The following is a 57,671-nucleotide window of genomic DNA, read 5'->3' on the forward strand; positions in this document are numbered from 1 at the left end:
TTGAGCTATGGCAGTTAGCCTTGCAGCTTCATAGCCTTCTTCTACGGTTAAATCGACGCCTACTTTTCCAGTAATATAAGTACCATCTGCTTTACTTGGCCCTTTTCCAGCCATAAACATTAAGTTACCAGTTTTAACAGCGTTTACATAATTTGCAACTGGTGGAGGGGCAGAGCGTAATGTGATTTTTAATTCTTCCAAACGTTCTTCTACATCGTAATCATATAAAGCTTCAACAGATTCTTTCTTTTGTGTATTTTGATTGCACGCTGATAAAAAGATTACGCACAAAATGAGTAGTCGTTTCATAATTTAAGAGATAAAAAAAGCCTGCTCTTTTAAGTTAAGAGCAGGCTTAGTAAGATTTAGTTATATTTTAAGTTTGTTTCCTTTCGAGGTAATTTTTCGTCGCGTTGCGACGTTTGCCAAACAAAATAAGCAATAATTGTAGCTGCTTGCTTTAAATCGTCTGCCACAAGGTGGTCAAAATTATCCATATTCGAATGGTGTGTTTTTGTAGAGTAAGAAATAGGTTCTTGTATAAATTGAAACCCAGGAATACCAACAGCATCAAATGCTAAATGATCAGTTCCTCCAGTATTACTTAAACTAAGTGTTGAAGCTCCCATATCGTGAAAAGGTTTTAACCATTCTCTAAAAATTGGAGATACACCTTGATTGCCTTGTAAATAGACACCTCTTAGTTTTCCTGTACCATTATCCATATTAAAGTAACCAGACACTTTTTTCTGAGCTTGTTTTAATGAAGCAATACTTCTACTTGATTCTCCAGGATTAGCGAAATTTTGAGCAACATAATTTCTCGATCCATGTAAGCCTTGTTCTTCACCAGACCAAAGACCAATTCTTAAAGTACGTCTTGGCTTTATACCAGTTTCCTTAATGGTTTCAATAAGTATCCTAGCAACTTCCATCATAACTGCCGATCCAGACCCATTATCTGTCGCTCCAGTTCCTGCATGCCAAGAATCGTAGTGTGCACCAAACATAACTACTTCATCTTTTAAATCGGTTCCCGGAATTTCTGCAATTACATTGTTTTCCATGCCGTTAGGATTCGTGTATTTAGATTGATTATCCACACTCAAGGTTACAGGAAGTCCTTTTTCTAGCATTCTAAAAATACGGTTATAATGCTCAATTGCTACTGTTATTTGTGGTGCTACATATTTCCCGTTGTCACGTGCGCTTCCCTCTGCAGTTCTTGCTCCCGACACAAATACAGTTCCTAAATCTCCTTTACGGCTTCTATCCAGTACTGCTAATGGTTTTTCGCTTTCAAGAAGCTTCCATGTGGCAGCTCTAAGTTCAGCAGCAGAAGCATTACCTCCAAATCGTCTACCTCCTTGTCTTGGGACTGGTTGTGTTGCATTTGCTAAATTTAAAAGACTCTCTGCATCATGACGTTTAGCTGTAGGCTCAAAGGCTTCGTTTACTTCACGGATATCCTCAATCATTACAAATTTCCCAGATAATTTTCCTTTAAACTTATTAAGTTCATCGAGGTTTGTAGCATTTAAATAAATAACCTCTCCAGATCCTTTAGATGATGAAGACCATGCTTTTGGATAGGCAATTATTGGCCAATAAGTTGGTGACTCGGCATGCATTTCAAAATGTGTCATATCCCAACCACGACCAAAAGGTCCCCATTGTTGTAAGTGGGAATTTTTCATTCCCATATCTGTTAACTTGTTTTTTGCCCAATTGTTGGCATTTTTTAGTCCTGTAGATCCAGTAAGTCTCTGTCCAAGTACATCGGTAATATAACTTGCAATATCCATAACTTGGCTATTCTCTAAGCCATGTTTTTTGATAACATCAGCTATGTCTTTATCGGTAGTGGTAGCATTTTGTGCTGTAAGAGTAAGTGATAAACATACAAATACAAATAGTGAAAAAAATTGTTTCATTTTGTGGTTGGTTTTTAGTTGTTTACTAAAATAGTAGAATTAAAGTTACCCATCAACTTTTTTTAAGTATTTAATATTCAGTTGTTAACTGATATTTGTCATGTTTTTTGACAATAGATAATCGTAATTTCATAAACATATTCTAATTATAAAACTAAGAGTCATGCAAGTAAAGAAAAATCCAGATGTGGATGTAAATAGAAATAGCGGCTTATATTTCGCTATAGGACTTTGTTTGATGTTATTAACTACTAATGGACTACTTAATTATAAGACCTACGACAAACAAGATATTGCACTAGATATTCTTCAAATGGGAGAGCTAGAAGTAGAAGATGATATTCCAATAGTAGATGTTAACATTCCACCTCCACCACCTCCACCACAAGCTGCGCCTGAGGTAATTACAATTGTTGAAGATGTTGAAGAAGTAGAAGAAACTGTTATAGAAAGTACAGAAACAAGTATGGAGGAAGCCATTGAAGAGCGTGTGGAAGTAAGTGATGTTGATGTTGAAGAAGTAGAAGAAGATATTAGTGTTCCTTTTACAGTTGTTGAAAAAGTACCAATTTGGCCTGGATGTACTGGAAATAATAATGACGAATTAAAAAAGTGCTTTCAAGATCAAATGGTTAAGCATGTAAATAAGAATTTTGAATACCCACAACAAGCACTAGAGTTACAAATTAGAGGTAAAGTATTTGTTATGTTTGTAATTGACTCAAAAGGATATGTTGCAAATGTTCAAGTGCGAGGACCCGATAAAATTTTAGAAAAAGAAGCTTCTAGAATTATAGCATTAATACCGAAAATGGAGCCTGGTAAGCAGCGAGGGAAACCAGTAACCATTCCTTACAGTCTTCCAATTAATTTTGTATTGGCTGATTAAGAAGTGTTATAGTTTCTCCAGCCAAGACTTTAAAAGGTAATTGGTTTTGTCTAGGAGGATATAAGCAGGTGGTATACTCACTAAAAGCACATGGCGGATTATAAAGTTTGTTAAAATCAATCTTTACTAATCCGTTTTGTTTTGGTAAATCTAAATAGAAATATCTACCACCTCCATATGTTGTGTCTCCATTTGTAATATCACCTACCATTGTAAAGCCATCTGTACCAACATCAAGCGTATAAGTTTTGTTTTGATAGTCAAAACTTACTTTTCCAATAAAATTTATACTTCGCTTGCCATCAACTTTTGCTTTTACAACTTCAGATTTTTCTTTGTCGTAATAGTTAAATTCACCTTCAAGAATAAAGTTGTTATTTAGGTCGAATTTTTCAAATCCTTTAAATGATTCAATCGCAGGGTTTTTTGAATCCCATACTCTTAAATAGCGTTGATTTGAACGTGTTATTATTTGCCAACTTACTTGGTTGTAATGTAATTTTTCTGAGCTTCCATACTTATTAAAACTTAGTGTGAAGTTTGTAATTATTGAGTCATTTTCATTCTTAACCGGAATTTCATTATGAGTTGCAAAGATACTGGCAGGATGAGTAAAGATAGTACCTATTGTCGACGGAAAATCGATAGAATTAATTTTAATATCATTAATAGAATCGCTTCCAAAAGTATTAACAGTATCCAACTTATGTAAAGCAATTAATTGTAAATAATCTCCTTTTCGTTCTGCCATTTTAGCATTAAAAAAGGTTTTTATTTCTGAACGATAATTATCGTCTATAACAAACCTGTTGTCGTTATTTTTACAGCTCGTAAAAACTATTGCTATTATTAAAATTTGAAGGATTCTCATTAAAATATATTTAGAATAGAAAGTTAAAGAATTTTCATTTAACGATTTTAATTTATTTGATTTGATTAAAATAATGTTCATATTCGTAACTTTATGCAAAGTATATCGTCATATTACTATTAATAGTTGCAGAAATTAAATCATTAAATGAAAATATTTGTAAAAGAAGTTGTCAATTCAATAAAACACATTGGGGCTATAGCTCCAAGTTCAAAGTATTTAGCAAATAATATTATTAAGCATATAGATTTTAACGAGAATCAAGTGATATTGGAATTTGGATGTGGTAATGGAGCTATTACCAAGCAAATATTGAAAAAGATGCCATTAAGTTCACGTTTAATATCATTAGAAATTAACGATCCTTTCTTAAAACATTGTGAAGATAAATTTAAGGTATATGATAATTTTGAAATTTATAATCATTCTGCAATCGAGTTTGATTTACTTTTACAAAAATTAGAAATTGAAAAGGTAGATTACCTAGTTTCTAGTTTGCCTCTTGCCATTTTACCAAAGGTAGATTTAGATATTTTGTTTAAAAAAATTCCACAATATTTAATTAATGATGGCAGCTTTTTGCAATATCAGTATAGCTTGAATAAATACAAGTTCTTAAAATCTGTATTCGATAATGTAAAGCTAGGTTTTACACCTATAAACTTACCACCAGCTTTTATTTATAGGTGTACTTAAAATTTTACTCTATTTTTTTCCCAGGCACTTTAGCGCCACCTTGATGTAAGGTTAACATATTAATTTCCCCATCCTCGTCTTTAGAGAATATAAGATCTGCTTCTACTACCTTTAAAAAGAAGTGGTCTTCTTTTTTTGCGAAAATTTCGTTTTTTCCTTGACCTGTTGCTTGTGCAAAAATCTTTCCATCTTTTACAGTTATTTCTATAACAAACCCTGGTTGTAATTCATATTTACCAACATACTTGTTTAGATCTTCAGCCGATACATCTATTGTACTTGGAGTTCGTTCAAAAATAATTGGATCTGGTAAAGCAGGTTCTATTGGTGCTTCCATTCTAGAAATATCTCCACGAGAATTAGTTGTGAAGTTGAATCGTAGAGGACCAACGTTTGTTGTGTCTATTCCAGTTTTTTCTACTTGAAAAGGCTCAAACACATCGTAATGTTCATGCTTTAGCCACATTTTCATTAATTTAAAATTAGCAAATAGTGAATCGCGCTCCACACTTATGTTAAATTCACCATAACCAGGGTGAGAATAAATTCCTGAGTACTCCTCTTTAGTATGTGATGGTTTTGTGTTCTCTATTTTTGTTGATGTTGTTTTGTCTTTGGCTTCTGCTTGAGCTTTTTTTGCTTTTTCTAAGTCGTCAATAAAACGTTGTGCCCAATCGGTCTTATTAACATTTAGCATACGATCAGCGATTGTATTTCTTACTAAACCTGGTACTCGTGAGCCATTTTGATTAGTTAAAACAACAATACCTAAACTATCACTTGGGTAAAAAGCAGCATTAGCAGAAAAGCCATCAATATTGCCGCCATGTTCAACACGATAATGACCTTTATACGAAGACATCATCCAACCATAGCCGTAGGTAGAAAAATGCAAATTGGGAGTTTCTTCTCCTGGTAAATTTGCATTAATTACCATTTGAGAACTCATGGCTTCTTTTACATAAGCTTCAGGAATAATCTCTTTATCATTAAACTTTCCATTATTTATCCAAGTTACTAACCATCTCGACATATCATTCACACTACTGTTAATGCTACCAGCTGGTGACATGGCAGCAATATCATAATAATCCATTTTAGAATTAGAATTGTCCTTTTCGGTTTCATATCCATAAGCAGCATTACTTGCGGTTTTCATTTCATCTATTGTAACATTTGTTCTAGACATTCCTAAAGGTTTCAGAAAACGTTCTCTAATGTTATCTTCCCAACTTTTACCAGTTATATTTTGAGCAATAACTCCTTGGGCTAAAAACATAAAATTATTATAGTACCATTGTTCTCTTATACCTGTAAATGGTTCTTGATATTTTATGCGTTGCATTAAACTATCTCTATCATGTGAGGGGAATAAATACCAAGAATAATCATGGCGAGGTAGTCCAGTACGATGGCTCATCAAATCTTTAATGATAATGTTATTATTCATATCATCATTAAAAAACTCTAATTCAGGAATATGCTTTCTTGGACTGTCATTAAAAGATAGTTTGTCATCTGCTCTTAATTGCCCTAAGATAGCTGATGTAAATGCTTTTGTACTCGATCCAATAGCAAAAAGTGTATTAGCGTCGGCTGGAATTTTGTTTTCAACATCTCTATAACCAAACCCTTTAGCATATACTATTTTATCCTTTTCAACAACTGCAACGGCAAAACCTGCTGCATGTGTTGCTTCAAGAATTTTATTAAGATCATCATCAATTTTTTTTAGGCGTTTATCTGTTTGGCTAAAAGCTGGAGTAATAATACAAATGCTAAATACAAAAAGGAATAACTTTTTCATTGTGGTTGGTTTAATGTTATACAGAGGTTAGTATGATAAAGGCTTATAAAGTTACTGTTTTTATGTGATTTTTTTTAAAAAGATACAGTTCATCATTTAATTATTACAATTCGGTAATTCTGTTTTTAAAAAAGCGAATGAATCATGGACATTTGTTTCATAATTAAAACACATACGATTATGAGCACATTAGTTAAAACTATTATTGTCTTTTTATTAAGCCAAACGGTATTGTTTGCACAAGATAACATGGGTCAGAATATCACGGTGAAAATCACTAACCTTGATGGTAATGCAGGAAAAGTATATGTGGCGCTTTATAATTCTGAAACCACATTTTTAGAAAAAAAATATAAATCCACTATTAGCACTATAAAAGATAGTAGTTGTGAAGTTGTCTTTGAAAATGTTCCTAACGGGGTCTATGCTATTTCTTTATTTCATGATAAAAATGATAATAATAAAATGGATAGCAATTTTTTGGGTATTCCAAAAGAGGATTATGGTTGCTCAAATAACGCCAAAGGGTTTATGGGACCACCTAAATGGAAAGATGCCAAATTTAAAATTCAAAATAATTCTGTAACGCAAACTATAAAACTATAACATCATGAAAAGATTACTATTAATTGCATTAACCCTTATTTCAACTATTGGGGTTGCACAATCAAACTACGAAAAAGGTATGAATAAAGCCTTTGAGCTTTGGGGAACCAATCCAGTAGAAGCGTCTAATTTATTTGAACGTATTGCTGCTGCCGAAAAAGATAACTGGCTACCACCATATTATGCTGCTCAAGTTTTGATTATACAAGGTTTTGAAATAAAAGATAAAGACAAGCTAGATTCGCAACTTAAAAAAGCACAAGGTTTAATTAACGATGCAACAGCAATTTCTAAAGGCAATCCTGAAATTATAATATTACAAGCCTTATTACATACGGTTTGGGTAGCTTACGATGGTGCAACTTATGGGATGACATTAGCACCAAAAGTGGCAGCTTTGTATGAACAAGCCGCAAAAATAGATCCAAATAATCCAAGAGTTATTTTGAATAAAGCAGAATGGGGAATGGGGAGTGCACGATTTTTTGGACAGGATACAACACCATTTTGTAAAGATATAGAAAGAGCCTTAGAACTTTTTGCTAACTTTAAACCTGAAACACCTTTTCATCCAAATTGGGGAAAAGAAAGGGCAGAAGAAGTTCTAGCATCTTGTAGAAAGTAATTGAAAAAGTATTAAAGAAAATCAAATGAAGAAATTATTTAAAACTATTGCATCAGGAATTATTGTAGGTATTGTTATAATGCTTATAGACCAGTTGATTAGGTATTTTTCTGGAGCAGAGATAATGTTTGATAATAATTTCTATCGCACATTTCTTTATTATATGTTGTATGCTGTTCCATTAAGTCTTGTTAACGGTTACTTTTTCGATTATATAAATGTAGATGTTGTTTGGAATCGTTACAAAAAATATAGAATAGCCCTTGGTTTTTTTGGTTCAGTAATTATTACGCTCATCACCATATTTTTTATAAGAGCTTTTATTGAAATAGTTATTGAAGGTGAAACGGTTGATGAGTTTATTAACACAGAAAGACCAGAGTTTTACTTTAGTGCTTTATTGATAACACTAGTTATTTCGTTGTTTTTTCACGCTGTATATTTCTATCAACAACTACAAAAGAATAAAATTAAAGAGCAAAAAGTTATTGCAGGAACTGCAAGTGCTAAGTTTGATGCTTTAAAAAACCAGTTAGATCCTCATTTTTTGTTTAACAGTTTAAATGTATTAACTAGTTTAATTGACGAAAACCCAGATAGTGCACAAAAGTTCACCACTGCGCTATCTAAAGTTTATCGTTATGTGTTAGAACAAAAAAGTAAGGCTTTAGTAACTGTTGATGAAGAATTGGAGTTTGCAAAAACCTATATGTCTCTATTGAAAATGCGGTTTGAAGACAGTATTATTTTTGAAATCCCTGAACAAGCATCAAACCCAGAAGCTAAGGTTGTACCATTGTCGTTGCAATTATTATTAGAGAATGCGGTAAAGCATAACATGGTAACAAGTAGTAAACCATTACATATTAAGATATACGAATCCAATGGAATGTTGGTGGTTGAAAACAATTTACAACTAAAGCAAATAGTAAAAAAGAGCAGTGGTGTTGGATTGGATAATATACGCCAACGCTACAATTTATTAACCGATAAAAAAGTAAACATCAATCAACAAGCAGGTAGTTTTGCAGTAGCAATACCAATGCTTACAAAACAAATATCAGTCATGAGAACACGAACAAAAGATCAATTTGACGACAGTTACGTTCGAGCACGTAAACATGTCGAGGAAGTAAAAGAGTTTTATTATGGAGTAATATCATACATTGTTGTAATTCCGTTCTTAATATTTATTAATTACTGGACATTTTGGGGCTTTCAATGGTTTTGGTTTCCAATGTTTGGTTGGGGAATAGGAATCGCATTTCACGCTTATAAAGTATATGTAAACGATGGTGTATTAGGACGCAATTGGGAACGCAATAAAATTGAAAAATTTATGCGTGAAGAAGAAGAAAAAAACCGTTGGAACTAAAGTTGAGTATTATGAATTATTCCGATAAACAGCGTGCATTTTTGAGCGCAAAAAGGCGTGTTGAAAAACTAAGAGCATTTTATTCACATCTTGGAGTTTATATTGTAGTAAATTGCCTTATTTCAGCAATTAGAATTGTTATAAACCTTAGAAATGGAGAATCAATTGAAGATACTTTGTTTGATTTTAGTTTTTCTGCAAATTGGTTGCTTTGGGGAGTTGCTCTAACAATGCATGCTTTTGCTGTTTTTGTTTTACCATTAATACTAGGAAATAATTGGGAGGAAGAAAAAATAAAGCAATTCATGGAAGAAGATAAACACAATAATTTTAATTAAAAATCATGGAAAAATATAATATAGAACCATACAACGATAAGCAATCAAGGTCTGATTTTGAAAAAGAAGAAGCGTATATAAGAGCAAAAAAGAAGCTAGATAAACTAGTGGGTTTTTATTGGCACTTAGCTTCATATATAGTTGTTAATACATTTTTAATAATAATTATAGTTGTAAATAAAGATGAAGGAGAAACTATATGGGAGTTTGGTACTTTTGCAACAGCATTTTTTTGGGGGATAGGTTTGCTATTCCATTTCCTAGGTGTATTCGGACCTGGATTTATGTTTGGTAAGAATTGGGAGGAAAAAAAGATTAAAGAGTATATGGATAAAGATAAGGAAGAACACCAACGTTTTCAATAAACTATTATGAATAAAAAATATCTAGAGGCAAAGAGAAGAGTTAAGTCGCTTAGGAGGTTTTATACCCATTTGTTTTTCTTTTTAATTGTAAATGTGGCATTAATGTTTAATCTAATTATGTTAGAGAAAGACGAAAGCTTAAACGTTTTTGTTTGGGTAATTCTAAATATTATGATAACATGGAGTATTGGCGTATTTATACATGCTTGGGTCGTTTTTAAAGGAAGAATACTGTTTAGTAAAGCATATGAAGATAGAAAGATTGAAGAATTTATGAAGGAAGAACAAAATATATAACAATGCTCAACGACATTATTCATAGTAATATTGGTTTGTTTCATTTTATTACAGCACTTATATCTTTAATTACTGGTACTGTTGTTGTATTGAACACCAAAGGAACTTTGTTTCATAAACGTATTGGTTATGTGTATGTATTTGCAATGTTGACATTAAATTTAAGTTCCTTTTTTATTATCAATTTTGGTGGCTTTAGTCTGTTTCATTTCTTTGCCATAGTGAGTTTACTCACTGTAATAGGAGGAATGTATGCAGCATGGAGAAGACATAATAACTGGCTGACTGCACATTACTATTTTATGAGTTGGTCTGTTGTTGGTTTGTATGCAGCACTTTGGTCAGAAATTGGAACTCGTTTTGTGGATAATATGAAAGATTTTTGGTGGATGGTAGCTTTGGCAACATTTATGACTATCGCGATAGGCGCAAGAATTATTAATAAGAATGCTAAAAAATTAAACTTAAAATAATGCAAGTAATTATTATAGAAGATGAAAAACCATCTGCAAGACGCTTACAACGTATGTTAAGTAGTTTAGATATAGAAGCTGAGGTGATGTTACATTCGGTTGAAGAATCTATTGATTGGTTTCAAAATAACGCACATCCAGACCTTATTTTTTTAGATATACAGTTGAGTGATGGATTATCTTTTGAAATTTTTGAGAGTATAGACATTCAATCCGCAGTTATTTTCACCACAGCTTATGACGAATATGCTTTACAAGCCTTTAAGCTTAATAGTATAGATTATTTATTAAAACCTATTGATGACGATGATTTAGCAAAAGCTGTATCAAAATTTAAGGAGCGTTTGCCTAAGCAACAAGCCGTTACTTTAGATTTTAATGATATAAAAAACTTATTAGTCAATCCAATAGAACGTGAGTACAAAAAACGATTTTCCGTAAAAGTTGGTCAACATTTAAAGCTGATTAATATTGAGGATATTGAGTGTTTGTATAGCGAAAACAAGGGCACTTATGTATTTACTTCTGAGGGCAGAAACTATTTATTAGACACTACTTTAGAGCAGTTAGAAAATGAGCTAGAACCAGATACTTTTTTTAGAATTAACCGAAAGTTTTTCGTTAATATAAATGCTATTAAGGATATGGTAAGCTATACCAATTCGCGACTACAAATAAAACTTAACAATTATAACGAACAGGATGTTATTGTAGCTCGTGAACGTGTAAAAGATTTTAAAGATTGGTTGGAATAACTAATTATTGCTTAAAAAATTCTTTTTTGTAAAATAGTCCAAGTTCCTGAGTTAATAACAAGATTTCTGGTTTGTCTTTACGCAATCCAATTTTCCAATTATCAAAAATTTCCCAAGTATCATTAACAAAAATAGGTTTGCCATAATGTTTAATTAATTCTTGTCTTATTCTATCTTCTTCACCTTTAGCAGTTAATATCCAAACTGTATTTAGCTTATTATCTCCAAAGCGTGCTTCAATTTTTCTAGGGAAGCCAAAATAATTTACACCAAAACAGTTTATTTGGACTTGTGCATTTGGGTCTGTTCCATCTAACTCTTCGGTATTTGTAAAAGCACTGTTAGCTTCTAGAATTGGTTTAAGAGTGTTAATATTTGCTCCCATTGTTATAAAATCTGGAATTTTTCCAGAAACTTCTAAATTGGGCTTGTAACTACTTTTAAAATATGGATTCTCCCAAGTAAAAAGGTTCAGGTGCATACCCTCTTCATTTAAGATCCAAGCAACATCTTTTTTTTCGTTTAAAAACAGCTTATTTTTTATATAAACTTTATAATCTAAATAAGTTCTTGCAGTATCTTTTTGTTTGCTCTCAAATATTTTAACAGCATTTCCTCTAGCTTCAATATGACTAAGTTTATCATCGACAAAAGTGAATATTGCTTTTTCAATAGTTTTGTTTTCAATACTTATGTTAGTACATATTAGATGGGATTCAGTGTTTTTCGCTAACGGAAATCTAACAACACTTGGAGTTACTATGTTTACCGTTGCAGAAATTGAACTCATTTTTTGTATTACCTCCTTGCTGGTGTTTTCTAGAGTTACACCATTAAAAATGGTTTCAGCTTGAGAGAAGGTGGTTAAGGGTAATAATAAAATTGTAATGATGAATAACTTGTTGATTGCGATTTTCATGTGTGATTTTTGATTGATTTATATATAGATGAAAATTTGCAATTATTGTTACAGTTTTACTAGCTCATTTTTTTGTATATAGCTTACTTAAACTATTAGAAAATATCAAGTATATCTCCAATCGAATCGCTTAAACCATCTATTAAATTATCGGTTTCCGAAAGCAAACCTCCCACAACATCTACATTCAATAATAAATCGAGTGCCAAAATATCTGTAAGGGTAGTTTTCCTATATTTTTTAGATTTCTTTTTAGCTTCTTTATGCCAGTCTTTATATTGTTCTTCTTGTTTTTGCTCTAAAACTACTGGTGTGTTTTTCTTTTGATTGTTGAGTATCTCATCAAAAGCTTTTCGTTTTTCAGGTATAGAAAGCACATCAAAAGCTTCTATAATATCATCAAATTTGCTTTTAGCTTCTTCCGTTTTATTATTTTCAGGATGATATATGGCTATTTCTTTCCGAAAAGCTTTTTTGATAGTTTCAAGGTCGCTATTTGGTTCAACCTTGAGAATGTTGTAGTAGTTTTTGATGGTCATAATTAGAGTATTAATAACCTATAAGTATCTCATGATAAAGAATTGTTACATTACCCTAATTCATTTCCTAATCTTAAAACATTCTCCACAAGCACATCAAAATCTTCATTAGTAACACGATGACTAGAGATAGCACAACGTATACAGTAGGCACCATCTAGAGTGGTATATCCAGGTAATGCAATAGCTTGCTCTTCTAATTGTAATTTTATTTCTTTATTAATGGCGTTTAATTCCTCTAGAGTTTTTCCTCTAGGGTTATACCTAAAGCAAGCAATGTCCATACCAATAGGAGCGAGAAGTTCTAAATCTTTATGGTTTTTAACTAAATCTCCTAAATAGTAAGCCTGTTCTACATTACGAGTTATCATTCTGCCAAAGCGTTGGCTACCATGTTCTTTAAGGGACATCCAAATTTTTAAAGCTCTAAAACGTCTAGATAGTTGCAAACCATATTCGCTAAACCAATTTTCACCAGAGGCTAAACCACGTGTATTTTTTTCTAAATATTCAGGAATAAGAGAGAAGGTTTTTTTATGACTTTCGTTGTCTTTAATAATCACACAACCAGCTTCAAAAGGCATGTGTAACCATTTGTGTAAATCTAGTGCTACAGAATCAGCTCGTTCAATACCTTTAAGTTGTGGTTTTAAAGTATCAGACAACATAGCAATAGCACCAATAGCGCCATCTACATGAAACCAAAGGTTTTCTTTTTCACAAATATCTGCTATGGCATTTAAATCATCAATAGCTCCTGTGTTTACTGTTCCAGAAGTAGCAATAACACAAATAGGTTGTAAGCCATTAGCTTTATCTTCAGTTATTTGTTTTTTAAGAGCGTCAATATTAATGGTGTAATCTTTATTTATAGCAATTTTCTTAAGGCCTTTAGTACCTAAGCCTAAAAGTTCAACAGCTTTCGTATTGCAGCTATGCACTTCTGTTGAGGCATAAAAGACCAAATTATTTTCTCTTAAGCCTTCTGTACGAATATCGTAACCAGCTTTTACATTTCGTGCAACTGCTAAAGCTGCGTAGTTAGCCATAGAGCCTCCACTTACTAATAGTCCACTTGAAGATTTTGGAAACTCAACAATGTCTTTAATCCAATTTACAACTTGTTCTTCTACTTTATGTCCAGCATGATTTCCGCCGCCTAAATTAGGGTTGATGATAGATGCCCAAAAGTCACCCATAACACCAGAGATAGTGCCATTTCCCATATACCAAGCCCAAAAACGAGGATGCACATTTCCCATAGGGTAAGGCAATACGTTTTTTTGTAAATCTTGATATACGCTTTCGGCATCACTGGGTTGCTGAGGTATTTGAGACTCAAAGGTTTTAAGAACATCATCAGGCATTTCTTGCCAAATTTTTCGCTCTCTAATATTCTTCACATAGTCAAAGGCGTCTTCAACCATTTGATGCATTAATGCTTTTGATTGCTCCCAATCTTGTGGGTCGAGCGTCTCAAAGCTATCTGTGTCTTTACTCATATTTACAATACTATACTATTTGTTGGTTGGTTTCTTTTCTTGTTTTGGAGGCATAGGGCCACGTAAATGAATGATTAGCCCATCAAGAAAATTGCGTAAAAATTGGTCGCCACATTCCATGTATTTAGGATGGTTTTCATTTCTAAAAATGGCTCCTAGTTCACTCTTAGTGACTTTAAAATCTTTTAAAGCGCAAATTTTTACAATATCGTCGTCACGTAGTTTATGAGCTACACGAAGTTTTTTGAAAATGTCGTTGTTTGTAAGTGCCATAAAGTAAAGGTAAGTATTTTTTAATGTTTATAATTAAGATTCGTCAATCCTGTTGTCATCAAAAGCAGATGGCAAAAGTTTTGGAATAAATTTAATAAAAAGAGGCAGTAATAAAGCACCACCAGGAAGCATAAAAATTGCTAAACTTGGTATAGATTTTATAACGTCTATAAGTTGTTCTTGGAGTTGTTTTTGTTCTTCTTTACTTAAATCTCGTATAGTAGATTGTCCAATTAATTTTACAAGCTCTTTACTTTGAACTAATTCTTTTTTTAAGCGTTTTTTATTACGTGAAATAAGCTTAGAAACCATTTTACTTGAGTTGTCGTAAAAGTTTTCGACAATATTCCTTGAGCTTAATAAGTCTATGTTGTCTTTATGTTTGGTGTAAAATGAATTGACTGAGTCTATTGAGCGAACAATAGTGCTTTTGTTTAAATTTAATTCGTTACCAATATTGTGCAAAAAGAGTTGTTCTTTTTCATCAATTATTTTATCACTCCATGTAGACATGCAAGCAATGTCAAATAAGTACCATTTTTCATACTTCGATGTTAAATTTGCAATAGCTTCTGCATGAGAAATGTTGGCATTATCTTGATAGCGCATTGAGGACTCAAACAATTTAATTAAGCTTTCATCATATTTAGTTTTAACAATTTTTGAGTTTAGAACATCTAATATTATTTTCTCAATAGATGCTTCAAGTTTTTTTATGTAACTAGAAGATATTAAGCCTTTTAATAAATATTCATGATAAGCTAGTATATCAACATAAAGCAATGCATTAATGACAAAATAATTAAAGTTTTTAATTAAAACATTGTCGTCTATTTGAACACGTTTATGAATGATTTTTTCAAGAAGAGTATTAGAGATTTTTTCTGAAAATAGAACGCTAAAAAAAGATGACTTATAAACATCGATATTCTTATAAAACCCAATAATACTATCTAAGAAATCTTCTTTACTATTAGATTTATGATGAGTAAAATATAAAGCTAGAAATAAATTTATCTTACTCATTTCTTCTTCAGATAAATCCTGAGCCTCAATAAATGTTGCTATTGTACTTTTGCTATTTCCATAAATAAACCCAGCGTCTTTTAAGCTACAATAAAACGTTGCCTCAGTTAGATTTAAGAACTTCACATTATTAGATAGCTCTTTTATTAGCTTTTTTATCCATCCACTTGCCGAAGGATTCATAATGCATTCTTTTTTTTGATTACTGTAAAGATAGATTTAATATCTAAAAATATAATGTTAAAAATGCGTTAAGCATTAAGAAAGATTACATCGCAGGAAATAACTTTGTTGCACTTATGGACTAAATAATAAAAATAATTCTACCAGCCAACCTTTACCCATTTATGCCAACTAATCAATTTCTGGAACGAAACACAGTTTGCTACCGAATCGCGTTTGCAAAGTGAGCCAAATCCAGTTGAAGAAATACATTTTACACCAGGAACACCTTTCTTTATAAAAGGTATGGTGAGTTATAGTTTCTAAGAATTAAATACTGAGTTTATCGTTAATAATTAACTAATTGAAATATAAAAAGCTGCAAAAGCAGCTTCTTATATTTATGTTTTTTTTATTATTGAATTACGCCTCCGCAACTAATTCTGCCACCAGCGGCACCAGTTGGTTGGGTTGTGAAATCGTCTGTTCCTTGGTGGATAATAATGGCTTTTCCTAAAATATCTTTAGTTTCATCGCCACATCCAATACACCACTCATCGGTAGAAAAAGTGAAGGTTGCTTTTCCATCTTCACTTGCTGTAAAGTTACCTATGTCACCTTTGTGATAACCTTCAGCAGCGCCCCATTTTCCGTGTGGTTGACCTGTAGGATTCCAGTGACCACCAGTTGAGGTGCCATCTTCGGCAGAACAATCACTTTTTTCGTGCAGATGTATGGCGTGTTCTCCAGGCTCAAGACCACTTACGGTTAATAGCATACTTACACTTTCTCCTTTATTTTCAAAAACAACATTTCCTTTTACATTGCTACCACTTTTTGGGTTAAGTGACACCCATAAATCGCCTCCATCATAAGACTTCTTCTCAGTTACTGTGTTGTTTTCAGTGTTTTCTACTTCGGTTTCGGTATTAGTATTTGATTCTTTCTTGTCAGATTTGCAAGCAGTTGTAAAAGCTAGAATAAATACTAAAGCAAAAACAGATATTTTTTTCATATTACATAGGTTTTTTGTTAATTAGTGAAAGTTAAGTAATATTTATTTATTAGCAAATTAGGTGCATGACAATAATCATATTTTAATATAATTATAAACTTTATATTTGGTTTATAAAGGTTGAGTTTTAATTGTTGTTAACCTTTTATTTGTAGTTTCAACGAAAAGAATTTAGATGTACTTTTTTTCGATGATTATTAAAACACTAAAAAAATAAGATTATGAAAAAAATTATTGTACCTATAGATTTTTCAGAGCATTCAGAATATGCTTTAAAAACTGCAGCGAAACTAGCAAAAGAAGCTAATGCTGAGTTATTGGTTTTGCATATGTTGGAGTTGTCTGATGTTATTCTTACCGAAAGTGATTCACAACAACAGCAAAAAGCGGTTTTCTTTTTAAAATTAGTCGAACAAAAATTTGAAACGTTTTTGGATAAGGAGTATTTAAAAGATGTCAATGTTACTCCAATAGTAAAACACTATAAAGTGTTTAGCGAAGTAAACGATGTTGCTAAAGAACATGATGTAGATCTTATAGTAATGGGTTCTCATGGAACAAGTGGTTTTAAAGAATTTTTTGTAGGTTCAAATACTGAGCGTGTTGTTAGAAACTCTCAAACTCCAGTGTTGGTTATTAAAAATGAAATAAAAGATATTAATTTTGGTACAGCAGTATTTGCAACTAGTTTTGAAGAAGAAAATGTGCGCCCATATTTAAATGCGACAAGTATGTTTAAGGCATTAGGCGCAAAGCTTAAATTACTATATGTAAATTTACCAAACGAACATTTTAAAAGCTCAGTTGAGATTGAGAAAAAAATAGCTGAATTTTTAATAACTGCTGATGGTAATTTAGACAAGCTTAATGATGTTGCTTACCAAGCAGATTACACAGTAGAACAAGGTGTAATGAATTATGCCAATAAAGTTGGTGCAGACATTATAGCCATACCTACTCATGGTCGAAAAGGTATTTCTCACTTTTTTGCAGGAAGTATAGGTGAGGATATTGCAAATCATTCTCCATTACCTGTTATCACATTTATGATTTAAGATTAGTAAAAGAATCCTTATTATTTAAAAACACTAAAGCGAGTACATATGTACTCGCTTTGGTTGATAATCTTTGTTAGGGATTTTTTAATACAGTGTCAATTGATATTAATCTAACAAATATCTAAGAAGGGTCTTAGATAAGAAGTATTATAGCAATCTCAATGCCAAAGAATTTTCATATCAATTTAAAGATATTAAGTGTTTGAAAATCAAATAATTAAAGTTGTCAACAAAACTAAGGTGTGTTTGTGTGACACGGTATTACGTGGATTATTTAATAAATTGCTTTTTTAAAGCACGGTATGTCGTGGAGTTTGTTTAAGGTCGTTTAATGCCTAATTTTTTCATCCTATCACGCAATGTACTTGGTTTAATATCTAGTAATTCTGCCGCTCCTTCTTTCCCATCTATTTTCCAATTAGTATCATTTAGTGTTTTTAAAATATGGTCTTTTTGTACTTGGTCTAAAGTGATTCTATGACCATTTACACTAGATAGTGTATTTGTTGAATCGGTCTCGAATTCTGGTATTACTAGAATATTGGAATTAGAAAGAATAATGGCTCGCTCAATTAAATTCTCAAGTTCTCTAACATTTCCTGGCCATTTATAATACTTTAATTGTTGCATTGTTACATCAGAAATATATTCAATTTGTTTTTTATGTTTTTTTGAATATTTGTTTACAAAAAACTCTATTAGTACAGTAATATCATCAACTCTTTCTCTTAAAGGAGGGATGTTAATTGGAAAAACATTTAATCTAAAATATAAATCTTCTCTAAAGCGTTTTTCTTTAGCTTCTTTTTTTAAGTCTTTATTTGTTGCAGCAATAACGCGTACATCTAGTTTTTTAAGTTTTGAACTTCCAATTGGTTCAATTTCACCTTCTTGAATAGCACGTAATAATTTTGGCTGCAGTGATAAAGGCATTTCACCAATCTCATCAAGAAATATAGTTCCTCCATCAGCTAATTCAAATTTGCCTAATCTATTATTGATTGCTCCTGTAAAGGCTCCTTTTACATGACCAAACAATTCACTTTCTATAAGCTCTGATGGAATAGCTCCACAATTAACACTAATTAGTGAATTGTTTTTTCTGTTGCTTATTTTATGGATAGCTTTTGCTATTAATTCTTTTCCAGTGCCAGTTTCTCCAAGAATTAAAACATTAGCGTCTGTTCTTGCTACTTGTTCAACCATAGTTAAAACATCACTCATTTTTGAGCTGGTATAAACCATATCTTCAAAATTAAATGATAACGACATTTCTTTTTTCAATAATATATTTTCTGTTTCTAGTTGTTGATGATAGTTTTCTAATTCTTCTAGACTCTTTTTTAAATCCTCTTCAACTTTCTTTTTATCACTAATATCTGAACCAATAGCAGTAATTATTCCATTTTCATCTGGTAAGGTTCCTTGCCATGCAATCCATTTATATGAGCCATCTTTACATAGATACCTATTCTCAAATGACGCGACATTATTTCCACTTAGTTTTTCGGAAATTGCATTAGAGGTCTTTTCTAAATCATCAGGATGTATAAGTTCGATAAATGGTTTTGAAATAAACTCTTTTATTGAGTGGCCTAAGATTCTGGTAACTGCCTCATTTGCATTTGTAAAGTAGCCAGTCGCTATGTTAACTGAAGATATGATACTAGGTGATAAATTGAAAGTACTTTTTAAATATTTTTCGGTTAGTTTTAATTTTTCTTGAGCTTCTTTACGTTTGCTAATATCTTGAAGAGTGCCTATTATCTTTATGCGATTACCTTTGTTGTCGAATTCTTTTTTAACGAAACCAGAAATCCAAATTATTTTTTTGTCTATTGGACGAATAATTCGAAATTCTGAGGAGACATAACTTGTTGAAGGGTCGTCAAGAAGATTTTGTGCATTTTCTATATCATCAGGATGAACTAAATTTACCCATCCTTGAGGATCCCTAATATATGATTTATCAATACCTAATATTGAATCGCCAATTGTTGAAGTTTCAAATAGATTAGTACTGTCATTAAAAACAAAGGTTCCAAGTTGGGTTATTTCTAGCGCTTCATTGAGCTTTTCTTGACTTTTATTTAAATCTAATTCAATTTTTTTTCGTTCAGTTATATCACGCTCAATACCAATTATTTGAGTGGGTTTACCATCTAAACGCTTGAAAATTGATTCTCTTGAGTTTAGCCATATCCAATTGCCATTTTTATGCTTTACACGATACTCTAGCTCAATAATTTCTTCATCCTTAAGCTTATCATATTTTGGGATAACATTATCTATGAAGTTTTTATAATCATCAGGATGCATGATTGTTGAAAGAAGGTCACTTTTAAAACCATGAATATCTTCATTAGAATAGCCTAAGACCTTCAAGTTTCCATTATTATTGTAAATACTTTTTTGGTTAATTATATCGTATACATAAATAATATCTGGACTTGTTTGAAGTAAAGACTTATGAAATTTTTGATTGTTTTTTATTTCTAGTTCAATATTTTTTCTCTCAGTTATATCCTGAGAAACTATCATTATATAGTCAATGTTATCTGCCTTGTCTTTTATAGGAATTATGGTAGATTCAAACCAAAGCATATTACCATCTCCATCTAAAATACTTGCTTCATGTGAATTTATTTCTTTACTTTTTACAGCTTTCCCTAGGCATTCCTGCATTGGGACTTTAAAAGAATTTGAATAAAAATATAAAGGATATGGCTTGCCATAATGAGATGAAATATTTTCTATTTTTAGTTTTTCAATCCCAGCTTTACTCATGTATTTGAGATTAAAATCTAAGTCAATAATTTTAGTGCAAATAGGTGAGTTTTCTAACCAAGCAAAGCTTTCTGATTCTGGATTATTGAAGTTTTTTAACAAATTGTCAACGTTGTTCTCAAATTTGTTTAATTCAGCAGCTTTCTCTTTTATTTCATCAATTTCTTTCAAAAAATGTTCGAGGGATTTTTGTTTTGTTTTCATTTCTCAATTATACATAAAGACTAATACCTCATGTGTTTTAAGGTATTAGTTAGTAAAAAGAGAGAAAATTAAAATTAGAGTAATTTTTAAAGCATTCCTAAAATTGTTAATAAATTAGCGAATTACGTAAGAATTTACCTTAAATGTAACAATCAATAGTAGCATTTGCCATATCCTGTACAGGCGCAGGAGAGAGGTAAGGGATTCCAAGCCCAAGTCCTCTAAGTATAAAAAGGACACCAATAAGAACCACAAAAACTGGAATAGCTTTTTGAATGCGTTGTCTTACATTCCCTTTTAAAAATTGACTTAAATAAATAGCTGTGGTCATTAACGGAATAGTTCCTAAGCCAAAAACTAACATGTATAAACTCCCTTGAAGTGCATTTCCAGATGCTATTGCAGCAAAGACAGCCATATAAACCAATCCGCATGGTAAAAAGCCATTCAAAAATCCAATGGTTAAAAATGTGTCTGGGGTTTTCTTCTGTAACTCTTTTCCTAAAGCATTTTTTACTTTAGAGATAAGTTTATAAATAGGTTTAGAGAAATTATATTTATTAAATGTTTGATAAGGAATTAAAACTATCAGAATCATTAAAACACCAATAACAATAGATAATTGTTGTTGAATACCAAATATATAAAGTCCTTTTCCAACTAGTCCAAAAATTAAGCCTATAATGCTGTAAGATAGAAGTCTACCAAAATGGTATATGGCAATTTGGGATATTTTTTTAACAGAATTTGTACGATCAACTGGAAGCATAAAAGCTATGGGTCCACACATACCTACGCAGTGGAAACTTCCTAATAGTCCTAATGCTAAAGCCGAAAGTAACATGTTAATAAATTAAGTCTTCTTTAAATAAATAAGATTTTCCATTATATTGCCAATCTATTTTAATGTTCCAACGACCATCTACCAAACGATTGTCAGGTATGAGCAAATGTGATTTAGACAATGAAAGTGTAGTTTCAAAATCTAATTGTTTGTTAGATGGTCTATATAGGAACAATTTTCCTTCAATTTTTTCTGGCTGTAAATCTTCAGGGAAATAGACAACCAAACCTTCATCGGTTTTTTTATAGGTAATGCTTTGAGATAGTGATTTAGAATTAGTTTCTTTATCGATATCGTTTTGATATTCAAGTTCTGCTTTGTAATAATCTTCGGTTACTAAATCGTGATTGTATTTTTCGTTAGTAATCATATTAATTACAAAGTATAGGATAAAGGCAATAAAGCCAATAAATGCTAGTACAATTCCTGTTCCCCAATTTAGTTTCATCTTTCGTTTTTTTAATTATAACTTCTTGGCCCTAAAAAGTTAGCACTTGTTGTTTCAATAAGTTTGTCATTTGCGTAAACACCTATTTTAATCGTGTTTCTATCTCCAGATAGTTTGGAGTTGTCTATTTCAATAAATATAGTGCCTTCGGTCATTCCTTGAGCTGGAACTATAAACATGTCATGTGTTGAAACGAGTTTAATAGTGCCGTCATGCGACATTAATTTTAGACTAACATCCTTAATTTCCTCAGTTGTTTTATTTACTAGTTTGTAAGTAAAGACATTACTTATCATATTGTTGTCTTTACGCTCGTATAGTTGTCCTGGTAATCTAAGTACTCTTGCCTCAACATCATTTCTTAAGAATAACATGCCTATAAGTACGCCAATTAAAATTACTAATACCGCAATGTATCCTTTAACTCTTGCTGTTAGTTTAAACTTTGTTTTGTTTTCAATATTTTCTTCACTTGCATAGCGAATTAAACCTCTTGGAAGATTAATACTATCCATGATATGGTCACACTCGTCAATACATGCTGTACAGTTTACACATTCTAGTTGTGTACCGTTTCTAATATCTATTCCTGTTGGACAGACATGCACACATTGCATACAGTCTATACAATCACCGTGACCAAGCGCTGCTCTGTCTTCATTTTTTCTGAATTTTTTTCTACCACTTTCTCCTTCACCTCTTTTGTGGTCATAAGCAACTACTATAGATTTAGTATCTAATAATACGCCTTGTAGTCTTCCATAAGGACAGGCAATTACACAAACTTGTTCTCTAAACCAAGCAAACACAAAATAGAAAATCCCTGTAAAAATAGTTAGCGATATGAGGGTGTTTAAATGAGCAGTCGGACCATCAACGATATATTGTATAAGGCGATCACTACCAATTAAATATGCTAAAAACACATTGGCAATTATAAATGAAATAATAAGGAAAACTATAAGTTTTAATCCTCTTTTTCTAATTTTCTCTTTCGTCCAAGGTTGATTTTTTAAACGCTTTTGCTTTCCTCTATCTCCTTCTATCCAAAACTCAATACGTCTAAAAACCATTTCCATAAAGATGGTTTGAGGGCAAATCCAACCACAAAAAATACGACCAAAAACAACTGTAAAAAGTGTAATAAAAACCACTCCAATTATCATCGAGATAACAAACAAATGGAAGTCTTGCGGCCAAAATGGAAACCCAAAAATATTGAAACGTCTTTCCATAATGTTAAACATTAGGAATTGGTTTCCGTTAACTTTTATAAATGGTGCAGAGACCAAAAAAAGCAAAAGAAAATAACTTACGTATTTACGATAGTTATAAAATCTACCACTAGGCTTTTTTGGAAACACCCAAGCACGTTTACCTTCTTTGGTAATAGTTCCAATTGTATCTCGAAAATTTTCGTTTTTGGGTGCTTCCAATGTAGTTTATTTAATTGTTATCTTCTACTATTTCTGTAGTAGTATCGCTAGTAGTAGTGGCTTCTTCTACTGGAGCACTTTCATCAACCCAAATATCTCCTTCTGGAGCTTTTGGATTTGCAGGTGTAGTGTCTTGGAATGTCAATAAATAACTGGCAACTTGAGCCATTTCCAAAGGTTTTAATTGCTGTTTCCATGCAATCATACCTTTACCGTCTCGTCCACCTTCAGCAATAGTTTGGAATACGTTTTTAATTCCACCACCTAGAATCCAATATTCATCGGTTAAGTTTGGTCCTATACTACCACCACCATCTGCTAAATGACAGGCAACACAGTTAGTGTCCCAAATTGCTTTACCTGCACTTAAATCTGCATCGTCTGTTAATAACGTTACAGTATTTGCATCTACTAAATTTTTAGCGGTTTTTTTGTATTCTTCTATAGCTAATTTTGCTTCAGCCATTTCGGTTTCAAACTCCTGCAATTGTGTTGGTCCTTCAAAAATATGGTATCTAACAAGGTAAACAGCTGCAAATACTATAGATATATAGAACGAGTAAATCCACCATGGTGGTAATGAGTTGTCGAGTTCTTTTATACCATCGTAGTTATGGTCTAAAATTATTTCTCCTTCGTCTTCTATCGGTTTGCCACCAACAAGTTTTTTATAAGTATTCTTAATCCATTTAAACTCAAAGGCATTATTTTTTTCTTCTAAGAAACGTGCTTTTGCTTCTTTATCCATTTTATGAAGCATTACATTCTCTAATGCACCAATAATAGCCTCAATAGCAATTAGTATTAATAGGACTAAGAATAAGAACAGTGAAACTGCTGGATATTCTATAAATGCTGGTTTTTCGCCAGAATCTATCATGTATTCTACAATTCCAAAAATTATAAAGAATATAACTGGAACTCTTATGTATGAAGGAATTAGATGTCTCATAATATAGTGTTGTTTTGGTTGTCTAATGGAATGTTACTTACGTTTTGTATATAGTCTTTTTTAGCAGAAATCACCCACCAAAAAAGAATCACAAAAAAGATGAAAAATATGAGCAACGAGATGATAGGATAAATTTCTATCCCTGTGATGCTCTCCATATGGTCTTTTATATATTTTAACATGATTCTAAACTTTGATTATTGTTGAGCTGTTTCTACTTTAATATCTGTACCTAATCGCTGTAAGTAAGCAATTAAAGCAACTATTTCTCTATTACGCATTTCAACAAAACCTTCGCCTGCATTAGCTTTATCATTTTCATAATTTGCTAAGAAGTCAGGATCTGTTTTAAGGTTCTCCTCAATTTGAGTTCCTTGAGCTAGCATACTCTCTTGAGCATTAGCTATATCTTCTTCAGAGTATGGAACACCTAGTGTTGCCATAACTTCCATTTTCTTTTCGGTTTGAGATTTGTTAAGCTCGTCAGTTATTAACCACTGATAGCGAGGCATGATAGAACCAGATGATGTACTTTGTGGATCGTACATGTGGTTAAAGTGCCAACTGTCGTTATACTTCCCACCAATTCTATGAAGATCAGGTCCAGTACGCTTACTTCCCCAAAGGAATGGGTGATCATAAACATATTCACCAGCTTTTGAATATTCTCCATAACGTTCCACTTCACTTCTAAAAGGACGAATCATTTGAGAGTGACATGTATTACAACCTTCTCGTATATAAATATCTCTACCTTCTAGTTCAAGAGGCGTGTAAGGTTGTACACTACTTATGGTTGGAATGTTAGACTCCACCATAATTGTTGGTATAATTTGCACTATACCACCAATTAAAATAGTTACTGTTGCTAATAGTGTTAATTGTACTGGTCGACGCTCTAACCAAGTATGCCAACCTTCTCCAGAAGTACGTTTTTTTGTTACTCTTGTTAAGGCTGGAGCTTCGGCTAATTCGTCTTCTACTTTACTTCCAGATCTTCTAACAGTTAGAATTATGTTATAGACTAAAATAAATGTTCCAACTAAGTATAAAGTACCACCAATAGCTCTCATCCAATACATTGGCATAATTTCGGTTACAGTTTCTAAGAAGTTACCGTAAACTAAAGTTCCATCTGGATTAAACTGCTTCCACATACTTGCTTGAGTAAACCCAGCAACATACATTGGTAAAGCATAAATAATAATACCTAATGTGCCTAACCAAAAGTGTAAATTGGCTAAACCAGTAGAGAATAACTTTGTTTTAAATAATCTAGGAATTAAATAGTAAATGATACCAAATGCCATAAAACCGTTCCAGGCTAAAGCACCAACGTGAACGTGAGCAATAATCCAATCTGTATAGTGAGCAATTGCATTTACATTTTTAAGAGATAGAGTTGGACCTTCGAAAGTTGCCATACCATAACCAGTAATAGCTACTACCATGAATTTTAAAACAGGATCTGTACGTACTTTGTCCCAAGCTCCTCTTAGAGTTAATAAACCATTAATCATACCACCCCAAGAAGGCATTAAAAGCATAACTGAAAACACAACACCTAAATTTTGTGCCCAATCTGGTAGAGCTGTATATAATAAATGGTGAGGTCCTGCCCAAATATATAGGAATATTAACGACCAGAAATGCACAATAGATAGTCTATATGAATACACAGGTCTGTTAGCTGCTTTAGGTACAAAATAATACATCAACCCAAGGAAAGGTGTTGTTAAGAAAAACGCAACGGCATTATGACCATACCACCACTGTACAAGTGCATCTTGTACACCAGCATATACCGAATAACTCTTCATTGCCGAAACTGGTAATTCTAAACTATTAAAAATATGCAGAACAGCTACAGTTACAAAGGTTGCTAGGTAGAACCAAATAGCAACGTATAAATGACGTTGTCTTCTTTTTAAAATGGTCCAAATCATATTTACACCAAATACTACCCAAACTAGTGCAATAGCTATATCTATTGGCCATTCTAATTCTGCGTATTCTTTTGAGGTTGTTAAACCCATTGGTAATGTAATTGCGGCTGCAACAATTATTAATTGCCATCCCCAAAAGTTAATATTACTTAAAAGATCACTCGCCATACGTGTTTTTAATAGACGCTGTAGCGAATAGTAAATTCCTGCAAACATGGCATTTCCAACAAACGCAAATATTACTGCATTTGTGTGAAGTGGACGTAAACGGCCAAAACTTAACCATGATACTCCATTGGTCATGTTAGGGAATAAAAACAAGAGGGCCACGATGAGACCTACTAGCATTCCAACAACTCCAAATATTATTGTAGCATAAAGGAATTTGGTAACGATTTTATTATCGTAATGAAACTGTTGCATTTCCATAATTAAATTGTGTTATTCTAATTGGTTAGTATTATTTTTTGGATTTTTCTTTAATAATTTCGTCCTCAAACAGCATTCGTACTGAATGGGTATAAGAATCGTCATACTGTCCTTTTTTTACTGCAATAATAAACGCAATAAAAAAAACCACAGCTACAGCAATACTTATAGCTAATAAAACGTAAATGACACTCATACCTAATTGAGTTTAATGTTCAAAAATAGTTTCATAAGCTTATCTAAAATATGACTTTTATCATGTTTCATTTTTAAGTTAATTTTCTTCCTAACAGGTTAGTGGTGATGGTGGTAAAAACAACAATGCTTATGGAGCTTAAAGGCATTAAAATTGCTGCAATTACTGGTGATAATTGACCTGTTACCGCAAAATACAATCCTATTACATTATAAAAAAATGATAATAGAAAACTCCATTTAATAATTTTTATTGCAGATTTAGATATCGTTATATAACTGAATAATTGATTGAATTTTCTAGCATCTAAAATTGCATCACAAGCTGGTGAAAATACGTTTACATTTTCTGAAATTGCAATACCAACATCACTTTGTGCCAATGCACCAGCATCATTTAATCCATCTCCAACCATCAATACTTTGGCGCCTTCACTTTGATGATATTTTATGTATTCCAATTTATCATCTGGTTTTTGGTTGAACAATAATTTGGTCTTTGTTGGAAGCAATTTAGTTAAATTATCTTTTTCACCATCATTATCACCCGAAATTACAGCAAGGTCGTAATCTTTTTTTAATTTCTTAAAAAGTTTAGAAAGCCCTTTTCTATAATCGTTATAGAAAGTAAACTTACCCTTGTAATTATTGTTTGTGCTAATATGTACAGCTGTGTTTTTTGTAGCTAAATCGCTACTATAACCAACAAAAGGAGCAGAGCCTACTTTTATATTTCGTGTTTTAAAAGACGCCTCAATACCTTGTCCTAAGTGTTCTTTGTAATTATCTAAAGTTACTATTTTATGTTCGTTTAAAATGTTGTATAGAGCTCTACTTAATGGGTGATTAGAGCCTCTAAGTGTGTTTTTTAATAGGCTTTCTTCCTCTATAGATAATTGTTCACCTTCATAAGTTATTTTAGAGCTTTTGTTAGCAGTAATAGTTCCTGTTTTATCAAAAATTATGGTATTTACCTTAGCCAATTGCTCAATAATATTAGCGTTTTTTAAATAGAATTTTTTCTTTCCTAGAATACGTAATATGTTGCCTAATGTAAACGGTGCAGATAATGCTATTGCACAAGGACAAGCAATAATTAATACAGCTGTAAATACATTTAGTGCCTTACTAGAATCGTATATTAACCAAAACGTTGTTGCTAAAGCAGCAATTAAAAGAACGGCAATTGTGAAGTGTTTGCTTATTTTATTGGTTAAACTTTTAAATACATCTTCTTTGTTGGTTTTAAAAACATCATTGCTCCAAAGTTGTGTTAAATAGCTTTGTTCTACAGATTTTAAAACTTCAACTTCAATAATACCATTTAGTTGTTTCCCGCCAGCAAAAAGTTTGTCACCCGATTTTTTTGAAACAGCTTCAGATTCACCTGTTACAAAACTATAATCAATTCTCGCATTTCCTTTCATTAAAATGCAATCTACAGGAATAAGCTCTTCGTTTCTAATGAGTAAACGATCTCCTTTTTGTATATCATATACTTGTATAGATGATTCCTTCCCATCAATTGCTATTTTGGTGACTCCAATTGGAAAATACGATTTGTAATCTCTTTCAAAAGAAAGAAATGCATAGGTTTTTTGCTGAAAATATTTTCCGAGTAATAAAAAGAATACCAGTCCAGTTAAACTATCAAAAAATCCTGTTCCAATATCTAAAACTATTTCGGCAGTACTTCTTATGAAAAGTACAGAAATACCTAAGGCAATTGGTACATCTATGTTCAATAACTTTGATCGAAGACCTTTATACGCCGAAATGAAATAATCTTGAGCAGCATAAAATACAACCGGAACAGAAAAAGTAAACATTAACCACCTAAAGATATGTTTGTATTTTTCTAACCAAATTCCTTCTACTTGTAGGTACTCAGGAAATGACAAAAACATGACATACCCAAAAGCAAAACCTGCTAAACCAAGTTTATAGATAATAGATCTATCTATTTTCTTTTTACCTGATTCGTAATTTTCTAAACTTATGTATGGCTCGTAACCAATTCGGCACAAAAGATTTACTAAATCTTTGAGCGATAATTTATCGTCATTAAAAGTAATGCGAACAGTCTTTTCGCCAAAATTGACTAATGAACTGCTTACTTCTGGCAGCAGTTTGTTTAAATTTTCAAGAATCCAAATACAGGAACTGCAATGTATATGTGGAATGTATAATGACACAATACGAATATCTCCATCATTGAACTCAAACAGTTTTTCTGTAATTTTTTCATTATCAAGAAAATCGTATTTGCCTTCAATTTCTTTTGGTGTTGCACCTGGAGCAGTTTGCAAATCGTAATAACAACTTAAGTCGTTTACAGAAAAAATTTCGTAAACAGTTTTACAACCATTACAGCAAAAAGACTTTTTATCGAATGTGATTCCTGATTTAGAAGCGTCTAAACCACAGTGGAAACATGTTTTATGTTCCATATACTTGCTCAAAAATACCTAACGCAAAGTTGTCAAGTTAATGAAAATTAAAATATGATAATTGTCATGTTTTAATTATTTTTGCATAACTTCGAAAATAGGTATGAGTAAGTGCGAACAATGTATAATTAGACAATTTAATTCTCTTAAGGCTTTGACAAAAGATGAGCTATTAAGAATTTCTGCGTGTAAAACTTCTAGAATAATTAAGAAAGGTGAGGTGATTTTTGAAGAAGGAGAATCACTCAATGGTCTATTTTGTATTAAAGATGGCGTTTGTAAACTTACAAAGCTAAGTGCAAATGGAAAGGACCAGATAATAAAATTGGTAGAAAAAGGCCAAATTCTTGGTCAGCGTTCATTAATTAGTGACGAGCGAACAAATTTAAGAGCAACAGCTTTAAATGATATGGAGTTATGTTTTATTCCAAAGGCAGAAATTATTGATGACTTAAAAAAGAATAATAATTTCACGATGGATATGTTAAAGGAGATGGCAGATGATTTAAGGGAAGCTGATGATGTTATTGTGAATATGGCACAAAAATCTGTTAGACAGCGTTTAGCTGAGGCCTTATTGGATATAAATGAAAATTTTGGAACAAATCCAGATGGCACCTTGAGTGTGCTTTTGTCACGTGAAGATTTTGCAAGCATTGTTGGAACTGCAACAGAATCTGCAATTAGGGTGTTATCACAATTTAAAAAAGAAGGTCTTATCTCAGCTTTAGGTAAGCACATTAAAATAGAAGACCTTGAAGGTTTGAAACGAGTAGAATAAAACAAGTTTTATTTATAAAAACAAAAAAAAACGCTCTGATACTATCAGAGCGTTTTTTATGATTACTAAATTTAGTTAATCTAGTTTAAAAGATTTAACGTCTTTAAATTGCGATAAACTTAGACTTTCCATAGAAGCTTTATATAGAGTCCATTTGTCATTAAAGAAAGTGTTTGTTTTTTCCAATACATTATTTAATGCATCTTTTGCATTTTTGAGTAAAGTACGTTCAGTAGAAGTGATACCGCTTTTTCTTGATCTAATATAAGATGCTGCGCCAAAAACACGTTGCATAACATTTACATTTGGATCACTGGTAATACCTTGTCTTTTATCAACTTTTCCAAGGTAAATTTCTAGTACTTCGTCAATACTTTTAATAATATCTTTTGAAGCCTTAATATTATCTTTATGAGCTTCTTTGTCAAGTTTTGCCAACATTTTACTATACTCCGTTGCAATATTTTTACTTTCTACTAATTGCTTCACAGCATCGGCTGCTACTTGTGTTATTTTTTCTACTTCTTTTGAAGCGTTATAAACTTCATTAATAGAATTTGTATCAACATCAAGTCTTGGGTCTGATGCTACGGTAATATTTGTTTCCGATGTTTGGTCGCCAAAACTCATGACTACTTTGTAAGTTCCTGGTTTTACACCAACTCCTCCAGGTTCACCACGACGAGGACGAATTGTTCTTGAAGGTCTATCACCTCCTTTTTCTCTCATTCCCCATGTCCATTTATGTAAACCGCTCTCCTTTGGAGCTTTACGTTTTAAAGTTCTTATTAAGCGGTCACCATCATAAATATTCATGTGTATGGAGTCCCATTTAACTTTGTTTTCAACTTTTTCAGTTGGTTTTTCGGCTACTACATTTTTATCTTTCTTACTTTTTTTCTTTTTCTTAGAATCATCAGCCTTAGGCATCTCTTTTTTATTGTCATCAACTTTTATAAAGTATGACATGATAGCTCCACCAGAACGATTATCGCCATTATACATGGCATCTGCACCAAAACGACTTCCAGTTGGTTGTTGGTAGGCTGCTTGATATGCTATAGGCGGATTAAATAAGGTTAGTTTATTATTTAAAACAGCTTTGTTACTAGCAATTTCACGTAACGGACGAATATCGTCAATAACCCAAGCTGCTCTACCAAAAGTACCAATAACTAGATCATGCTCACGAGGATGAATTACTAGATCCTTAACTGATGTTGTTGGGAATCCTTTAGTCCATTTTGTCCATTTGTTTCCTGCGTCTATTGATATGTATAAGCCGTCGTCAGTTCCTAAAAACATTAGGTTTGGTTCTTCTAAATCTTCAATAATTGCAAGGGCATAACTTTCAACATCATTACTATCTACAATTCTAGTCCAAGTCTTTCCGTAATCTTTTGTTCTATAAACATAAGGTGTGTAATTAAAACGCCTGTAATCATTTGCTACTAAAAGCGCTTCTCCTTTATTTTTATTGGATGCTTTAATTTGAGGAATCCAACTTCCTGCTGGTAACCCTTTTATATTACTTGCTACATCTGTCCAGGTTTGTCCTCCATTTTGAGTATAATGTACGCGGCCATCGTCGGTACCAACCCAAATCATGTCTTTTTCAACTGGAGATGGTTCTATAACAAGGATAGTTGTATGGTTCTCAGCACCTGTTGCATCCATAGATAAGCCACCACTTTCGTGTTGTTTTTGCTTTTCTGGATCATTGGTAGTTAAATCTGGAGATATAGCTGTCCATGTTAATCCTTTGTCTGTTGATTTATGTACAAACTGACTTCCAAAGTAAATTGTACTATTGTCGAATGGATCAATATTAATGGCAGAATTCCAGTTGAATCTTAATTTCACATCTGGATCTGGATGCGTTGGTCTAATACTATAATTATTTCCAGTTTGCCAATCGTATCTACTTACTGACCCTTGTTGACTCATGGTAAATCCGTAACGAGAATCGTCTCTGTCTGGGATAACATCAAAACCATCACCAAATGATATTTCTTGCCAATAAGAGTTTCTAATGCCTTGATCTCTCCATACATAAGCAGGACCTCTCCAAGAACCATTATCTTGCATTCCGCCATATACATTGTATGGGAACTCATTATCTACATTTATGTGATAGAATTGTGCTACAGGAATGTTACCTATAAAACGCCATGTTTTTCCACCATCACGTGTGATATTAAATCCACCATCGTTTCCGTCCAACATAAAACTACCATCGGTTGGATGAATCCACCAAGCATGATGATCTGGATGCACACCATTACTAACACCATAAGCTGGCATTAATGCTGAAAAGCTCTTACCACCATCTTCACTTACATTTACATACGTAAATACTGAGTAAACACGATTTTCATTTTCAGGATCTACATGAATATCTGAATAGTAAAAAGGTCTATTTCCAATACCACCAGCACCACGACCACTAGAGTTGTCATTTACCATTTTCCAGGTAAAACCACCATCTTCACTTCTGTATAAGGCATTCTTTTTAGCTTCTATTAGTGCATATACAATATTTGGCTTATTAGTAGCAAAACCAACACCTATTCTACCTAAATTACCTTTTGGCAAACCATCATCTGATGATAATTTTTTCCAAGTATTTCCACCATCATGAGTAATGTGTAAACCTGAACCTTCACCACCAGAATTAAAAAACCAAGGATCACGTTTGTGTTCCCACATGGCAGCAATTAATTTGTTTGGATTTGTTGGATCCATTACTAAATCGGCTGCTCCAGTTTTATTGTTTGCAAATAGAATATTATTCCAAGTTTTTCCACCATCAGTAGTTTTATAAACACCACGTTCTGGATGTTCTCCCCAAGGCGAACCAATGGCACCAACATACACTACATCAGGATTTGTTGGATCGATAATTACACGATGTATATGTCTTGTTTTTTGTAATCCCATTGCCATCCAGCTTTTACCACCATCTAGCGATTTGTAAATACCATAACCACCATTTAAACTGTTACGTGGATTTCCTTCGCCAGTTCCAACCCAAATAACACTTGGGTTAGATTGTTGGATAGCCACAGCACCAATGGATGCCGTAACCTCGTTATCGAAAATAGGCTCCCACTTTATGCCTCCTGAAATAGATTTCCATAGACCTCCAGAAGCTGTCCCAACATACATAACATCAGGGTCGCTTGTAACAACATCAATAGCTGTGACACGACCAGACATACCTCCTGGACCAATATTACGAGGTTTCATGTTTTTTACTAAGTCCATTGAAAATTCCTGTGCGGAAAGTAGGGTAACACATAATAGCATTACTAGAGAAAAGAATTTTTTCATCTGTTTGAAAGTTTTAGTTTACTGAAAATGAAGAAACTAAAAATTTCTACACATTCAGGAATTCGCATTAAAAATTTATCATTTTGATTGTTATGTAAATGATGAAATTTGTTTATGCTCATTTCATTTTAATTATTGGTTAGAATTGTAAGCCTTAAAGTTAAGAAAATCTTATGGATTTTTATTAAAGAAGATATGCTAAAGCTTTTGTTGTTTTAGTGCTTTAATTTGTTTTGGTCGCAACCACATCATAAAACCACTTATAGAAAGAATAATTAACCCTAAAGAGGTAAGTGTAGAGTAGAGTAGTTTTGTATAGTGAGAGTCTGATTTAAAAAGATAATCAATAATACTTCCATCATGAATCATTTCAATAAGATCTGCTGTTCGTTGTTTTACTGATACAATATCTCCAGTATAGCAGTTTATTTGTAATTCGGTAAAATGATATTCAAAACGCACTTTTGCTATGCCTTTAGATGGTCTGTAATCTATACGGTTTATGGTGTTGTCTAAGTTTAGAGAATCTGAATAGTTTATGGCAATATCTTCAATGGATTTTAACCCAATAAGATTTTGTTGTTGTGTAATTTCTTGTGAAGGTGGTTTTAATTTTAATTCGTCTTTCCATGTTAGCAATAACCCAGTAACACCAACTAAAAACAAAAAAACTACCAACGGAATAGCAACCGTTTTGTGTAAACGCCTGTACCATCGTGTTTCTTTTGCTAATACTCTAGTTTTTTTATTCAAAGACAAATTGTTTGAGGTCGAAAATAGGGAATTTAGATGGAATTATTCTTAAAGAGTTGTTAATAGGAAATGAGGCGTAGTTATAATATTTTGGTTTTAATGATTTTAAAGTTTTCAAATTCACTTAAGTCAATTGAATAAACACTTTTAGATGGTATTACTGAAACATCATCAGATGTAAAGCCGCCCAATAAATAGAGTTTATTGTTATTTACAAATATTTTAGGTGCGTGAAGGCCTAATTCAATTTTGTATTCACTTAGCCTTTTGGTATTTATATTATAGGTGAAAAATGTCCCATTATTAAAAATATAAATCATATGTTCAACAGCCAGTACCCCAGGATTAATCATGCTTTTAAACAGTTCACCTTCTTTAGTCCATCTTCCTGTTTTTAAATTAAATGTTTCAATATTATTGATTGGGTCATTATTATGGCCTCCTACTAAATATATAGTATCATCTATTAAAACACCTTGAGTTTCTTTGGGTATTGGCATATTTCCAATGTTATACCATAGCCCAGTTTGAAGGTTGAGTGCATGCACTTCTTTTGAAAATGTTTTAACATCTTCAATAGTTGATTTTATAGAACCGCCCATAACTATAAGGTTATCGTTATATATAAAAGACGCAAAATTTACAGCTTTATGTGGATTAACATTATCTATGATTTTAGTGTTCTTTTCTAAATCTAATATTTCAATTCTATTTTCTAGATACTCTTTTCCTTTAAGGTTAGACACACGTTTACCACCTACGACATAAAGTTTATTATCATAAATATGACTATTATGGAAAGCTCTTTTAATATTTTTTTTATTAGTATCACTCCACATATTTTTATTTAAATCATATACGTGAACTTTTGAACTATAATTTTTCCAATTTGCTTTAATAACCATATTTTCAAGCATATCTTCCATGGTCATTCCAAATGACGCACTTTCCATTGCCTTATCTTTTTCAATTATTTCATCAAAGGTATTAGTTGTAACGGATTTTTCGCCACCAGTTATTATAACCTTCCCATCTTTTTCTGAGGCTCCAAATGCGAAAAGACCTTTAGGCATTGTAGATACTTTTGTAAACTTTAAAAGTTGTTCTCGCCTTCGTACTCTCTTCTTTTTTGCACTCACAATAATTTCGTCTAGGCGAGACGTATTCTTCAAAAGGTAGACAGTATGATCTAGTTTTTCTAGATTTTTTAAAGTAATTTCTTCTGGGTAGTAGTTAATGTGAGAAATAATAAGAATGCTAGTGTTTTTTAAATTGTCGTTGCTATTAATTGTAAAAACCCCATTATGATTTGTAGCAAAGCCTTTATCTATTCCTTTTACTTTAATGTTTACATCTGAAATAGGTTCTTTGCTATCACTATCTAAAATTGTAACTACTTGTTGAGCTTGTAATGTATAGGATACTAAAACTAGTAAAACGGAAATGTAAATTTTTTGCATGTTGGTTGGGTTTACTTTTATGTATCAAAAATTATACCGTGATATTCTAATTAAAAATAAAGCTTAATTCCCTATATATCATTACAACTCCTATCATTAAAGTAATTACTACTCCAGTGTATATTTTAACATTAGAAGAAAATATCATCCAATCAAACTTTCGCGATTTATTATAATCATTTATTTCGTATATGGTGAATGCAATTACTCCAATTACTAGTAGTATTCCTATAAGTAAATTAGTAGTATTCATTTGATTTTTTATCGTGACTTAATATTCTGTTCACAAAACTCAATGATTTTTTCAATCCTGATTTGTCGTGTTACTTCTCGTTTGGCTTGTTTTAACCAATACAAGTAGGACTTTCTATATCCAGGAGCAAAGTTTTGATAGTTCTCTAGCGCTCTTTTATTTGAGTTAAATGCTTTTTGTAAATCGTTTGGGACAATTAAATTTTCAACATCATCTAAAAAGCTCCACATGCCATTTTGTTTGGCAATGTCTATTTTATGATAACCACTGGGTTGAATTAGGTTGTTATTTTCTAGTTCAATAACATAACGCTTGTTTAAGGCACTCCAAACACTTTTTGGATTTCTTGGTGTAAAATATTGGCGACGTTTTCCGTTGCCCAAACTTTTAACTGTAGAATCTATCCAGCCAAAACATAATGCTACTTTTACTGCTTCTTCCCAACGCATGGTGGGAACCTTCATTTCTAATTTGAAGAAAATAAGGTAGACTCCATTGGCAGCTTCATGATTTTGTAATAGCCAATCGTACCAATCTACATCGCGTTCAAAATATAATTCTGGATAATCCACAGGGTTTATAATTTGCTTGAATACACTAAGAAGTTATCATCTATTTTTATATCATCAGCTTTAGTGCTCATGGTTTGCCATTCAGCTTTTGGGAATAGCCATTGTTCACTTCCATTAATATGTATTTTTATTGGCATGTCGAAGTTTTCAATAATGTTAGTATAACGAAATTTTAAGACGTTATTTTTTATTTCATACTCTAAAGTTGGAATGCGAACATCACGTAAATACTGATTAAAAAACTCGGTTAAATCGATTCCTGTTGTTTTACTTAAATAATCTTCTACTTGCTTTGTAGTAACCGTTTGATGATAAAAGGTCTTGTTTAAACCACGTAAAATCATTCGCCATTTTTCGTCATCTTCAATAAGTTGCCTTAAGGTATGAATCATGTAAGCACCTTTATTGTACATGTCGCCAGAACCTTCTTTATTCACATTATAATAACCAATAATTGGTCTATCATTTTTTATGTCTTTTCCTTTGCCAACGGTGTATTCGTCTCCAGCTTGTTTGTTGTAATGGTATTCAAGATATAAGCCTTCGGAATAAGCTGTAAACCCTTCATGAATCCACATGTCAGCAATGTCTTTGTACGTTATATTGTTTGCGAACCACTCATGACCAGCTTCGTGGATAATAATAAAATCGAACTTTAGCCCCCAACCAGTTTTAGATAAATCGTTACCCAAATAGCCTTTCATATATTTATTTCCATAGGTAATTGAACTTTGATGTTCCATACCCAAATAAGGAACTTCTACTAGCTTAAAGCCATCTTCATAAAACGGATAAGGACCAAACCAATGCTCAAAAGCTTTCATCATTTTTGGTGTGTCTTTAAAATGTTCTTTTGCCTTTTCAAGATTATCGCGAAGCACAAAATAATCTAAGTCTAAATCACCGTTTTCGCCTTTAAATACTTCTGAAAAATGTACATAATCGCCAATGTTTACATTCACACCATAATTATTGATAGGATTGTTTACAAACCAATGTGAGGTTACTGTATTATCATCCTGTTCTTCAATACTTCTAAGCCGTCCATTAGAAACATTTGATAAGCCTTTAGGTACATTCACACTAATTAGCATACTATCTACTTCATCGTACATGTGGTCTTTATTTGGCCACCAAACACTAGCACCTAAACCTTGACAAGAGGTTGCTACAAAGTGCTTTCCATTGTCATCTTTTTTCCATGAAAAGCCACCATCCCAAGGTGCTCTTTTTGCAACTTTAGGATTTCCTTTATAATGTACTTCCAGTGAATTTATATCACCAACTACCTGTTTGTCTTTTAAGGTAATAAAGTGTGCATTACCATCATGTTTTACTTTTAACTCTTTGCCATTTTGGGTTACTTTAGTAATTTCTAATGGATTTTGTAAATCAATTTGTAAAACATTATGAGGTTTTAAAACCTTGTATTGAACTAAGTTTTTACCAGAAATGTATTTGTTGTCTGGATCTACTTTAATATCTAAATGATAATAAGTTACATCCCACCATACTCTTTCTGGAGTAATTGTACCACGCAAGGTGTCTTGTCTTGTAAACGTGTTTTTATCTTCAAGTAATCCTTGAGCTTCAATAACTATTGATGATGTTATGAGGAGTATAAAAAGGACTAAAAATTTAGTTTTCATATTATTATAGATTAATTAATTCTGTCTAAAAAGGGTTGTAATTCTAAAAGTGTAATATCATCTCTTTTACGAAGTTCATTTAAAAACCACACTTTATGTCCAGCACCATAGGTAATAAGAATTCGCTTACCTTGGTTTTTATATTTTTGAAGGGCTTTTTCGATATTCCAATAGTGAGCTATATTGATATTATCCCATCCACCGAGACCAAGCTCTTCGTTAAAAAGCCTGTTGTAAGTACTTAATCTAATATTATAAATACTATCATATGTATTTGTATGTATAAATGCTGGGTCGTTTCGTTTACCAGTAGCATTCATTAAAGAATCGGTTAATTTATTTGCGGTAGTATATTCTTTCCAGTCATCAATTCTTGTTGTATCCTTGCTAATAGCTTGAAGTTTTTTAGACCTTTCACTTGCCATAATTGCTGTCCATCCAGCCGTTGGGATAATTTCAAAATCCATAGTTTTTGACAACGGAAAAATAACATCGGTATATTCAGGAAACCTCATAACACGTGGTTCTGAAATACTATCATCTCTTTTAAACCCCTCCATAGCTGCATCAAAGCGGTTTGGTGGAATTTCAGTTAGAATTATATCAGGATTAATTTCCTTTATAATTGCTGTTAATTTCTCAATATTAAATACTTCTTCCGTTAGATGTCCACTGTGGATGGTTCCTAGAACAAGAACTTCATTTTTAGTGTCTTTTTGGCAACTTAAAATCAAAGCAAGTACTAAAAATATGATGTTACTCCTTTTAAGTAATTTCATCTAATTATCTAAACGTTTTATTTGGAAAAACTACTGGACTTTCATAACCATCTTTTCCAACCGAAGCGACTCCAAAAAAGAAATTATCTATAACGATTCCCTCTAAAGTAAACTCAGATACATCACCAACATAACGACTGTTATCCCAAGTAGGAGAGGTTGTATCTCTCCAATAAATTTTATACCCAACTGCACCATCAACTTTGTCCCATTTAAACTTAGCAGAAGGTTGAACTATACCTCCTATAGCAACATTTTCTGGTGCTGGAGGTGCACTAGCCAAACTAGCTAAATTGATAGCGTTTACGGCAGTTAGTTTTTTGGCATAAGGAAAATTCACATGCTCAAATGTATCGCCATAGTTAATACCGTTTTCGGTACGAATATCTTGATGTTGTTGAGTGTAGTTCTCATGTGCTTCCATAATTCTGATACCTGCAAAACCTAAATCGTTAAATGGACGATGATGTCCGCCACGACCAAAACGGTCTAAACGATACACCATCATTGGATTCATTTCTGGCATATACGTTTTTACATTTTTATGTACATAACGTGCCAACTGACGTGAAATACCATCAACTTCGCCACCATAAAACCGTCTTACATTTCGCTCACGTTCTGTTTCTGTTGGAGGTACAGGTTCTGAGAATATTCTAAACGTTCGATTGTCGATAACTCCATCAACGCCTTTAATGTTTCCTATCATGTCATTATTAAGAATACCAATAATATCCCAACCTTGTTCTTTGGCATATTTCGCTAATCCAGCACCACCAAACAAGCCTTGTTCTTCACCAGACAAACCAACGTAAATAATGCTATTTTCAAATTGATAATTGCTCAATACTCTTGCTGCTTCTATGGTACCAGCCATTCCTGAAGCATTATCATTAGCTCCTGGTGCGTCAATTTCAAAATTCATAGTATTACTTGAACGAGAATCGATATCACCACTCATGATGATGTAGCGATTTGGATATTTTGTACCTTTTTGTACAGCTACTACATTCACAATCCAAGCATCGTGAGGTACACGACGATTACCTTCTTTTGTTACTAAATCTTTTTGATAGAAAACATCTAAACAGTTATCGCATTCTTTTGAAATGGATTCAAATTCAGATTTAATCCAGCGTCTAGCAGCTCCAATGCCTCTAGTTGTTGAAACAGTATCGCTAAAAGTGTTACGTGTACCAAAATCTACTAAGGTTTTTACATCATTTTTAATACGCTCTGCTGAAACAGCATCGATGATATCATAAATTTTTTGGTCGGTTTGTGAAAAGCTATTTACTACAAATACTAGTAGTAATACGGTTAGTGATTGTTTCATTGCTATTGTTTAGTATAATTAAATTTTACAGTTTCTACGGTTCCATTTTCTTCAATATCTACATAGATATTCATTTCTTTATCACCCACTTTTTCAAAAGTCATGCCTTCAAACACTACTTTGGTTGGAGTAATTTCTTTAAGTGGAAAGTCTACGGTTTCATCTTTTGTTTCCCAACCTTTTAAGTCTGACCCAAAATGTTTTAATTGAAGAATAAGCGAGTTTTCTACTTCTCTAATAATTTCAATTTCATAGAAGGTCACTTTACCATCGTTTATCAATTTAAATGTAGCCATCATTGAGCCTGCTGAGGGCTCACTCCAAATTTCTTCTGTTTTTCCACCAAATGCTTCACCATGCCAAGTACCAGAAATCCAAGCGATGTTTTCTAGTTTTGGTTCGAGCTTGGTTTCTGTTTGCGCTTTACATGAAAAGCTAATTAAAAGGAGTATTAGGATTAGTTTCTTCATAATGGATTATTGAATAAAAGTTACTTTTTTAATCAAATCATTTTCGACTTCATAAATAGCTATGGCATAAAAAACACGTCCATTTACAGTCACTTTTTCTTTATCGATAACTTTGTTTCCTAAAACAATTCTGTTAACGATTTCAGCATTTAAATCTGGTGTGTTTTCAAAAAATGAAGCATATTGTCTTTTGAGAGCTACTCGACCTTGAGTTGTGACATTATTAGGAAATGTGAACAATTTAATATCGATAGAATAGGTGTTTACAAAACCATCAATATCTCTATTGTTATATACTTCCAGCTGCTTGTTTACAATAGATTCTGGGTTAGATGTGGTTGTAGAATTACTTAAAAAAGTCATTGAGTTAATGTCTTTTGCATCTGTTTCATAAATCGTAACTTGCCTATTTGTAGTGTTATTTAGGGTAACCAATTCTTCATCAATAACTATATTTTTTAATGTCATCCTGTTTAAGGTTTTAACATTAGACTTTTTATTCTCTTTAAAAAATTGTGTGTAGTTTTCTTTTAAAGTATTGCGTCCGGAATACATTTTTTCATTTGGAAACCTATTTACCACAACATTTTCGTCAAATGCATTTGAGAATTCATTGAGTTGTCTATTATTGAAAGGTTCAATATGTCTTTGTACAATTTCGGCAGCTTTTTCTTCGCTTATTGTTGAGGTAGGACTACTTGTGTTATCCTTAGGCGTAGTTTCAACAGTATTCGTCTTATTGCTATTAATATCTCCAGCGATTAGTAACATAGTCGATTCTGGATTTGTAGCTAAGCGTGTAATTTTTGAAATCCCTTTTGAGAGTAAATCGTCAACCTTTTTCCAATTATTATCTTTTCGTAAGGTTAATTTATATAGCACACTTTCTTTTCCTGAAAGAATGGTTCTATTGTTTAACCAGCAAATATCTTCAACGTCTTTCATTGTGTTGGCAATAAGCCTAGTGGTTCCAGTCATTGGATTTAAGGACTTTATTTGCCAAACATCATTTTCTTTTGAAATGAAGCTCACAAGATTGGAGTTTGGAATTCTATGAAATGAACGACCTACGTTGGTGGCGTATTTTCTGCTCCAACCTTCAGTTAAATTAATTGCATATAAGTTTAATCCATCTTCTTCAATAACTGCACCCACAATAATATTGTCATCAAACCAAGTGTAATAGGCCACTACAAGGTCTTGAACAAGCTCTGTAGATTCACCATTCTTTAAATTATAGGTGTATAAGCGTTGCTTTCCGTCTTTATCCAAACGTACGGCAGAGACTTCATTTTTATTTGGAATTTTTAAAGGCGAATATTCGCCGCCTTCAGTATGATTAATGAATATTTTTGAATCGTAATTGATATTATACTTGACAATATCAGTTTGTCCATTTCTCGTTCCTGCATACAACACAGTATTCTCATCGAGAAATGAAGGTTGATTATCGTAACCATCATTTACCGAAATATTTCTTTGGTTAAATAACTCTATATAATTGTTTGAGGCTTTTAAATCAAACAAAAAAACATCGGTATTAGATTGCGAATAAGAAACTAAAAAAACAAAAAATAGAAGAGAAGAAAATAACTTGCGCATAAGATTAATTAAATTTTTCTCTAAAGTAATAAAAAAGGTTTATTGATGTTTAATTGTCTAGAATAAAGAATACTATTAATTTCTAACTTTATATCTTTGAAAGATATCTAATAGAATTACAGTTTGGGCAATCAGCTTTTATTTTTCTTTTGTGCATTAGGAGTATTTAATGGCTTCTTAGTGAGTCTGTACTTGTTGTTTTTTGCTAAGCAAAAGCGAATTCAAAACACATTTTTTGGAATGTTAGTTTTAATGCTAACTGTACGAATTGGAAAATCCTTATATACAATTTTCACGTTAAAGGAGGATAGAAATTTATTAATACTCCAAATAGGTTTGTCAGCCTGTTTTTTAATAGGCGTTTCGTTGTATTATTATTTGAAGTCTTCGGTAGAGAATACTAAGATAATACCTAAATTATGGAAGGTACATTTTATAACTTTATTTTTATTTGTGGTTATTGGTGGGCTTTTAAAGCCATACACAACAAATAATGATTTTTGGACGACCTTTTTTGTTCAGTTTATTTATACAGTATGGGGAATGTATGTGTTGGCTTCAGGATATGTTTTAAAGGGTATTTTAAAAAAGATCTTTAATAAAGATGAAAAATGTACAACTGCTGAGCTTTGGTTATTCAATGTTTTTATTGCTAATTTACTTATTTATATAGCCTACATTATTGGATACTTTTATCTTTATTATGTTGGCACACTCACTTTTTCTTTTGTGTTTTATGGCTTACTTTTTTTCTTGTTATTTAAGAATAATAGGGACAATGTTTTTAAAGATATTCCTGAAAAGTATGCTTCTAAAAAAATTGAAAATGAGGAGGCTCTTTTAATAATAGAGAAACTCGAAAAGGTTATGTTGCAAAAGGAACTATATAAAAATCCCAATATAAAATTAAGCAGTATTGCTAAAGAACTACACATATCCTCTCATAGATTATCCCAACTTTTAAATGATAATCTAGGTAAAAGTTTTGCGCAATACATTAGTGAAAGTAGGATTGAAGAAGCAAAAAAACTAATAACCAAAAAAAGCGACTATACATTTGAGGCTATTGGTTATGAAGCTGGTTTTTCTTCACGTTCTGCTTTCTATGCTACCTTTAAAAAGCTTACTGGAATAACACCAGCAGCGTTTCGAGATTCGCAGACATAACATGTCTAAAATTATAATTTAGGACACCTGTTTTATAACTCACAATACATTCTTCATTTCATTTTTGCAATTTTGAGTAATATTTAAAACACTATAAAAATGAAACATAGAATTATTATTGCTATAGTATTATTAGCTACTCAATTTTCAATAGCGCAATCAGAAGCATCTTTAATTGAAAAAACACTTCAAAAATATATGGAAGGAAGTTCTTATGTGAAGCTAGAAATGCTTAAAAGCGCTTTTACAGATAATGGTACGTTGTATTTAACAGGAAGAGACGGCTTGTTTAAAAGATATACTCCAAATGAATATGTCGACTTTTTTAAAAATGCAGAAAAAGGAAAGTTTAATGGTCGTGATGCAAAAGTACTAGCAATAGAAGTTGTAAAAGATATTGCAACTGCTAAGGTTGAAATAGCAGGTCCTGAAAGAAAATGGGTTTATATTGATTTGTTCTTGTTAAAGAAGTTTGATGATGCATGGAAAATAATTAGTAAAACGGCTACTAGAGTAGATGATAATTAATATTCAATAATGAAAAAAATATTATTAATTCTATTTATAGCTTTCACAACAATATCTGTAAAAGCGCAAGAAAGTAAGATAACTACATTCCATAGAATGCTTATCCTTAATAAGGAAAACAAGTTGATGGTTGTAAAAATAAAGAACAAAGATTTTTGGGTAACTCCTGGGCTTTATCAAAATAGCAAACAAACTATAAAACAAGGTATAGATAGTATTGCATCTACTTATGGTATTAAAGTGTACAATATGAAATTAAGAGGAGTGTATGGTCTAAAAAATCCAACTCAAAACCATTTTTCTTCTAGGAACATTTTTGTAATGAGTACTGACTCTATAGATAAGCACATACCAGAAATAATAGGAGAGATTCTATGGCTAGATATTAACGAAGCGGTCAAGAAAATTAATATCCCTCATATAAATGATTTTATAAAGGATATATATAAGCACCCAAATAGCTTGAGGTCTGGAACTGTAGAGCGATTTGAAAAAAATGGCAAACTAGTTTCAAAAATCTCAGAAAAATTTTATAACATCAATTAGTAATATAAATGAAGCAAGCATTTTTAATTATTGCACTATTTTTTATAGTAAAAATTAGTTCTCAAACATCTAATATTACTTTTGTTGATACTAAAATTGAAATTGATGGAAAACTAGAAGAATCTGTTTGGGAAACTTTACCAGAAAACACCAATTTTTATAATTATTTACCTACAGATGTCGGTTTAGCAAAAAATCAAACTTCTGTAAAATTATTTCACAATGGTGAGTATTTGTATGTTAGTGCAACTTATTTTGATTCTACAGATAAAACACAGGTAAGCACTTTAAAAAGAGATACTTCAATTTTTTTAAGTGATTCTTTCGTAATGATTTTAGATACGCAAAATCAAGAACAAAATGGATATTTTTTCGCAGTTAACTCGTTAGGAAATCAAACAGATGGTTTGGTTAGTAGAGTAAACGATAGCTATAATTTAAGCTTTAGTTGGAATACTATTTGGCAATCTGAGACTTTTCTAAATAGTAATAAAAAGCAATACGAAATTGCTATCCCTCTTAAATCATTAAATTTCAATAAAGAGAATAACATATTTGGTATTCAATTTTATGTACGAGATATAAAAAATAATTCATGGACTATTTTAAAGAATGTTAAACGTAATTATGCCAATTTGGATTTACGTTTCACTGAAAAATTCTTAATAGAAAACCTTCCAGAAAAGTCAAATTCAAGATTTACAACTACACCATCCTTAACTGCAAATTATCAAAATGATGTTATAAATAATGTAGATGACACCGCATTTAAAGCAAGTTTAGATGTTCAATACAACCTTACGTCATCTTTAAAAATGGATGCAACGATTAATCCAGATTTCTCGCAAATTGATGTTGACCAACAAGTAACAAACTTAACTAGGTTTTCTGTTTTTTTTCCTGAGCAAAGAAACTTCTTTCTCGAAAACTCCGATTTGTTTTCAAATCTAGGAGTAGATGGTATTAATCCATTTTATTCAAGAAGAGTAGGAGCTAATAGTGATATACAGTTTGGGTTAAAACTATCTGGAAATATATCTCCCAAAACCAGAATAGGTGTTTTAAATGTTCAAACAGATGAAGAAGCAGCAGTTGTATCACAAAATTTTGGAACTTTAGTTTTAGAGCAACAACTTTCTAAAAATTTTGTAACAACAGCTTTTTTTATTAATCGCCAGCAAACCGATAATTTTGATTTTGTGAACGATTATAATCGAGTTACAGGAATTAATCTAAATTATAAATCTGATAATAATAGATGGATTGGTTTAGCGAATTATGGAAAGAGTCTAAATGATGGTATCTCTGGAGATAATAGTTTTTATAATGCTGGAATTTGGTTTAACAAAAGAGGATTAGAGTGGAACGCTTCTATTAAAAATGTTTGCAAAAACTATATTACTGATGTTGGTTTTACACCAAGATTATATAATTATGATGCAATAAACGATTTAGTGGTTAGAGAGGGTTATACACAAACAACTGTAGGAGTAGAGTATCAAAAATTCTACGAACAGTCTAAAACTATAAACTCTGTTCGTTTCTTAAATTATAATAACAACACTTACTTTGATGATGGTGGTGTAATGAGCCAATCGTCACACTTTTTAAATTCAGCAGTTTTTTTTAAGAATTTATCTTCAGTGTATTATGTGTATAAGTATGACATTATCGATTTAAAGTATGGTTTTAATCCGCTTAGTGAAGGGAATGCTTTAGTCCCAAATGAGTATCGTTTTGGTATTTTAAAAGTTGGATACAATTCGGCAAACAATCAAAAATTTCGGTACCGTTTTAATTTACAAAAAGGGTCTTATTACAATGGAAAGAGGTTCACAGCTGGTGCTTATGTAAATTATCAACTATTACCTTTTGCTAGTTTTGAAGCATCTTATGATATTAATGAGATAGATTTAAATGTATTGGGAAAAGAAACGTTTCATTTGGCTCGATTTACAAAAGAAATTTTCTTCAATAATAGATTGAACTGGACTACTTATGTACAATACAATACGCAAAGAAATAATTTTAATATAAATAGTAGATTGCAATGGGAGTATAAGCCATTGTCGTATGTGTATTTTGTGATAACTGATAATTTCAATAAGGATATACATAGAAAAGATTGGGGAATTGCTTTTAAAATGAACTATCGATTAGATTTTTAATAACTTTAGAGAAAATAAACATCAATTAAAAATGAAAAAAACGTTATTACTTCTCGCAATTTTTTTAGGAACATTATCAGCAAATGCACAAACAGAAACTGAAAAAATAAACAAACCTTTAATGGATTATATAGAAGGAACAGCCAATGGAGAACCAGATAGATTAAAACGTGCATTTCATCCAGATTTTAATTTATACTTTGTTCAAAATGATTCTGTGAAAGCTTGGTCTGGTAAAGGATACATTTCTAATGTAAAACAAGGAAGAAAAAGTAATAGAATTGGTCAAATTGTATCTGTAGATTTTGTTAATGATGCTGCTATAGCAAAAATAGAAATTGATATGCCAGACAGAAAACGTCTTTATACAGATTATTTGATGCTATTAAAAGTAAAAGGTGAATGGAAAATTATTCATAAATCATTCACATTTATAGAGTATTAAAAGTACACTTTAATTCTTAAGTACTAATTTCATTTTATTTATAAAACATAAAAAATACTCAAATTGAGTATTGTATGATTGTAAATGGTTTCTCACCTTTAAGGGGCTATTTATTAACTAAAAACTTTATAAAATGAAATTAATTAGACAAATTACATGTATCATGGCATTGTCATTATTTTTTTGGTCATGTCAAACAGAAGAAATTACTCAGCCTGAAGAGCCTCAAAGTTTAGCAACTGAGGCTTTTATTGGTAATGAAGTTGATGCTGCTAGTAATGCACGTGGTAGTGGATTACTAACAATTACATCTGAGTACCTTGATGGTATAAATGATGCTTTAGCAGCTAAAGGAATGAACTATAGAGTTGCGTCTGCAGAACTTATTACAGCTAGTGGTTCTCATGAAGCAGGTAATACTGTATTATCAAAAATTGTAGGAAACAAACAATTGACTGCTGATTTTGTGCCTGGTGATACACGACGAGCATGGAGCTCAGATAGTGGAAACACAATTACTTATGCCATAGATACAACAGGAGATGCTGTGCCTATATCTGATGATGTTTTCGGTACTAATACTAATACTGATGCTGCTATAGAGCGTGCAACGGATACTTGGAGAGATGTTAACTGTTCTGATTTGGGATTAATTAGAAATGATGATTTTGGAGTTGATATTGGAGTAGTTGCATTCATAAATGGTCTTGGAGGATCTCCTTTTGTATTTGCAGATGTACAACATGGAGGGTTTAGAGATATTAATTACGCAGCTGGTGTTTTAGGAGTTACTCATACTTTTGTTTTTACTGATATTGATGGCCCAACAGATGTTGATAATAATGGAAAAGCTGATGTTGCTTTTAGAGAAATATATTATGACCCTTCTTGGATTTGGGGTGACAATGGTGATGGCACTAATATTGACGTTGAATCTATAGCTGTTCATGAAATAGGTCATGGATTAAGTCAAGGACATTTTGGAACAGTTAAGTTTAAAAACAATGGAGCTATTAAGGCCTCACCAAGAGCAGTTATGAATGCTTTATATACGGGTCCTTATGTAGAATTGGCTGGTACAGATAATGGTGGTCACTGTAGTAATTGGGGAGAGTGGCCAAATAATTGATAATAAAATTCAATTAATTTATATAAAAAAACGCCTCATTTAGAGGCGTTTTTTATCCAACCAACCAAAAGTCTAAAAACAATATTTGTTTTCAACTTTTACTTTCTCTGCGATTTCTTTGCGTAAATCTACAATGTCTGGATAGTTTGTATATTTAGTAAAACGCTTAAGCCCCATTAACATCATGCGTTGTTCGTCACCTTCAGCAAATGAGATAATACTCTCTTTCCCTTTTTCTTCAATAATATCAACAGCATGATATAAATATAGTTTTGCCATTGCTATTTGTACTGACTGAGCTTCTTCACCAAAGCGTTTGGCATTTTTTTCAGTTCTTAAAATAGTAGACTCAGCCATATAGATTTCAATTAAAATATCTGCTGCTGCTATTAATAATTGTTGATGCGATTCTAAATCTGGTCCAAATTTTTGTACTGCACCACCAGCAACCATTAAGAAGGTTTTTTTAAGTTTCTTAATCATTTCTTTTTCTTCTGAAAATAACTCATAATAATCTGGTGTATCAAACGAAGGAATACCCATGAGTTCTTCTTGAACCGCTTGTGCTGGACCTAATAAATCTACATGTCCTTTCATGGCTTTTTTTACAAGCATTCCTACGGAAAGCATTCGGTTGATTTCGTTTGTACCTTCGTAAATACGAGCAATACGAGCATCTCTCCAAGCTGCTTCCATTGGTGTTTCTTCAGAGAATCCCATTCCCCCAAAAATCTGAATACCTTCATCAGCGCAGTTTTGTACGTCTTCAGATACTGCTACTTTTAGGATAGAACATTCAATCGCATATTCTTCAACACCTTTAAGTTCTGCTTCTTGATGTGAATTTCCTGCTGCTTCACGTAACGCTATTCTATCTTCAATGTTTTTTGCAGCTCTATAGGTTGCAGATTCACCTGCATAAGCACTTGTAGCCATTTCTGCTATTTTTACTTTAATAGCACCAAACTCAGATATTGGTGTTTTAAATTGCTTACGTTCATTGGCATATTGTACACCTAATGATGTGATGCGTCTTTGTGAGTCTAAACAAGCAGCTGCTAATTTTATACGACCAACGTTAAGAGCATTCATTGCAATTTTGAAACCATTTCCTCTTTCGGATAGCATGTTTTCAACAGGAACTACAGTATCATTAAAAAATACTTGTCTTGTTGATGAAGCACGAATACCTAGTTTGTGTTCTTCTTCACCTAGCGTAATACCGTTGGGATTATCTTTATCATATTCTACAATGAAACCTGTAATATTTTTATCATCTTCAATTCTTGCAAATACAATCATTAAACGACAGAATCCAGCATTGGAAATCCACATTTTCTGTCCGTTAATCTTATAAGATTTTCCATCTTCAGAAAGCGTTGCAGTTGTTTTACCAGAATTGGCATCACTACCTGCTCCAGGTTCTGTTAAGCAATAAGCTCCAAACCATTCACCAGAAGCTAATTTTGGCACATATTTTTGTTTTTGCTCTTCGGTACCATATAGTGTAATTGGTAAAGTTCCTATTCCAGTGTGTGCACCAAATGCTGTACTAAATGAACCAGTACCAGATGATATATAATCACAGGTTAAAACCGTTGACACAAATCCCATTCCTAAACCACCATAGGCTTCAGGAACTGCTACACTAAGAAATCCGAGTTCTCCAGCTTTTTGCATACATTCCTCAGTTAAGGCATAGTCTTTTGCTTCAAAGCGTGCTTTATGAGGAATAATTTCACGGTCGTTAAATTCCATAACCGCTTCTTTCATCATGTTTTGCTCTTCTGAAAAGTCTTCAGGAGTAAAAACGTCTTCACAGTTAGTTTCTTTTACTAGAAACTGACCTCCTCTTAATAATTCTTTTTCTTCCATTACTTTATCGTTTGGGTATTTCTTTAGTTTAAAAATTCAAATATTCCACAGGCGCCTTGTCCAGTTCCCACACACATGGTTACAGCACCATATTTACCTTTCATATTGCGCTTTCTCATTTCATCAAATAACTGAACAGATAATTTTGCTCCAGTACAACCAAGAGGATGACCAAGCGCTATTGCACCACCATTTACATTAATAATATCAGGATTAAGATTAAGTTCTCTAATTACAGCTAGAGACTGAGAAGCAAAGGCTTCATTTAACTCTATTAATTCTAAATCATCTTGATTCAATCCAGCTTGCTTAAGTGCTTTTGGGATGGCCTTTACTGGTCCAATTCCCATGATACGAGGTTCAACACCAGCAGCAGCATAGTTTACTAAGCGAGCAATTGGTTCAAGGTTTAATTCCTTTACCATGTCTTCACTCATTATCATCACAAAAGCAGCGCCATCGCTCATTTGAGACGAATTTCCAGCTGTAACACTACCACCTTGAGCAAATACAGGACGAAGTTTAGCCAAGGCTTCAAGATTTGTTCCTTTACGAGGCCCTTCATCTTTAGTCACCGTGTATTTTTTTGTTGCTTTCTTTCCGTTATCATCTATGTATGTTTGCTCTACATCAATAGGAACAATTTGGTCTTGAAAACGGTTTTCCGCCTGCGCTTTTAAGGCTTTCATGTGTGAATTAAAAGCAAACTCATCTTGGTCTTCACGAGACACTTTAAATTGATTAGCAACTGCTTCAGCAGTATTTCCCATTCCCCAATAATAATCTTCGTGACCTGCTTTTACAGTATCATAATTTAATTCTGGTTTAAATCCTGTCATTGGTACAGCACTCATGCTTTCTGCACCTCCAGCAATAATGCAATCTGCCATCCCTGCTTGAATTTTTGCAGTTGCAATACCAATGGTTTCTATGCCTGAAGCACAAAATCGATTAACGGTAACTCCAGGAACATCAACACTATTTAACCCGATTAATGAAATAAATCGTGCCATATTTAATCCTTGAGAACCTTCAGGCATTGCGTTTCCAACAATAACATCATCAATTCTGGTTTTATCAAAACCTGGTAATTCCTTCATCATGTGTTGAATGGTTTCTGCTGCTAATTCATCGGTTCTTTTAAAACGGAATACACCTTTTGGTGCTTTACCAACGGCAGTTCTATATGCTTTTACTATATATGCTTGTTTCATTTAATTATAGTATTGAGTAATGAGGTTTTAGCATTGAGGTTCTAATTTTTGCTGAAATGAATAATTCATTTTCTGAATCTCAATGCATACATCAATTACTGGTTGTATTTTTTCTTTTGCTATTAAATTTAATTCGATTAATAAAATGAGCTGCGTTTGAAGTTCATAAGCTGAACCATTTGCAATGCTTAAAAAATGCTTAAATTCTTTTTGAGAATTTCTTCCAGCTCCCTCAGCTATATTTGAAGGAATTGAAATAGCACTTCGTTTTATTTGAGATGTTAATCCAAATTTTTCATCAGAAGGTAAATCTGTAACAAGAATATATACAGCTTTAGTCAATTCGATTGACTTTCTCCATATTTTTAAATCTTCTACTTTATGCATAACTTTCTAAATACTCAATTCTAATATCTCAATGCTAGCAACTAATTAGTTGCGAAGCGGTTTACCAGTTTTTAACATGTGTTGAATACGTTCCAATGTTTTTCGCTCAGTACAAAGAGATAGAAATGCTTCACGCTCAATATCTAATAAGTACTGCTCGCTAACTAAAGTGGGTTCAGATAAATCTCCTCCAGCCATTACATAAGCGAGTTTGTTAGCAATTTTTTGGTCATGTTCACTAATGTAATTTGCAGCTTCCATAGAATCGGTTCCCACTAAAAACATACCAAGAGCTTGTTTACCAAGGACTTTAATATCTTTACGTTTTGCAGGTTGTGTATATCCAGCATCAGCTAGTAATCTTGCATGAGTTTTAGCTGTAGCAATTTGTCTGTCCTTATTAACTACAACAACATCTTTACCTTTTTGTAAAACTCCCATGTCAAAGGCTTCGTAGGCTGAGGTTGCTACTTTTGCCATACCAATAGTTAAGAAATATTCTTGGAGAATGTTTAATTCTACATCTCCTTTTCTAAAGGTATCTTGAGCTCTTAATGCCATTTCTTTTGAACCACCACCACCAGGAATAACTCCAACACCAAACTCAACCAATCCAATATAAGTTTCGGCTGCTGCTACAACTTTATCTGCATGCATTGATAATTCACAACCACCACCTAATGCCATACCATGTGGTGCAGCAATAGTTGGAATAGAGGAGTAGCGCATGCGCATCATGGTATCTTGAAAATATTTGATAGCCATATTCAACTCATCGTATTCTTGCTCTACAGCCATCATAAAAATCATTCCGATATTTGCTCCAACAGAGAAGTTGGCTCCTTGGTTACCAATAACCAAACCATCAAAATCTTTTTCAGCTAAATCAACTGCTTTATTTAATCCTGCAAGAACATCACCTCCAATGGTGTTCATTTTAGATTGGAATTCACAGTTTAAGATTCCATCACCTAAATCTTCAATAACAACTCCTGAGTTTTTAAATACTTCATTTGATTTTCTAATGTTATCTAGAATAATGAAAGCATCTTGCCCAGGAATTTTTTCTTGAGATTTTTTAGGAATATCATAAGCATACGTTGCACCATTTTTTACAGAATAGAATGAAGAGTTCCCTGATGCTAACATATCATCAACCCAAGCTGCAGGTTTTTTGCCTTCAGCTTTCATGATATCGATTCCTTTTTCAACTCCTATTGCATCCCAAATCTGGAAAGGACCATGTTCCCAACCAAATCCAGCTTTCATCGCATCATCTATTTTATATAATTCATCTGTGATTTCAGGAATTCTGTTAGACACATATTCAAACATTGCTGCAAAGTTCTTTCTGTAGAATTGACCAGCTTTATCTTTTCCTGAAACTAAAATTGGAAATCGGTCGATAACTTTATCGACTGTTTTAGTTAGTTCTAAAGTTGCGAATGAAGCTCTTTTTTTAGAACGATATTCTAAAGTTTCTAAATCCAAAGACAGGATTTCGCTTTTACCATTATTTCCTTTTACTTTTTTGTAAAACCCTTGACCAGTTTTACTACCTAACCATTTATTTTCCATCATTGTGTTGATAAATTCAGGCAGTTTGAACAGCTCATGAGCTTCATCATCTGGACAGTTGTCGTAAATTCCGTTAGCAACATGAACTAAAGTATCTAATCCAACAACATCAACAGTTCTAAAGGTTGCCGATTTTGGACGACCAATAACAGGACCTGTTAATTTATCAACTTCCTCAACTGTTAATCCTAACTCCCTTACTTGATGGAATAGTGATTGTATTCCGAAGATTCCAATTCTATTTCCTATAAAAGCAGGAGTGTCTTTGGCAACTACTGATGTTTTACCTAGGAATTTTTCACCATATTCATTTAAGAATTCTAATACTTCATTAGAAGTTTTTGGGCCTGGTATGATTTCGAATAATTTTAAATAACGAGCAGGATTGAAAAAGTGTGTTCCACAAAAGTGTTTTTGGAAATCTTCACTTCGTCCTTCACTCATAAATTTAATTGGAATACCTGACGTATTTGATGTAATCAATGTTCCTGGAGTTCTGTGTTTGTCCAGATTTTCAAATACTATTTTCTTAATATCTAAACGCTCTACAACTACTTCAATAATCCAATCAACATCTTTTACTTTCGCTACATCGTCTTCTAAATTTCCAGTAGTAATACGACTCGCAAATTTTTGATGATAAATAGGAGATGGTTTAGATTTTAAGGCAGATTTTAATGAATCGTTCACTAAACGATTTTTAACTACCTTATTTTCAAGAGTTAATCCTTTTGATTTTTCTGCTTCTGTAAGTTCTCTAGGAACAATATCGAGCAGTAAAACATCAACACCAATATTGGCAAAGTGGCAAGCAATACCACTTCCCATAATACCAGAACCAATGACGGCTACTTTTTTTATTCTACGTTTACTCATTTTAGGATATCTTCTTTTTGATTATATATTTTTTTATTTGAAATCATTTCGTTTATGACTTCTGCGACTTCATAAAAGTGATTCATTTTTTCTTCTGATACTTGTTTTCTTATGGTATCATTAAAAGTGAGGACACGCTCACGAGAATATTCTCTTTTCTCGCGTCCAAACTCAGTAAGGTGAATTAGAACACCACGTCCATCTTGAGGGTTGGGTCTTCGTTCAATAACACCACGTTCTTCCATTGTTTTTAAAATTCGAGAAAGACTAGTTGCTTCCATACCCATTTTTGGACCTAAAGCAGTTGAAGGTGTTCCGTCAACTGGATCTATACTTAATAAAGTGAGTGCAATTGCCATAGTAGCATCAAATTTTGCAGCCTCCTCGTTGTACATTTTTTGTACAGCTAACCAAGTGGTTCTCAATACGTAATCTATTGTTTTTTCTTTCATATGAATAGTGAAAGATCAAAGATAACAAAAAATACTATGCACGCATAGTAAATTAAAAGAAAATTATGCATGCATAGTAAAATGTATTTTTAAAGGCTAGCAATTGGAGATAAAAAACTCCCTTGCAAAGGAGTTTTTTTTAATTAAGAACGGTATATTTTTTCAATGAGGTCTTTATATTTTTCTTTGATAACCTTACGTTTCATTTTCATAGTAGGAGTAAGGTGACCATCATCTATTGTCCAAATTTCAGGGGTTAGTTCAAACTTTTTAATTTGTTCCCATTTACCAAATTTGGTGTTTGCATAGTCTATTTCTTCTTGAATTCTATCTCGCAACTTTTGGTTTGCCGCTACATCTTCTTTTGAATTAAAAGTAATATCATGGCGTTTTGTCCATTCTTCAATAAATTCAAAATTTGGCTGAATTAATGCTGCTGGCATTTTTTCGCCTTCGCCTATAACCATGATTTGTTCAATAAAGCGTGATTGCTTAAATTGATTTTCTATAAGAGCAGGTGCAACATATTTTCCACCAGAGGTTTTAAACATTTCTTTTTTGCGGTCGGTAATTTTTAGGAAACCATCTTCACAAATTTCACCAATATCGCCAGTATGGAAATACTCTCCAGACATAACCTCGTTGGTTTTTTCTTGATCTTTGTAATAGCCTTGCATTACGTTTGGTCCTTTTACTAAAATCTCACCATCTTCAGCAATTTTCACTTCTACGTTGTCAATCACTCTTCCTACGGTACCAACTCTAAAGCCTCCATTTCTTTGGTCATTTACTGAAACAACAGGAGAGGTTTCAGTTAACCCATAACCTTCCATAATTGGCATTTCTGCTGCTGCAAAAATTCTTGTTAGTCTTGGTTGTAAAGCTGCACTACCAGAGACCATTAGGTCTAAATTACCTCCTAAGCCTTCTTTCCATTTGCTGAATATTAGTTTTCTAGCTAAGGCTAACTTTTTTTCATAAAACCAACCATTTGCACCATAAGGCTCATACCTTAAACCTACTTTTACAGCCCAAAAGAAAAGTGCTTTTTTTATTCCGGATAGATCAGTTCCTTTAGCAATAATTTTATCATAGACTTTTTCATAAAGTCTAGGAACTGCTGTCATCACATTTGGTTTTATTTCTTTTAAATTATCACTCATTTGCTCAATAGATTCGGCAAAGTAAATCTCTACACCACAATATTGATATAAGTAAAGAATCATGCGCTCAAATACATGACATACAGGTAGGAAGCTTAAGGATTTCGACTTCCCATAATCAAAAGGAACTCTCTTTTCACTATCTAAAACGTTAGATACTAAATTATTATGTGATAGCATGACACCCTTTGGTTTTCCTGTGGTTCCTGAAGTGTAAATAAGTGTTGCTAAATCATTTGGAGTTACATTGTTTTTTCTGTTTTCTACTTCATCTTGATTACTTAGATCCTTTCCAAGCAATAGAACTTCTTTCCAGCTTTTTTCACCTTGTATATCATTAAAAGTGAATACTTCTTTTAGTTTGGTGTTTCCTTTTATGGCATTTAGTTTTTCAATAATTTCTTCATCAGAAGCAAAGCAATAAATAGCTTCGGAATGATTTAAAATATATTCGTAATCTTCTTCAGAAATGGTAGGATAAATTGGTACGTTTTGAGCGCCAACTTGTAGAATACCTATGTCTACGACATTCCATTCAGTTCTATTAGTTGAAGAAATTACAGCAATTTTATCATTTGGTTTTACACCTAATTTTAGTAAGCCTCTACTTATTGCGTTTGCCTTGTCAATATACTCTTTAGAAGAAGTCGATTCCCAATTTCCGTTATACTTAGTAGTTAATGCTCTTTCTAAATTATAAGTTTCTAGTTGATAATATGGAAAATCAAAAATTCTTGATATTTGTACAGACATGCTTTTAATAATTTAGAAGTATGGAAAAGTATAAAAATTAAACAAGATTTTAAAGTAAAGACATAAAAAAAGGAACCGATTAGTTTTCGATTCCTTTTTTATTTTTTTTGATGGGTTCTTAATTCTTGCTATCTAATAAATATTTAGAAAAACCCTTCCCGTTAATTTTTGTGTATTTTGAATCGATATTGTCAGCAACAGTCATATTTGTTATGTCAAATTCACCACTTACTTTGGTGTATTTTATATCAAGGTCATCTTTAAACTTAGCATTATTAAAGGAAACACCGTCTTTAAACTGTGAATATTTAAAGATAGCATCTTCATCAAATATTGTGTTTGCAAAACTTACATTTTGATTGAACTTTGCATACTTAAACGTTGTTCCAGTATTGAATTTTGAACCACTAAAATCTGCATTATGTTCAAAATCGGAATACTTAAACAAGGCTTCACCCTTAAAAGTACAATTAGTAAATTTCACATTGTTTTCAAAGTTTGCAACAAATGTATATTCTGAGTCTTCATCGTGATAATATGCATACACATTATCTTCAAATGTGCAATTGGTGAAAGATACTGAGCTTTCAATTTGTTCTTTCACAGAATTACTTCCTCCATTTTTCCACCATTTTTTTCTTTTTGGTAAGTCAGGAAGTTTCTCATTCATAAAAGTCATGTCTAATATTCCAGTAATAGTAACATCATCGTAAGACACTGTTTTGCCCATTTTAATATCTCTCATAATATCACTTGCTTTTACTGTTTGTTGAGCAAAGGCATTAGTTGAGAAAATAAATGCGAATAAAATTAGGGATAAAACTGTTCGTTTTTTGATTGATTGAGTGATTGTCATAATACAAAGTTTATAGTATTATAGACTTCACTTTTTTATGAATGTTACAGTTTCAAATCAAAAAAAGTAGTACAATTAGAATTATTTGTAGTTTTTAATCCACTTTCTAGCATTCACAAACGCTTCTAACCATGGTGAAACTTCGTCTTTTCTACCTTCAGGATAGTGAGCCCAATTCCATTGAAATGTTGAACGTTCAATATGTGGCATAGTTATTAAATGACGACCAGTTTTATCACACATCATGGCAGTATTGAAATCTGAACCATTTGGATTGTGAGGATAGTCTTTATAGCCATATTTAGCAACGATATTGTATTTATCTTCAGT

At 32.3% G+C, this 57,671-nt stretch carries 54 protein-coding genes (2 of these 54 cut by a window edge); 18 read left to right on the top strand and 36 right to left on the bottom strand.

The window, feature by feature from the left end:
- Both HB672_RS08085 and HB672_RS08090 read right to left on the bottom strand, forming a co-directional pair.
- Window positions 1-309 carry the 5' portion of a RidA family protein gene (locus HB672_RS08085; RefSeq protein WP_167610713.1) on the bottom strand. 243 nt of this gene lie to the left of the window's left edge, so 309 of the gene's 552 nt are visible here — the first part of the coding sequence; its start codon is at window positions 307-309; its stop codon lies off the left edge, out of view.
- Window positions 310-365: 56 nt separating this feature from the next.
- Window positions 366-1,934: a M28 family peptidase gene (locus HB672_RS08090; RefSeq protein ID WP_167610717.1), complete on the bottom strand. Its 1,569-nt coding sequence runs from the start codon at window positions 1,932-1,934 to the stop codon at window positions 366-368.
- 163 nt (window positions 1,935-2,097) lie between these two features.
- Here HB672_RS08090 and HB672_RS08095 point away from each other — a divergent pair, with 163 nt between their 5' ends.
- The gene (locus HB672_RS08095) at window positions 2,098-2,823 is read left to right on the top strand and encodes an energy transducer TonB (protein ID WP_167610720.1); all 726 of its coding nucleotides are present in this window, start codon (window positions 2,098-2,100) and stop codon (window positions 2,821-2,823) included.
- Here HB672_RS08095 and HB672_RS08100 read toward each other — a convergent pair.
- Entirely contained in the window at window positions 2,801-3,694 is an 894-nt protein-coding gene (locus HB672_RS08100; RefSeq protein ID WP_167610723.1) for a DUF1684 domain-containing protein, read from the bottom strand. The two genes, HB672_RS08095 and HB672_RS08100, sit on opposite strands and share 23 nt — an antisense overlap.
- 147 nt (window positions 3,695-3,841) lie before the next feature.
- Here HB672_RS08100 and HB672_RS08105 point away from each other — a divergent pair, with 147 nt between their 5' ends.
- Window positions 3,842-4,390, top strand: a complete 549-nt coding sequence (locus HB672_RS08105) for an rRNA adenine N-6-methyltransferase family protein (RefSeq protein WP_167610726.1) — start codon at window positions 3,842-3,844, stop codon at window positions 4,388-4,390.
- Between the two features lie 4 nt (window positions 4,391-4,394).
- Here the strand turns inward: HB672_RS08105 and HB672_RS08110 are convergent, their stop codons facing one another.
- Window positions 4,395-6,197, bottom strand: coding sequence for a serine hydrolase (locus HB672_RS08110; protein WP_167610729.1), 1,803 nt, complete (start codon window positions 6,195-6,197; stop codon window positions 4,395-4,397).
- A 180-nt stretch (window positions 6,198-6,377) separates the two neighbouring features.
- On the opposite strand from HB672_RS08110, the gene HB672_RS08115 reads away from it, so the two are divergent.
- The 8 genes from HB672_RS08115 to HB672_RS08150 are packed head-to-tail and all read left to right on the top strand — an operon-like array spanning window position 6,378 to window position 11,031.
- Window positions 6,378-6,803 carry a DUF2141 domain-containing protein gene (locus tag HB672_RS08115; RefSeq protein ID WP_167610732.1) on the top strand — a complete coding sequence of 142 codons (426 nt, stop codon included), beginning with the start codon at window positions 6,378-6,380 and terminating at the stop codon, window positions 6,801-6,803.
- A gap of 4 nt (window positions 6,804-6,807) precedes the next feature.
- On the top strand, window positions 6,808-7,428 hold the full coding sequence (locus HB672_RS08120) for a hypothetical protein (RefSeq protein WP_167610735.1): 621 nt from the start codon (window positions 6,808-6,810) through the stop codon (window positions 7,426-7,428).
- 25 nt (window positions 7,429-7,453) lie between these two features.
- A complete protein-coding gene (locus HB672_RS08125; protein ID WP_167610738.1) occupies window positions 7,454-8,803 on the top strand; it encodes a histidine kinase in 1,350 nt (449 codons plus the stop codon).
- A gap of 11 nt (window positions 8,804-8,814) precedes the next feature.
- Window positions 8,815-9,141, top strand: coding sequence for a 2TM domain-containing protein (locus HB672_RS08130; protein ID WP_167610741.1), 327 nt, complete (start codon window positions 8,815-8,817; stop codon window positions 9,139-9,141).
- 5 nt (window positions 9,142-9,146) lie between these two features.
- Window positions 9,147-9,506 (top strand): 2TM domain-containing protein, encoded by a 360-nt coding sequence (locus HB672_RS08135; protein WP_167610744.1) that lies wholly within the window; start codon window positions 9,147-9,149, stop codon window positions 9,504-9,506.
- Between the two features lie 6 nt (window positions 9,507-9,512).
- On the top strand, window positions 9,513-9,803 hold the full coding sequence (locus HB672_RS08140) for a 2TM domain-containing protein (protein ID WP_167610747.1): 291 nt from the start codon (window positions 9,513-9,515) through the stop codon (window positions 9,801-9,803).
- Window positions 9,804-9,805: 2 nt separating this feature from the next.
- Complete coding sequence (locus HB672_RS08145; protein WP_167610750.1) at window positions 9,806-10,276, top strand: DUF2306 domain-containing protein; 471 nt, start codon at window positions 9,806-9,808, stop codon at window positions 10,274-10,276.
- Window positions 10,276-11,031 (top strand): LytTR family DNA-binding domain-containing protein, encoded by a 756-nt coding sequence (locus HB672_RS08150; RefSeq protein WP_167610753.1) that lies wholly within the window; start codon window positions 10,276-10,278, stop codon window positions 11,029-11,031. The genes HB672_RS08145 and HB672_RS08150 overlap by 1 nt, the downstream gene beginning before the upstream one ends.
- 4 nt (window positions 11,032-11,035) lie before the next feature.
- On the opposite strand, the gene HB672_RS08155 is transcribed toward HB672_RS08150, so the two are convergent.
- From HB672_RS08155 to HB672_RS08180, 6 genes are all read right to left on the bottom strand, one after another.
- A complete protein-coding gene (locus HB672_RS08155) occupies window positions 11,036-11,950 on the bottom strand; it encodes a hypothetical protein (RefSeq protein ID WP_167610756.1) in 915 nt (304 codons plus the stop codon).
- Between the two features lie 95 nt (window positions 11,951-12,045).
- Complete coding sequence (locus HB672_RS08160; protein WP_167610759.1) at window positions 12,046-12,489, bottom strand: J domain-containing protein; 444 nt, start codon at window positions 12,487-12,489, stop codon at window positions 12,046-12,048.
- Window positions 12,490-12,539: 50 nt separating this feature from the next.
- Window positions 12,540-13,991, bottom strand: a complete 1,452-nt coding sequence (locus tag HB672_RS08165; RefSeq protein ID WP_167610762.1) for an aminotransferase class V-fold PLP-dependent enzyme — start codon at window positions 13,989-13,991, stop codon at window positions 12,540-12,542.
- A gap of 15 nt (window positions 13,992-14,006) precedes the next feature.
- The gene (locus tag HB672_RS08170) at window positions 14,007-14,264 is read right to left on the bottom strand and encodes a DUF1456 family protein (RefSeq protein ID WP_167610765.1); all 258 of its coding nucleotides are present in this window, start codon (window positions 14,262-14,264) and stop codon (window positions 14,007-14,009) included.
- Between the two features lie 33 nt (window positions 14,265-14,297).
- Window positions 14,298-15,473 (bottom strand): LETM1-related biofilm-associated protein, encoded by a 1,176-nt coding sequence (locus HB672_RS08175; protein ID WP_167610768.1) that lies wholly within the window; start codon window positions 15,471-15,473, stop codon window positions 14,298-14,300.
- A gap of 394 nt (window positions 15,474-15,867) precedes the next feature.
- A complete protein-coding gene (locus HB672_RS08180; protein ID WP_167610771.1) occupies window positions 15,868-16,467 on the bottom strand; it encodes a superoxide dismutase family protein in 600 nt (199 codons plus the stop codon).
- Window positions 16,468-16,688: 221 nt separating this feature from the next.
- Here HB672_RS08180 and HB672_RS08185 point away from each other — a divergent pair, with 221 nt between their 5' ends.
- The gene (locus HB672_RS08185) at window positions 16,689-17,522 is read left to right on the top strand and encodes a universal stress protein (RefSeq protein ID WP_167610774.1); all 834 of its coding nucleotides are present in this window, start codon (window positions 16,689-16,691) and stop codon (window positions 17,520-17,522) included.
- Window positions 17,523-17,843: 321 nt separating this feature from the next.
- Here the strand turns inward: HB672_RS08185 and HB672_RS08190 are convergent, their stop codons facing one another.
- From HB672_RS08190 to HB672_RS08225, 9 genes are all read right to left on the bottom strand, one after another.
- Complete coding sequence (locus tag HB672_RS08190) at window positions 17,844-20,516, bottom strand: sigma 54-interacting transcriptional regulator (protein WP_167610778.1); 2,673 nt, start codon at window positions 20,514-20,516, stop codon at window positions 17,844-17,846.
- 139 nt (window positions 20,517-20,655) lie between these two features.
- Window positions 20,656-21,360: a sulfite exporter TauE/SafE family protein gene (locus HB672_RS08195; protein ID WP_167610781.1), complete on the bottom strand. Its 705-nt coding sequence runs from the start codon at window positions 21,358-21,360 to the stop codon at window positions 20,656-20,658.
- A 1-nt stretch (window position 21,361) separates the two neighbouring features.
- Window positions 21,362-21,808 carry a FixH family protein gene (locus HB672_RS08200; RefSeq protein ID WP_167610784.1) on the bottom strand — a complete coding sequence of 149 codons (447 nt, stop codon included), beginning with the start codon at window positions 21,806-21,808 and terminating at the stop codon, window positions 21,362-21,364.
- An 11-nt stretch (window positions 21,809-21,819) separates the two neighbouring features.
- Window positions 21,820-23,244 carry a cytochrome c oxidase accessory protein CcoG gene (gene ccoG / locus HB672_RS08205; RefSeq protein ID WP_167610786.1) on the bottom strand — a complete coding sequence of 475 codons (1,425 nt, stop codon included), beginning with the start codon at window positions 23,242-23,244 and terminating at the stop codon, window positions 21,820-21,822.
- A 10-nt stretch (window positions 23,245-23,254) separates the two neighbouring features.
- Window positions 23,255-24,196: a cbb3-type cytochrome c oxidase N-terminal domain-containing protein gene (locus tag HB672_RS08210; RefSeq protein WP_167610789.1), complete on the bottom strand. Its 942-nt coding sequence runs from the start codon at window positions 24,194-24,196 to the stop codon at window positions 23,255-23,257.
- Window positions 24,193-24,378, bottom strand: a complete 186-nt coding sequence (locus tag HB672_RS14695; RefSeq protein WP_244306597.1) for a CcoQ/FixQ family Cbb3-type cytochrome c oxidase assembly chaperone — start codon at window positions 24,376-24,378, stop codon at window positions 24,193-24,195. The genes HB672_RS08210 and HB672_RS14695 overlap by 4 nt, the downstream gene beginning before the upstream one ends.
- A gap of 15 nt (window positions 24,379-24,393) precedes the next feature.
- The gene (ccoN, locus tag HB672_RS08215; protein WP_167610791.1) at window positions 24,394-26,571 is read right to left on the bottom strand and encodes a cytochrome-c oxidase, cbb3-type subunit I; all 2,178 of its coding nucleotides are present in this window, start codon (window positions 26,569-26,571) and stop codon (window positions 24,394-24,396) included.
- A 31-nt stretch (window positions 26,572-26,602) separates the two neighbouring features.
- Window positions 26,603-26,767 (bottom strand): cbb3-type cytochrome oxidase assembly protein CcoS, encoded by a 165-nt coding sequence (ccoS, locus tag HB672_RS08220; RefSeq protein ID WP_167610796.1) that lies wholly within the window; start codon window positions 26,765-26,767, stop codon window positions 26,603-26,605.
- Window positions 26,768-26,840: 73 nt separating this feature from the next.
- Entirely contained in the window at window positions 26,841-29,216 is a 2,376-nt protein-coding gene (locus tag HB672_RS08225) for a heavy metal translocating P-type ATPase metal-binding domain-containing protein (RefSeq protein ID WP_167610799.1), read from the bottom strand.
- Window positions 29,217-29,319: 103 nt separating this feature from the next.
- Between HB672_RS08225 and HB672_RS08230 the strand changes: the two genes are divergently transcribed.
- Window positions 29,320-29,997, top strand: a complete 678-nt coding sequence (locus HB672_RS08230; RefSeq protein ID WP_167610802.1) for a Crp/Fnr family transcriptional regulator — start codon at window positions 29,320-29,322, stop codon at window positions 29,995-29,997.
- 75 nt (window positions 29,998-30,072) lie between these two features.
- Here the strand turns inward: HB672_RS08230 and HB672_RS08235 are convergent, their stop codons facing one another.
- From HB672_RS08235 to HB672_RS08275, 9 genes are all read right to left on the bottom strand, one after another.
- Window positions 30,073-33,330 carry a hypothetical protein gene (locus HB672_RS08235; RefSeq protein ID WP_167610805.1) on the bottom strand — a complete coding sequence of 1,086 codons (3,258 nt, stop codon included), beginning with the start codon at window positions 33,328-33,330 and terminating at the stop codon, window positions 30,073-30,075.
- 198 nt (window positions 33,331-33,528) lie between these two features.
- Window positions 33,529-34,083, bottom strand: coding sequence for a PepSY-associated TM helix domain-containing protein (locus HB672_RS08240; protein ID WP_167610808.1), 555 nt, complete (start codon window positions 34,081-34,083; stop codon window positions 33,529-33,531).
- Between the two features lie 80 nt (window positions 34,084-34,163).
- On the bottom strand, window positions 34,164-35,543 hold the full coding sequence (locus tag HB672_RS08245) for a kelch repeat-containing protein (protein ID WP_167610811.1): 1,380 nt from the start codon (window positions 35,541-35,543) through the stop codon (window positions 34,164-34,166).
- 261 nt (window positions 35,544-35,804) lie between these two features.
- Window positions 35,805-36,368, bottom strand: coding sequence for a YdeI/OmpD-associated family protein (locus HB672_RS08250; RefSeq protein ID WP_167610814.1), 564 nt, complete (start codon window positions 36,366-36,368; stop codon window positions 35,805-35,807).
- Between the two features lie 5 nt (window positions 36,369-36,373).
- A complete protein-coding gene (locus tag HB672_RS08255; protein ID WP_167610817.1) occupies window positions 36,374-38,017 on the bottom strand; it encodes a M1 family metallopeptidase in 1,644 nt (547 codons plus the stop codon).
- Between the two features lie 11 nt (window positions 38,018-38,028).
- The gene (locus tag HB672_RS08260; RefSeq protein WP_167610820.1) at window positions 38,029-38,796 is read right to left on the bottom strand and encodes a hypothetical protein; all 768 of its coding nucleotides are present in this window, start codon (window positions 38,794-38,796) and stop codon (window positions 38,029-38,031) included.
- A 4-nt stretch (window positions 38,797-38,800) separates the two neighbouring features.
- Window positions 38,801-40,132 carry a M28 family metallopeptidase gene (locus tag HB672_RS08265; protein ID WP_167610823.1) on the bottom strand — a complete coding sequence of 444 codons (1,332 nt, stop codon included), beginning with the start codon at window positions 40,130-40,132 and terminating at the stop codon, window positions 38,801-38,803.
- Window positions 40,133-40,134: 2 nt separating this feature from the next.
- Window positions 40,135-40,602 carry a DUF6265 family protein gene (locus HB672_RS08270; RefSeq protein ID WP_167610826.1) on the bottom strand — a complete coding sequence of 156 codons (468 nt, stop codon included), beginning with the start codon at window positions 40,600-40,602 and terminating at the stop codon, window positions 40,135-40,137.
- Between the two features lie 6 nt (window positions 40,603-40,608).
- Window positions 40,609-42,204, bottom strand: coding sequence for a nuclear transport factor 2 family protein (locus tag HB672_RS08275; RefSeq protein ID WP_167610829.1), 1,596 nt, complete (start codon window positions 42,202-42,204; stop codon window positions 40,609-40,611).
- Window positions 42,205-42,444: 240 nt separating this feature from the next.
- On the opposite strand from HB672_RS08275, the gene HB672_RS08280 reads away from it, so the two are divergent.
- The 6 genes from HB672_RS08280 (at window position 42,445) to HB672_RS08305 (ending at window position 48,187) form a co-directional block, all read left to right on the top strand.
- Window positions 42,445-43,371 carry a helix-turn-helix domain-containing protein gene (locus tag HB672_RS08280; RefSeq protein ID WP_167610832.1) on the top strand — a complete coding sequence of 309 codons (927 nt, stop codon included), beginning with the start codon at window positions 42,445-42,447 and terminating at the stop codon, window positions 43,369-43,371.
- Between the two features lie 99 nt (window positions 43,372-43,470).
- Window positions 43,471-43,899, top strand: coding sequence for a nuclear transport factor 2 family protein (locus HB672_RS08285; protein ID WP_167610835.1), 429 nt, complete (start codon window positions 43,471-43,473; stop codon window positions 43,897-43,899).
- Between the two features lie 9 nt (window positions 43,900-43,908).
- Window positions 43,909-44,445, top strand: coding sequence for a hypothetical protein (locus HB672_RS08290; RefSeq protein WP_167610838.1), 537 nt, complete (start codon window positions 43,909-43,911; stop codon window positions 44,443-44,445).
- An 8-nt stretch (window positions 44,446-44,453) separates the two neighbouring features.
- The gene (locus tag HB672_RS08295; RefSeq protein WP_167610841.1) at window positions 44,454-46,613 is read left to right on the top strand and encodes a DUF5916 domain-containing protein; all 2,160 of its coding nucleotides are present in this window, start codon (window positions 44,454-44,456) and stop codon (window positions 46,611-46,613) included.
- 31 nt (window positions 46,614-46,644) lie between these two features.
- Window positions 46,645-47,058, top strand: coding sequence for a nuclear transport factor 2 family protein (locus HB672_RS08300; protein WP_167610844.1), 414 nt, complete (start codon window positions 46,645-46,647; stop codon window positions 47,056-47,058).
- Between the two features lie 133 nt (window positions 47,059-47,191).
- Window positions 47,192-48,187, top strand: a complete 996-nt coding sequence (locus tag HB672_RS08305) for a hypothetical protein (protein WP_167610847.1) — start codon at window positions 47,192-47,194, stop codon at window positions 48,185-48,187.
- 72 nt (window positions 48,188-48,259) lie between these two features.
- On the opposite strand, the gene HB672_RS08310 is transcribed toward HB672_RS08305, so the two are convergent.
- The 8 genes from HB672_RS08310 to purL form a co-directional block, all read right to left on the bottom strand.
- Window positions 48,260-50,062: an acyl-CoA dehydrogenase family protein gene (locus tag HB672_RS08310; protein WP_167610850.1), complete on the bottom strand. Its 1,803-nt coding sequence runs from the start codon at window positions 50,060-50,062 to the stop codon at window positions 48,260-48,262.
- Window positions 50,063-50,085: 23 nt separating this feature from the next.
- Window positions 50,086-51,276, bottom strand: coding sequence for an acetyl-CoA C-acyltransferase (locus HB672_RS08315; protein WP_167610853.1), 1,191 nt, complete (start codon window positions 51,274-51,276; stop codon window positions 50,086-50,088).
- 27 nt (window positions 51,277-51,303) lie between these two features.
- Window positions 51,304-51,663, bottom strand: a complete 360-nt coding sequence (locus HB672_RS08320) for a four helix bundle protein (RefSeq protein ID WP_167610856.1) — start codon at window positions 51,661-51,663, stop codon at window positions 51,304-51,306.
- Window positions 51,664-51,708: 45 nt separating this feature from the next.
- Window positions 51,709-54,117, bottom strand: a complete 2,409-nt coding sequence (locus HB672_RS08325) for a 3-hydroxyacyl-CoA dehydrogenase/enoyl-CoA hydratase family protein (RefSeq protein ID WP_167610859.1) — start codon at window positions 54,115-54,117, stop codon at window positions 51,709-51,711.
- Entirely contained in the window at window positions 54,114-54,569 is a 456-nt protein-coding gene (locus HB672_RS08330) for a MarR family transcriptional regulator (RefSeq protein WP_167610862.1), read from the bottom strand. Before HB672_RS08330 ends, HB672_RS08325 begins: the two co-directional genes overlap by 4 nt.
- Before the next feature lie 143 nt (window positions 54,570-54,712).
- Window positions 54,713-56,485 (bottom strand): AMP-dependent synthetase/ligase, encoded by a 1,773-nt coding sequence (locus HB672_RS08335; protein ID WP_167610865.1) that lies wholly within the window; start codon window positions 56,483-56,485, stop codon window positions 54,713-54,715.
- A 118-nt stretch (window positions 56,486-56,603) separates the two neighbouring features.
- Window positions 56,604-57,341: a pentapeptide repeat-containing protein gene (locus tag HB672_RS08340; RefSeq protein ID WP_167610868.1), complete on the bottom strand. Its 738-nt coding sequence runs from the start codon at window positions 57,339-57,341 to the stop codon at window positions 56,604-56,606.
- 81 nt (window positions 57,342-57,422) lie between these two features.
- Window positions 57,423-57,671, bottom strand: the end of a protein-coding gene (gene purL, locus HB672_RS08345) for a phosphoribosylformylglycinamidine synthase (RefSeq protein WP_167610871.1). It continues 3,411 nt past the right edge of the window; the window shows 249 of its 3,660 coding nt (coding positions 3,412-3,660); its start codon lies beyond the right edge, outside the window; it ends in the stop codon at window positions 57,423-57,425.

This window comes from Gaetbulibacter sp. S0825, from assembly GCF_011777505.1.
In the GTDB taxonomy this organism is placed as follows: Bacteria; Bacteroidota; Bacteroidia; order Flavobacteriales; family Flavobacteriaceae; genus Pontimicrobium.

What these genes read in the sequence shown, in the direction of transcription:
- HB672_RS08150 (WP_167610753.1), top strand. Translation starts at nt 10,276, where the DNA reads ATGCAAGTAATTATTATAGAAGATGAAAAACCATCTGCAAGACGCTTA.
- HB672_RS08330 (WP_167610862.1), bottom strand. Translation starts at nt 54,569, where the DNA reads ATGAAAGAAAAAACAATAGATTACGTATTGAGAACCACTTGGTTAGCT.
- HB672_RS08115 (WP_167610732.1), top strand. Translation starts at nt 6,378, where the DNA reads ATGAGCACATTAGTTAAAACTATTATTGTCTTTTTATTAAGCCAAACG.
- HB672_RS08140 (WP_167610747.1), top strand. Translation starts at nt 9,513, where the DNA reads ATGAATAAAAAATATCTAGAGGCAAAGAGAAGAGTTAAGTCGCTTAGG.
- HB672_RS08175 (WP_167610768.1), bottom strand. Translation starts at nt 15,473, where the DNA reads ATGAATCCTTCGGCAAGTGGATGGATAAAAAAGCTAATAAAAGAGCTA.
- HB672_RS08125 (WP_167610738.1), top strand. Translation starts at nt 7,454, where the DNA reads ATGAAGAAATTATTTAAAACTATTGCATCAGGAATTATTGTAGGTATT.
- HB672_RS08225 (WP_167610799.1), bottom strand. Translation starts at nt 29,216, where the DNA reads ATGGAACATAAAACATGTTTCCACTGTGGTTTAGACGCTTCTAAATCA.
- HB672_RS08280 (WP_167610832.1), top strand. Translation starts at nt 42,445, where the DNA reads ATGTTAGTTTTAATGCTAACTGTACGAATTGGAAAATCCTTATATACA.
- HB672_RS08120 (WP_167610735.1), top strand. Translation starts at nt 6,808, where the DNA reads ATGAAAAGATTACTATTAATTGCATTAACCCTTATTTCAACTATTGGG.
- HB672_RS08340 (WP_167610868.1), bottom strand. Translation starts at nt 57,341, where the DNA reads ATGACAATCACTCAATCAATCAAAAAACGAACAGTTTTATCCCTAATT.
- HB672_RS08195 (WP_167610781.1), bottom strand. Translation starts at nt 21,360, where the DNA reads ATGTTACTTTCGGCTTTAGCATTAGGACTATTAGGAAGTTTCCACTGC.
- HB672_RS08165 (WP_167610762.1), bottom strand. Translation starts at nt 13,991, where the DNA reads ATGAGTAAAGACACAGATAGCTTTGAGACGCTCGACCCACAAGATTGG.
- HB672_RS08170 (WP_167610765.1), bottom strand. Translation starts at nt 14,264, where the DNA reads ATGGCACTTACAAACAACGACATTTTCAAAAAACTTCGTGTAGCTCAT.
- HB672_RS08255 (WP_167610817.1), bottom strand. Translation starts at nt 38,017, where the DNA reads ATGAAAACTAAATTTTTAGTCCTTTTTATACTCCTCATAACATCATCA.
- HB672_RS08180 (WP_167610771.1), bottom strand. Translation starts at nt 16,467, where the DNA reads ATGAAAAAAATATCTGTTTTTGCTTTAGTATTTATTCTAGCTTTTACA.
- HB672_RS08130 (WP_167610741.1), top strand. Translation starts at nt 8,815, where the DNA reads ATGAATTATTCCGATAAACAGCGTGCATTTTTGAGCGCAAAAAGGCGT.
- HB672_RS14695 (WP_244306597.1), bottom strand. Translation starts at nt 24,378, where the DNA reads ATGTTAAAATATATAAAAGACCATATGGAGAGCATCACAGGGATAGAA.
- HB672_RS08325 (WP_167610859.1), bottom strand. Translation starts at nt 54,117, where the DNA reads ATGAGTAAACGTAGAATAAAAAAAGTAGCCGTCATTGGTTCTGGTATT.
- HB672_RS08235 (WP_167610805.1), bottom strand. Translation starts at nt 33,330, where the DNA reads ATGAAAAAATTCTTTTCTCTAGTAATGCTATTATGTGTTACCCTACTT.
- HB672_RS08260 (WP_167610820.1), bottom strand. Translation starts at nt 38,796, where the DNA reads ATGAAATTACTTAAAAGGAGTAACATCATATTTTTAGTACTTGCTTTG.
- HB672_RS08145 (WP_167610750.1), top strand. Translation starts at nt 9,806, where the DNA reads ATGCTCAACGACATTATTCATAGTAATATTGGTTTGTTTCATTTTATT.
- ccoN (WP_167610791.1), bottom strand. Translation starts at nt 26,571, where the DNA reads ATGGAAATGCAACAGTTTCATTACGATAATAAAATCGTTACCAAATTC.
- HB672_RS08190 (WP_167610778.1), bottom strand. Translation starts at nt 20,516, where the DNA reads ATGAAAACAAAACAAAAATCCCTCGAACATTTTTTGAAAGAAATTGAT.
- HB672_RS08295 (WP_167610841.1), top strand. Translation starts at nt 44,454, where the DNA reads ATGAAGCAAGCATTTTTAATTATTGCACTATTTTTTATAGTAAAAATT.
- HB672_RS08210 (WP_167610789.1), bottom strand. Translation starts at nt 24,196, where the DNA reads ATGAGACATCTAATTCCTTCATACATAAGAGTTCCAGTTATATTCTTT.
- HB672_RS08305 (WP_167610847.1), top strand. Translation starts at nt 47,192, where the DNA reads ATGAAATTAATTAGACAAATTACATGTATCATGGCATTGTCATTATTT.
- HB672_RS08230 (WP_167610802.1), top strand. Translation starts at nt 29,320, where the DNA reads ATGAGTAAGTGCGAACAATGTATAATTAGACAATTTAATTCTCTTAAG.
- HB672_RS08200 (WP_167610784.1), bottom strand. Translation starts at nt 21,808, where the DNA reads ATGAAACTAAATTGGGGAACAGGAATTGTACTAGCATTTATTGGCTTT.
- HB672_RS08265 (WP_167610823.1), bottom strand. Translation starts at nt 40,132, where the DNA reads ATGAAACAATCACTAACCGTATTACTACTAGTATTTGTAGTAAATAGC.
- HB672_RS08095 (WP_167610720.1), top strand. Translation starts at nt 2,098, where the DNA reads ATGCAAGTAAAGAAAAATCCAGATGTGGATGTAAATAGAAATAGCGGC.
- HB672_RS08315 (WP_167610853.1), bottom strand. Translation starts at nt 51,276, where the DNA reads ATGAAACAAGCATATATAGTAAAAGCATATAGAACTGCCGTTGGTAAA.
- HB672_RS08185 (WP_167610774.1), top strand. Translation starts at nt 16,689, where the DNA reads ATGAAAAAAATTATTGTACCTATAGATTTTTCAGAGCATTCAGAATAT.
- HB672_RS08105 (WP_167610726.1), top strand. Translation starts at nt 3,842, where the DNA reads ATGAAAATATTTGTAAAAGAAGTTGTCAATTCAATAAAACACATTGGG.
- HB672_RS08245 (WP_167610811.1), bottom strand. Translation starts at nt 35,543, where the DNA reads ATGCAAAAAATTTACATTTCCGTTTTACTAGTTTTAGTATCCTATACA.
- HB672_RS08335 (WP_167610865.1), bottom strand. Translation starts at nt 56,485, where the DNA reads ATGTCTGTACAAATATCAAGAATTTTTGATTTTCCATATTATCAACTA.
- HB672_RS08320 (WP_167610856.1), bottom strand. Translation starts at nt 51,663, where the DNA reads ATGCATAAAGTAGAAGATTTAAAAATATGGAGAAAGTCAATCGAATTG.
- HB672_RS08110 (WP_167610729.1), bottom strand. Translation starts at nt 6,197, where the DNA reads ATGAAAAAGTTATTCCTTTTTGTATTTAGCATTTGTATTATTACTCCA.
- HB672_RS08285 (WP_167610835.1), top strand. Translation starts at nt 43,471, where the DNA reads ATGAAACATAGAATTATTATTGCTATAGTATTATTAGCTACTCAATTT.
- HB672_RS08300 (WP_167610844.1), top strand. Translation starts at nt 46,645, where the DNA reads ATGAAAAAAACGTTATTACTTCTCGCAATTTTTTTAGGAACATTATCA.
- HB672_RS08310 (WP_167610850.1), bottom strand. Translation starts at nt 50,062, where the DNA reads ATGGAAGAAAAAGAATTATTAAGAGGAGGTCAGTTTCTAGTAAAAGAA.
- HB672_RS08100 (WP_167610723.1), bottom strand. Translation starts at nt 3,694, where the DNA reads ATGAGAATCCTTCAAATTTTAATAATAGCAATAGTTTTTACGAGCTGT.
- HB672_RS08160 (WP_167610759.1), bottom strand. Translation starts at nt 12,489, where the DNA reads ATGACCATCAAAAACTACTACAACATTCTCAAGGTTGAACCAAATAGC.
- ccoS (WP_167610796.1), bottom strand. Translation starts at nt 26,767, where the DNA reads ATGAGTGTCATTTACGTTTTATTAGCTATAAGTATTGCTGTAGCTGTG.
- HB672_RS08090 (WP_167610717.1), bottom strand. Translation starts at nt 1,934, where the DNA reads ATGAAACAATTTTTTTCACTATTTGTATTTGTATGTTTATCACTTACT.
- HB672_RS08135 (WP_167610744.1), top strand. Translation starts at nt 9,147, where the DNA reads ATGGAAAAATATAATATAGAACCATACAACGATAAGCAATCAAGGTCT.
- HB672_RS08270 (WP_167610826.1), bottom strand. Translation starts at nt 40,602, where the DNA reads ATGAAGAAACTAATCCTAATACTCCTTTTAATTAGCTTTTCATGTAAA.
- HB672_RS08155 (WP_167610756.1), bottom strand. Translation starts at nt 11,950, where the DNA reads ATGAAAATCGCAATCAACAAGTTATTCATCATTACAATTTTATTATTA.
- HB672_RS08275 (WP_167610829.1), bottom strand. Translation starts at nt 42,204, where the DNA reads ATGCGCAAGTTATTTTCTTCTCTTCTATTTTTTGTTTTTTTAGTTTCT.
- HB672_RS08290 (WP_167610838.1), top strand. Translation starts at nt 43,909, where the DNA reads ATGAAAAAAATATTATTAATTCTATTTATAGCTTTCACAACAATATCT.